The organism is Thermogemmatispora tikiterensis (assembly GCF_003268475.1).
Classification (GTDB): Bacteria; Chloroflexota; Ktedonobacteria; order Ktedonobacterales; family Ktedonobacteraceae; genus Thermogemmatispora; species Thermogemmatispora tikiterensis.
In genome coordinates this window covers 1410955-1468625 of the sequence record NZ_MCIF01000002.1, presented here as the reverse complement: position 1 = coordinate 1468625, position 57671 = coordinate 1410955, and the positions used below count along the sequence as shown (strand labels likewise).

The 57671-nt window shown below is 59.3% G+C and carries 46 protein-coding genes (1 of these 46 running past the window's edge); 18 read left to right on the top strand and 28 right to left on the bottom strand.

Annotation, left to right across the window (positions count from 1 at the left end):
• Window positions 1–342 carry the 3' portion of a hypothetical protein gene (locus A4R35_RS05945; RefSeq protein ID WP_112427472.1) on the top strand. The gene continues 960 nt to the left of window position 1, outside the view, so only the last 342 of its 1302 coding nucleotides appear in the window; the start codon falls outside the window, past its left edge; it ends in the stop codon at window positions 340–342.
• 181 nt (window positions 343–523) lie between these two features.
• On the top strand, window positions 524–1489 hold the full coding sequence (locus tag A4R35_RS05940) for a DedA family protein (protein WP_223258220.1): 966 nt from the start codon (window positions 524–526) through the stop codon (window positions 1487–1489).
• 618 nt (window positions 1490–2107) lie between these two features.
• Here A4R35_RS05940 and A4R35_RS05935 read toward each other — a convergent pair.
• From A4R35_RS05935 to A4R35_RS05925, 3 genes are all read right to left on the bottom strand, one after another.
• On the bottom strand, window positions 2108–3685 hold the full coding sequence (locus A4R35_RS05935; RefSeq protein ID WP_112427470.1) for a chitinase: 1578 nt from the start codon (window positions 3683–3685) through the stop codon (window positions 2108–2110).
• A gap of 365 nt (window positions 3686–4050) precedes the next feature.
• Entirely contained in the window at window positions 4051–4893 is an 843-nt protein-coding gene (locus tag A4R35_RS05930; protein ID WP_112427468.1) for a RibD family protein, read from the bottom strand.
• A gap of 201 nt (window positions 4894–5094) precedes the next feature.
• A complete protein-coding gene (locus tag A4R35_RS05925; protein ID WP_146747127.1) occupies window positions 5095–5727 on the bottom strand; it encodes an APC family permease in 633 nt (210 codons plus the stop codon).
• 968 nt (window positions 5728–6695) lie between these two features.
• On the opposite strand from A4R35_RS05925, the gene A4R35_RS05920 reads away from it, so the two are divergent.
• Together A4R35_RS05920 and A4R35_RS05915 are read left to right on the top strand one after the other, a co-directional pair.
• Entirely contained in the window at window positions 6696–7118 is a 423-nt protein-coding gene (locus A4R35_RS05920; protein ID WP_112427464.1) for an EVE domain-containing protein, read from the top strand.
• A gap of 2 nt (window positions 7119–7120) precedes the next feature.
• Window positions 7121–7963 (top strand): aminotransferase class IV, encoded by an 843-nt coding sequence (locus A4R35_RS05915; RefSeq protein WP_112427462.1) that lies wholly within the window; start codon window positions 7121–7123, stop codon window positions 7961–7963.
• 55 nt (window positions 7964–8018) lie between these two features.
• On the opposite strand, the gene A4R35_RS05910 is transcribed toward A4R35_RS05915, so the two are convergent.
• Window positions 8019–8651 carry a helix-hairpin-helix domain-containing protein gene (locus tag A4R35_RS05910; protein ID WP_112427460.1) on the bottom strand — a complete coding sequence of 211 codons (633 nt, stop codon included), beginning with the start codon at window positions 8649–8651 and terminating at the stop codon, window positions 8019–8021.
• 703 nt (window positions 8652–9354) lie between these two features.
• Here A4R35_RS05910 and A4R35_RS05905 point away from each other — a divergent pair.
• The gene (locus A4R35_RS05905) at window positions 9355–9633 is read left to right on the top strand and encodes a hypothetical protein (protein ID WP_112427458.1); all 279 of its coding nucleotides are present in this window, start codon (window positions 9355–9357) and stop codon (window positions 9631–9633) included.
• A 97-nt stretch (window positions 9634–9730) separates the two neighbouring features.
• On the opposite strand, the gene A4R35_RS05900 is transcribed toward A4R35_RS05905, so the two are convergent.
• The 6 genes from A4R35_RS05900 to A4R35_RS05875 form a co-directional block, all read right to left on the bottom strand.
• The gene (locus tag A4R35_RS05900; protein WP_112427456.1) at window positions 9731–10141 is read right to left on the bottom strand and encodes a PleD family two-component system response regulator; all 411 of its coding nucleotides are present in this window, start codon (window positions 10139–10141) and stop codon (window positions 9731–9733) included.
• A gap of 113 nt (window positions 10142–10254) precedes the next feature.
• Window positions 10255–10791: a hypothetical protein gene (locus A4R35_RS05895; protein ID WP_112427454.1), complete on the bottom strand. Its 537-nt coding sequence runs from the start codon at window positions 10789–10791 to the stop codon at window positions 10255–10257.
• 385 nt (window positions 10792–11176) lie between these two features.
• A complete protein-coding gene (locus A4R35_RS05890) occupies window positions 11177–12559 on the bottom strand; it encodes an ABC transporter substrate-binding protein (RefSeq protein ID WP_112427452.1) in 1383 nt (460 codons plus the stop codon).
• A gap of 386 nt (window positions 12560–12945) precedes the next feature.
• Window positions 12946–14271: a WD40 domain-containing protein gene (locus A4R35_RS05885; RefSeq protein WP_112427450.1), complete on the bottom strand. Its 1326-nt coding sequence runs from the start codon at window positions 14269–14271 to the stop codon at window positions 12946–12948.
• Entirely contained in the window at window positions 14268–14891 is a 624-nt protein-coding gene (locus tag A4R35_RS05880) for an RNA polymerase sigma factor (protein WP_112427448.1), read from the bottom strand. The genes A4R35_RS05885 and A4R35_RS05880 overlap by 4 nt, the downstream gene beginning before the upstream one ends.
• Window positions 14892–15037: 146 nt before the next feature.
• Entirely contained in the window at window positions 15038–16606 is a 1569-nt protein-coding gene (locus tag A4R35_RS05875) for a helix-turn-helix domain-containing protein (protein WP_112427446.1), read from the bottom strand.
• 472 nt (window positions 16607–17078) lie between these two features.
• On the opposite strand from A4R35_RS05875, the gene A4R35_RS05870 reads away from it, so the two are divergent.
• The 3 genes from A4R35_RS05870 (at window position 17079) to A4R35_RS05860 (ending at window position 20861) form a co-directional block, all read left to right on the top strand.
• A complete protein-coding gene (locus A4R35_RS05870; protein ID WP_112427444.1) occupies window positions 17079–18476 on the top strand; it encodes an ABC transporter substrate-binding protein in 1398 nt (465 codons plus the stop codon).
• Window positions 18477–18969: 493 nt separating this feature from the next.
• On the top strand, window positions 18970–19890 hold the full coding sequence (locus tag A4R35_RS05865) for a carbohydrate ABC transporter permease (RefSeq protein WP_112427442.1): 921 nt from the start codon (window positions 18970–18972) through the stop codon (window positions 19888–19890).
• On the top strand, window positions 19887–20861 hold the full coding sequence (locus A4R35_RS05860) for a carbohydrate ABC transporter permease (RefSeq protein WP_223258219.1): 975 nt from the start codon (window positions 19887–19889) through the stop codon (window positions 20859–20861). Before A4R35_RS05865 ends, A4R35_RS05860 begins: the two co-directional genes overlap by 4 nt.
• 106 nt (window positions 20862–20967) lie before the next feature.
• On the opposite strand, the gene nagZ is transcribed toward A4R35_RS05860, so the two are convergent.
• The 8 genes from nagZ to A4R35_RS05820 all read right to left on the bottom strand — a co-directional run bounded on the left by nagZ (window position 20968) and on the right by A4R35_RS05820 (window position 30248).
• A complete protein-coding gene (nagZ, locus tag A4R35_RS05855; RefSeq protein ID WP_112427440.1) occupies window positions 20968–22641 on the bottom strand; it encodes a beta-N-acetylhexosaminidase in 1674 nt (557 codons plus the stop codon).
• The gene (locus tag A4R35_RS05850) at window positions 22641–23657 is read right to left on the bottom strand and encodes a BadF/BadG/BcrA/BcrD ATPase family protein (RefSeq protein WP_112427438.1); all 1017 of its coding nucleotides are present in this window, start codon (window positions 23655–23657) and stop codon (window positions 22641–22643) included. Before A4R35_RS05850 ends, nagZ begins: the two co-directional genes overlap by 1 nt.
• Window positions 23654–24589, bottom strand: coding sequence for an N-acetylmuramic acid 6-phosphate etherase (murQ, locus tag A4R35_RS05845; RefSeq protein ID WP_112427436.1), 936 nt, complete (start codon window positions 24587–24589; stop codon window positions 23654–23656). Before murQ ends, A4R35_RS05850 begins: the two co-directional genes overlap by 4 nt.
• Before the next feature lie 137 nt (window positions 24590–24726).
• Window positions 24727–25473 (bottom strand): GntR family transcriptional regulator, encoded by a 747-nt coding sequence (locus A4R35_RS05840; protein ID WP_112427434.1) that lies wholly within the window; start codon window positions 25471–25473, stop codon window positions 24727–24729.
• Window positions 25474–25795: 322 nt separating this feature from the next.
• On the bottom strand, window positions 25796–26254 hold the full coding sequence (locus A4R35_RS05835) for a MaoC family dehydratase (protein WP_112427432.1): 459 nt from the start codon (window positions 26252–26254) through the stop codon (window positions 25796–25798).
• A 96-nt stretch (window positions 26255–26350) separates the two neighbouring features.
• The gene (locus tag A4R35_RS05830; protein WP_112427430.1) at window positions 26351–28510 is read right to left on the bottom strand and encodes an acetate--CoA ligase family protein; all 2160 of its coding nucleotides are present in this window, start codon (window positions 28508–28510) and stop codon (window positions 26351–26353) included.
• 148 nt (window positions 28511–28658) lie between these two features.
• Window positions 28659–29069 (bottom strand): Zn-ribbon domain-containing OB-fold protein, encoded by a 411-nt coding sequence (locus A4R35_RS05825; protein WP_112427428.1) that lies wholly within the window; start codon window positions 29067–29069, stop codon window positions 28659–28661.
• A gap of 15 nt (window positions 29070–29084) precedes the next feature.
• Window positions 29085–30248 (bottom strand): acetyl-CoA acetyltransferase, encoded by a 1164-nt coding sequence (locus A4R35_RS05820; RefSeq protein ID WP_112427426.1) that lies wholly within the window; start codon window positions 30246–30248, stop codon window positions 29085–29087.
• Between the two features lie 306 nt (window positions 30249–30554).
• Between A4R35_RS05820 and A4R35_RS05815 the strand changes: the two genes are divergently transcribed.
• Window positions 30555–33245, top strand: a complete 2691-nt coding sequence (locus A4R35_RS05815; RefSeq protein WP_112427424.1) for an MGH1-like glycoside hydrolase domain-containing protein — start codon at window positions 30555–30557, stop codon at window positions 33243–33245.
• A gap of 18 nt (window positions 33246–33263) precedes the next feature.
• On the opposite strand, the gene A4R35_RS05810 is transcribed toward A4R35_RS05815, so the two are convergent.
• Window positions 33264–34055, bottom strand: a complete 792-nt coding sequence (locus A4R35_RS05810) for a response regulator (protein WP_112427422.1) — start codon at window positions 34053–34055, stop codon at window positions 33264–33266.
• Window positions 34056–34238: 183 nt separating this feature from the next.
• Here A4R35_RS05810 and A4R35_RS05805 point away from each other — a divergent pair, with 183 nt between their 5' ends.
• The gene (locus A4R35_RS05805) at window positions 34239–35282 is read left to right on the top strand and encodes a sensor histidine kinase (RefSeq protein ID WP_189361374.1); all 1044 of its coding nucleotides are present in this window, start codon (window positions 34239–34241) and stop codon (window positions 35280–35282) included.
• Between the two features lie 57 nt (window positions 35283–35339).
• Here the strand turns inward: A4R35_RS05805 and A4R35_RS05800 are convergent, their stop codons facing one another.
• From A4R35_RS05800 to A4R35_RS05790, 3 genes are all read right to left on the bottom strand, one after another.
• Complete coding sequence (locus A4R35_RS05800) at window positions 35340–35726, bottom strand: FixH family protein (protein WP_112427418.1); 387 nt, start codon at window positions 35724–35726, stop codon at window positions 35340–35342.
• 6 nt (window positions 35727–35732) lie between these two features.
• Window positions 35733–36407 (bottom strand): copper resistance CopC family protein, encoded by a 675-nt coding sequence (locus A4R35_RS05795; protein ID WP_112427416.1) that lies wholly within the window; start codon window positions 36405–36407, stop codon window positions 35733–35735.
• Window positions 36408–36701: 294 nt separating this feature from the next.
• On the bottom strand, window positions 36702–37841 hold the full coding sequence (locus A4R35_RS05790) for a WD40/YVTN/BNR-like repeat-containing protein (protein WP_112427414.1): 1140 nt from the start codon (window positions 37839–37841) through the stop codon (window positions 36702–36704).
• 313 nt (window positions 37842–38154) lie between these two features.
• Between A4R35_RS05790 and A4R35_RS05785 the strand changes: the two genes are divergently transcribed.
• Together A4R35_RS05785 and A4R35_RS05780 are read left to right on the top strand one after the other, a co-directional pair.
• Window positions 38155–38466 (top strand): metal-sensitive transcriptional regulator, encoded by a 312-nt coding sequence (locus A4R35_RS05785; protein WP_112427412.1) that lies wholly within the window; start codon window positions 38155–38157, stop codon window positions 38464–38466.
• 29 nt (window positions 38467–38495) lie between these two features.
• Window positions 38496–38717, top strand: coding sequence for a heavy-metal-associated domain-containing protein (locus A4R35_RS05780; protein WP_189361373.1), 222 nt, complete (start codon window positions 38496–38498; stop codon window positions 38715–38717).
• Between the two features lie 198 nt (window positions 38718–38915).
• Here the strand turns inward: A4R35_RS05780 and A4R35_RS05775 are convergent, their stop codons facing one another.
• On the bottom strand, window positions 38916–39410 hold the full coding sequence (locus A4R35_RS05775) for a pyridoxamine 5'-phosphate oxidase family protein (RefSeq protein ID WP_112427409.1): 495 nt from the start codon (window positions 39408–39410) through the stop codon (window positions 38916–38918).
• Window positions 39411–39734: 324 nt separating this feature from the next.
• Between A4R35_RS05775 and A4R35_RS05770 the strand changes: the two genes are divergently transcribed.
• Together A4R35_RS05770 and A4R35_RS05765 are read left to right on the top strand one after the other, a co-directional pair.
• Window positions 39735–40241 (top strand): acyl-CoA thioesterase, encoded by a 507-nt coding sequence (locus A4R35_RS05770; RefSeq protein ID WP_112427407.1) that lies wholly within the window; start codon window positions 39735–39737, stop codon window positions 40239–40241.
• Window positions 40242–40519: 278 nt separating this feature from the next.
• Window positions 40520–41440 carry a cysteine peptidase family C39 domain-containing protein gene (locus tag A4R35_RS05765; RefSeq protein WP_223258218.1) on the top strand — a complete coding sequence of 307 codons (921 nt, stop codon included), beginning with the start codon at window positions 40520–40522 and terminating at the stop codon, window positions 41438–41440.
• A 309-nt stretch (window positions 41441–41749) separates the two neighbouring features.
• Here the strand turns inward: A4R35_RS05765 and A4R35_RS05760 are convergent, their stop codons facing one another.
• Complete coding sequence (locus A4R35_RS05760) at window positions 41750–42829, bottom strand: L,D-transpeptidase (RefSeq protein ID WP_189361370.1); 1080 nt, start codon at window positions 42827–42829, stop codon at window positions 41750–41752.
• A 597-nt stretch (window positions 42830–43426) separates the two neighbouring features.
• Here A4R35_RS05760 and A4R35_RS05755 point away from each other — a divergent pair.
• The gene (locus tag A4R35_RS05755; RefSeq protein ID WP_223258217.1) at window positions 43427–44107 is read left to right on the top strand and encodes a LuxR C-terminal-related transcriptional regulator; all 681 of its coding nucleotides are present in this window, start codon (window positions 43427–43429) and stop codon (window positions 44105–44107) included.
• Between the two features lie 154 nt (window positions 44108–44261).
• Here A4R35_RS05755 and A4R35_RS05750 read toward each other — a convergent pair whose 3' ends face one another.
• The gene (locus tag A4R35_RS05750) at window positions 44262–45512 is read right to left on the bottom strand and encodes a mannosyltransferase family protein (RefSeq protein ID WP_189361369.1); all 1251 of its coding nucleotides are present in this window, start codon (window positions 45510–45512) and stop codon (window positions 44262–44264) included.
• 568 nt (window positions 45513–46080) lie between these two features.
• Here A4R35_RS05750 and A4R35_RS05745 point away from each other — a divergent pair.
• Window positions 46081–47127, top strand: a complete 1047-nt coding sequence (locus A4R35_RS05745; protein WP_112427399.1) for a GAF domain-containing protein — start codon at window positions 46081–46083, stop codon at window positions 47125–47127.
• A 153-nt stretch (window positions 47128–47280) separates the two neighbouring features.
• On the opposite strand, the gene A4R35_RS05740 is transcribed toward A4R35_RS05745, so the two are convergent.
• Window positions 47281–48060: a rhomboid family intramembrane serine protease gene (locus tag A4R35_RS05740; RefSeq protein ID WP_223258216.1), complete on the bottom strand. Its 780-nt coding sequence runs from the start codon at window positions 48058–48060 to the stop codon at window positions 47281–47283.
• Between the two features lie 231 nt (window positions 48061–48291).
• Window positions 48292–49401, bottom strand: coding sequence for a M20/M25/M40 family metallo-hydrolase (locus A4R35_RS05735; protein ID WP_112427397.1), 1110 nt, complete (start codon window positions 49399–49401; stop codon window positions 48292–48294).
• 411 nt (window positions 49402–49812) lie between these two features.
• Between A4R35_RS05735 and A4R35_RS05730 the strand changes: the two genes are divergently transcribed.
• Window positions 49813–51459 (top strand): S8/S53 family peptidase, encoded by a 1647-nt coding sequence (locus A4R35_RS05730; RefSeq protein ID WP_112427395.1) that lies wholly within the window; start codon window positions 49813–49815, stop codon window positions 51457–51459.
• 254 nt (window positions 51460–51713) lie between these two features.
• The gene (gene erpA, locus A4R35_RS05725; protein ID WP_112427393.1) at window positions 51714–52112 is read left to right on the top strand and encodes an iron-sulfur cluster insertion protein ErpA; all 399 of its coding nucleotides are present in this window, start codon (window positions 51714–51716) and stop codon (window positions 52110–52112) included.
• Window positions 52113–52959: 847 nt separating this feature from the next.
• Here the strand turns inward: erpA and A4R35_RS05715 are convergent.
• The coding region (locus tag A4R35_RS05715) for a non-ribosomal peptide synthetase (protein WP_189361367.1) at window positions 52960–57671 on the bottom strand (4712 nt) is incomplete at its 5' end.

The following is a 57671-nucleotide window of genomic DNA, read 5'->3' as shown; positions in this document are numbered from 1 at the left end:
ACTACGCTGTCCCAGGCGGCTGGGCGCCGTTCGCCATTGGCCACTGAGGCTGACGAGGCCTATGATGATGATTCTCTGTCTGCTCTGAAGACAGGGAACAGTGCTTTTGCTCGCTCGCCTTCAGCAGAGACCGACAGCGGCCCAGGGCGTGTACGCGCCGCTGGCGAGCAGCGTCTCTTGCGCAGCTCTCCGTCGGGGAGCTTGAGGAATCCTCTGGTGCGTCGCCCGCCGTATCTCTATGAAGATGATCCTCTGCGCACAGAGTTAAGTCAGTTCGCCGAGGAACCAATTACTCGCCGCTCTTCACGCCTTCGACGTTTTCAGGTGCCTGACGAGGACTAGACGGCCTGCATGGGAGCCGGAAAAGGCGGAGACTGAAGAGGGTGGCGCGGCTGATCAGCCAGCTGACTAGCCAGGGGGCTACTCCAAAGAGGCGTTGGTACTCCTTCCCTGGCGTCCGTCGGCAGAGTGTGCTAGGATTGGGCAAAAGTGCAGGAGCTTGCCTTACAAAGGAGGCCGTGTTTTGTTGAATCACTTGATCGAAGCTTTGACCAGCTTGATCACCAATCTCTATGTCTCGACAGGACTCTTGGGGATCGTAGTGGCGATGGCGGTTGAGAGCTGCTGCATTCCATTGCCCAGTGAGATTGTCATGCCGCTGGCCGGGGTGATGCTCGCTCAAGGCCGCTTGCTTCCTGGCCTAAACTCCTGGTTGGCTCTGCTGCTGGTGGCGCTCTCTGGCTCCCTTGGTTGCTTACTCGGTTCGATACTGGCCTATGCGATTGGAGCCTCCGGTGGGCGTCCACTGATGCTCAAGTACGGTCGCTATCTGCTCATCTCGCAGCATGATGCTGATAAGGCAGATGAGTTCTTCAGGCGATGGGGGAGCGCAACAACCTTCTTTTCCCGCCTGCTACCCGTGGTACGTACGTACATTTCGCTACCCGCTGGCATTACAAAGATGCCGTTTGGGCGCTTTTGTCTTTATACTTTCCTGGGTTCGCTGCCCTGGTGCCTGATCTTGGCTTACGCTGGCACGGTCCTGGGCAATCATCTGGATACGCTGGCCCCTATCTTTCATAGCCTCGATGGCGTGATCGTGCTAGCGTTGCTGGTGCTGATCGTACTCTATGTCTGGAGGCATATTCGCAACGATCGGCGTGCTCGTGCCGCCCATGCTGCCGCGGCTGCCCTGCAACAGCAGCCGGGCCAGGGGCCGCTGACTGCTGGTCCGGCTGAGGGGAGGCTGTCCGCGATGGCTCCCCAAACGGCTCCTTGGGGTCAGCCCATGTCACAGCCGCCGTTTGCGCCGTCCTGGTCGAATACCCCTACTCCGCCGACTGCACCACCTCCTCAGTCTCCTTCCTCCTCTCAGACACCCTGGCAGGGGCCGCCTGTTCAGGGGTCGCTCCTGGGAGGGCAGGATTATCGCCCGCGTTGGCCTGCGGAGGGGCAAGGTGGGCCGGCGGGGCCTTATCCCCGCCAGTAGCTAGTGGCGATAGCGATTGCGGTAAGAACGCAGCGGAGCAGCCGGCAGGGCTTTGGCCCTGACCGGCCTTCTTTGTGTGTGCTGGTGTGAGCGAGGTCTGGAACGGCTGGAGATAGGGGAGAGTACAGTGGCCTCCACCAGGCGGGTGCTGGGGGGATCGAAGAGAGCTGAGCTGTTGCTCAACGGTTTGGCTGACGCTGCGTTGGCTGGCAACTGGGGGAGATCAACGCCTGGGAGTGCTGGTCGGAGGAACGGGGGTGGGGGAGATCCTCCCAGGCGTTGATCTTGACAGCAGGAACCATAGGGGTCTGTCTGCTCCCTATAATAGGGGGAAGAAATCAAAAAATCCTAAGCCAATTACAAAGATTTTGTAAAGATTCCTCTCGTGGCCGGATGTTCCCGCTGCTCCTTGCTGACTTCGGATAGGAGATAGCGTTTGCTGGCTGGGGCTGTCTCTGGAGAGGGGCTTTTTGAAGAAGAGGAGAAGTCACCAGGAGTGTGGATCATACTCTGGCAAGGCAGTAGCGGGGTGCTCCACTGACCACTGACTGGTGGTGAGAGTGGGGCACCCCCTCCGAGAGGAGGAAAAGGGAGGGCGTTTGAGGCCCTCGGGGTAACCTAGGGCAGGCTACTGAGGTGTGGTCCTACGGTATTGGCAAAGGCATAACCGTTGGAGGCGTCCCAGTTAATCGACCAGGTCATGGCTCCGCGCAAACCAGGGTAGGTCGTCGAGGGTTTGAAACTCGCGCAATTGGTACCGCTGCTGAGACAGTCAAGGGCTGCATTAACCACGGATGGGGCCACGTAGCCGCCACTTGCCGCCGAGGGCGAGGCAGGCAGCCCCAGGCCAACCTGGTCGGGGCGCAGTCCGCCTTGCAGCTGGATACAAGCCAGCGCGGTGATAAAGTCCTCGCTTCCCTGAGCGTAGACGTTGCCATCGCAGCCGTTCATTGTCCCCGAGTTGTAATACTGGGTGTTAACAAGGGTCAGAATATCTTTGATGTTGAGGGCGAGCTGGAAGTAGGCGCCAGCCGTCGATTGCATATCGATGGTCTGGGGGGCCAGGGTAATGATCAGGCTAGGCCCGGCCAGTGCTGAGAGCTGACGCAGCGCGCTGGCCAGATAGGTGGGATTGATCCCGTTTTCGAGATCGATGTCGACACCGTCGAAACCGTAGGTGGTCATGAGCTGGTAGACGCTATTGGCGAAGTTGGTGGCGCTTGTCGCGTCGTTCACTGTGATGGTACCATTCTGGCCACCAACGGAGATAATGACTTTTTTCCCTTGGGAGTGGAGCGTGGCGATGTCGCTGATGAACTGGCTGGTGGTGTATCCTCCCAACGCCGAGGAAAGTCCGGAGTCGATGCTAAAGGTGACAGCGCCTGGACGAGAGGGATCAGCGTTGGCGAAGGCCACGGCAATCAAATTATAGTAGCTGTTGATGTCACTGAGTCTGAGCGGGGTAGCGCCGTTGGTGAAATCCTGCCAGTAGCCGGTTAAGATATGGTGCGGAAGACTACCACCACAGTTGGTGCAGGGCGTTGGTGTGGGCGTAGGTGTAGCTGTGCTGGTGGGTGTGGGTGTGGGTGTAGGTGTAACTGTGTTGGTCGGAGCCGGCGTTGGGGTGGGACTGCTGGCCGCTGTAGGGGATGGGGTTACGCTGCCCGCTGGCCCAGTCAGGCTGACGTCATCGACATAGACGCTTCCCTGCAGATACCAGCCATGCACATAGATGGTGACGCTGGTGGTCGAGGCGCCGGTGGTAAAGGAAACGCTCAGTTGAGTGTAACTACTGCTGCTGGTCCAGTTGCTGGCTCCTCCGTTAACACCGAGATAGGCATAAGGTCCGTCAACGTAGGCGCTAAGGGTATAGCTACTGTTGGGTTGCACGCTGATGGTCTGGGTACATTGCCCGGTGGTGGAGGCAGTGGGATTCATTTGTAAGGCATAGTTGCCGCTGTGTACTGGCGCCGTCACGACGGTATCACCAGGGTCACAACTCCAACCGCTCAGATTGCCGCTCTCGAAGCCCGGATTGGTAACGAGGTTGCTGCCCGCCGCAAAGGCTCCGCTCGTCCAGTGCAGAAAAAGGGCTGCTGCCAGACCACTGACAATGAGAAGCGCCGAGAGCAGTATGAGCAGGAAGCGAGGCCGCAGAGGAGGTAGAGACCTGACCTTGGGCAGACTGCTGGACATAGCGATGGCTTTCCTCCTTGCCTTGAAATGCTCGAACAGCCGCAGGCTGTTAGATGCCACGGCAGGGCATGCTGGCTTCATGCCCGCGGCCTGCCTCTCTCATCGCAGGCAGGCCGTGCCCTGCCGGCAGATCCTTCATAATCAATGATAACTGCGTGTAATCATATCGTCAAGATGTCTAGACCACTCTAGCTAGACCTGGCCGAAGGAGCGGTCCTGTGGACCGCCTGGCCTGCTCCGGGTGGGAAGGTGAGATGGGCAGCGCGACAGAGAGACCTCGGATGAAGTCGGCAGAGGTCCAGGCATGCAGGTCTCCGACCGGCTCTAGGTGCGGGTGTGCAACCAGGCTAGAGCGGTGTCGGGGGTCATGCGAAGCGATAGCGCAGGAAGAGGTAGCTACCAGCCCGTTTTAGACTGAGCAATTCTCCCCAGCGTGGATCGGACGGCAGGAAAAGCTGGTTCGCGACAAAGCCGGGACGTGACTCGTTGGCATCGCGTCCAGCTAGCTGTGGGGCCAGGGTCAGGAACAGCTCATCGATCAACTGCTCGGCCATAAAACGACCCATCAGCTGGGGGCCACCCTCGATGAGAATGCGCTGGCACCGCTGCCAGCGGCTCAGTGTCTCCACAATGGTCCGAGCCTGGAGAGGTCCATGCTCGCTGGCGACGAGCAGGTGCAGGGTAGGAGGAAGGGACTGCTGTTGCAGATGGGCCTTTCCTTGAGCAGTGGTAATCAGCACTGAGCTGATGGTAGCCTCGTGGAAGAGGGGGAGGCTAAGATCGACATTGCCGCTGCTACTGACGATCACATTCAGCGGCTGGGTGGTCTGGCCCAGCTGCTGGCGCAGCTGATGATATTCTGAGGCCAGCGGAGGATAGATATAATCGGGGGTCCAGCGGTGCTCGGGCGCGTCGCGTAGTGTGCCCGCCCCAACAATTACCGCGTCAACGCAGGCTCGCAGCAGACCCATGACCATATGATCATGCTCGTTGCCGCCGCTGATATCCAGGCTTTTTCCGTTGGCATGGGCGACGGCCACGCCGTCAAGCGTCTCGACAAAGTTGCTGATGATGTAGGGGTGCTTCTCCGGTGCGGGTGGAAAGGCCAGCCTGCCGTAGAGATGGGCTAGCCTCGGAGGAAGTGGCAGCGCCTGGCCTTCAGCCTCTATCTGCTCAAAGGCGGTCTCCAAAGGGGATACTGTTTGCATGGCTGGTGTACCGTCCTCTTTCTGCTTGTGGAGCTATCCTTACTGTTATTATTGTATAAGACAGGCTGCCCCTGGTGTGCGTTGGCCTCTCTTGCTGAGAACTTGGGCTTGGGCGGGGAGGCCGCTGGGCGCTTGGGCCTCCCTCTCTATCACGCTGCGAACCCTGCTTGGGGAACTATCCGGCGCTCGCTCATGGTGATTTTATTCAGCCGTAGTTAAATCCTGCCAGCGGGCACCGCTGTTGACAATCATACTGCCGATAGCGGCGGCGCCCAGACAGATCAGGGCCAGGCCACCGACGAGGTACCACCGGGAGCCGCCGCTGATCTGGGGAATCCAGGGGTAGACGACGGTTGTGATCATCGCTGTCAAACAAGAGAGCGATCCTGGCAGGCAGCATAACCAGAGGACGGGCCTGATCCAGGATTTCGAGAGGAGGCAGCGACTGTTCAGCAGGGATGGATAATGGAATATGCAGACCAAGATGTCGATGAACAGAAACATGACAGAGAGCGCCCAGACGAGTGTAGCTGCTGCAATCAGCACATTGTAGGCTTCGGCCGCAAAGTCGCCCGGCGATGCGGGCGCGATCAGATAGGGAATCATCAAGAAGACAACCGCGGCAAAGATCAGGCTGACGCAGGTCTGAAAGATAATGGCGTTGCCCGGCACGCGATTCCGGTTGAGAAGCCCAATCTGCCGAGGCAGGTGCTTATCGATGGCTCCTGCCATGAGCAGACGCGCAAAGGTAGAATTGAAAAATACAGGTATGATGAGAAAATAGGCTAATATGCAGACCAGGATCAGATCGCCTGCCCACTTGCCAAACACCATGTCCGTGAGCAGGACCGGAGCGAAGCCATTATATGCGGCCTGCCCTCCCTGAATAAGGTCACCAGGGAACCGTTTGAAGGATGGCGCTGGGCGAAAGCGGCTACGCTTGAACCAACAATGAGCATGGCGATCGCCGCCAGCAAAATAGTGAAAGGTGCTCCCAGCCCTGCGCCTTGCGTGATGACTGCCATCCCTAAATAGAATGAGAAAGCTGGGGCAATCTGGGCCATGGTAGAGCCAGCAATAGCAAATGCCGTCAGTGGTTTGTGAGGCCGTAGCTGTGGGATAGTTGTCAAAGGGCGCTCCTCCTTTCATCTATGCCTGTTGCCAGCTGTTGGACTCTGTGCCTGCAGAGCTGACTGCTCTGGCTCTCCTTGCGTGAGAGACGATAACGGAACGGCACCATGAGGGCCAGCCCTTGCGCTCAGCCGCTGCAACAGCGCTATCGACAGCGAGAGCAGGACAGAGAACTGTCACTGCACTCTCCGTCGCCTGGCTATGGCTCGTGCCTGCTCAGAAGCAACTGGCTGCTTCTGCCTCCCTGACCTCTCTCTTGGCACTTACCTTCTCATCTCCAGTAGCTCCTTTCTTGATTCAGTGCAAGATTAGCAGCTTAATCTCAGTAAGAGTCTTGTATGATACCAGGTGTTGAAGAGCCTGCAAAGCCTCAGCATTATAACATGGAGATATTCGAGTAGTCAAGCCTGATCTATCATGCCTTGCATAATTCTATCATGATAGGGCGAGTCTAAAGTGCCCCGACGGGCGGCAGAAGAACAGGGCTGAGGCTGAGCGGTATTTACAGATGGTGCCAGGCGTGCTATCCTCTCTCTGACTTGAATGGCGATGCCGGCTTGAGCCTGGGATCTCTGAGCTGATCACGAGTATCAGGCAGGCCCTGATGCTCTCTGGCGGTGGTGCACTCAGACGGCTAAGGTGTGATGGAGGGAGCGAAGGGACAGACGCCTATGGCCTATTTTCTGGTGAAGACCGAGCCTGCGGACTATAGTTTGGAGGATCTTGCGCGTGAGCAGCGCACTGTCTGGGATGGGGTGCGCAATCCCCAGGCGGTGCGTTTCATTGCGCAGATGCGCCCTGGAGATCGGCTGCTGATTTACCATAGCGGGACCCAGGCGGCGCTGGTTGGCCTGGCCCGCGTCGTTTCCTGGCCGCGTCCTGATCCTGCCGACAGCCGCAGTCAGGTGGTCGAGATCGAGTTTGTGCGTCCGCTGGCGCGCCCGGTAAGCTTACGCGAGATCAAGGAGAGCCAGCTCTTTGCCGACTGGAGTCTGGTGCGGCAGCCGCGTCTCTCCGTCATGGCTGTTCCAGAGCGCTTTCTACGCTGGTTGCGTGGGCAAGGGCTGCTTGATCCAGAAGAGGAAGAGGAATAACTATGGAGCAGCAGACTAGCTGGTACGTTGGTGGACGGTGGGTCCATCCAGACGAAGCCTCTATCCCTCTCACCGATGTGGCCGTCTTGCGAGGCTACAGTGTCTTCGAATCCCTGCGTACCTACGATCGTCGTCCATTTCGTCTTGAAGATCATCTCGATCGACTGTATCACTCTGCAGAGCTAATTGACCTGGCTATTCCTTATACGCGCGAGGAGATTCGCGCTGTTCTAGAGGAGACCATTCGGCGCAATCCCTTTCGCCATGCCTCTCTACGTATTCTGGTGACCGGTGGCGTGAGCGAAGACGGAATTCTCCCATCTGGGAAGCCGCTACTAGCGGTCTTGATTACGCCCTTACCCGAGCGCGATCTGGAGGCTTTCAAGCGCGGGCTGCGCCTGATCACCTGTCGCTTGCAGCGGGAGGCGCCAGAGGCCAAAACGACTAGCTACATAGCGGCAGTGCGGGCTTTCAAGGAGGCGGTGCGGCGTGGAGCCGCCGATGCTCTCTTTGTCAATGAGCAGGGGCAGGTCCTGGAGGCGACGCGCAGCAATTTCTTCGTCTTCCGAGGCGACACGCTGGTGACACCGCGGGAGGGTATTCTTCCAGGAGTGACGCGCGCTGTAGTCCTGGAGCTGGCCCGGGGGCGCTTCCCGATAGAGGAGCGACCCATTGCGCTATCTGAGCTGCCCTCTGTTGATGAAGCCTTCCTGACTGCCTCGTCCAAGGAGATCATGCCGGTGCTGCAGATCGACGACCTGGTGATTGGCTCAGGTCAGCCAGGACCACGCACCTGGGAGCTGGAGCAGCGCTTTATTGCCCTGGTTGAGCGAGGTCGTTTCTAGTTTTCTAGTCGACGGGCCTGGGGTTGGAGGTGAGCAGCACAGGCGGGTGGGCCATTCAGGCCGCACCTCCCAGGCTGGCTGGCGGCTCCGGCTCCTGCCGTTGAAAGGCGCGCGCGGCAGCTTGCTTCAGACGCTCCTCGCTGCGAGGGCCAAAGCCGGGCAGACGACGCAGGCGTTGCTCATTGGCGGCCTGCCATAACTTCTCTGCCGAGTCGATGCCCAACTCTTCATAGAGTCGCAGGGCTGTACGCGGGCCGATATGCTCGATCGTCAGGAGGCGCCGCGCTCCTGCTGGCAAACCCTGGGGAAGAAGGTCATGGGAGAAGGTCAGGGTTCCCCGCTGCAGGAGCTCAGCAATGTGGGCCTGCATGCGACGACCCAGGCCCGCAATTGGCAGCGGCTCACCCCGCGCGATGATCTCTGTGACTGGCTCGTGGAGAGCAAGGATCGCCCGTGCCGCGTTGCGGTAGGCCTGAATACGGTAGGGGTTACCGTGTTGTAGCTCAAGCAGCTCAGCCACGCTCGCCAGTACCTCGGCAAGCTGACGATTGCTGCGAACAGGCCGGGCTTCCTCTAAAGGCTCCAGCTCCAACCCTGGGAGCATCGGCTGCTGCACTGCGCGCCGCTGGTAGACAGATTGGCTCGGCAGCACCTGAATGGTCTGAGTAAGTTTGAGAATGGGATACATAGTTACGCCCCCTGTCGACGCTGGTCTACTCTGCTGACCTTATCGTGGTCGGTGATACGGTACTGGGTACTGCGTACGCTCTCCCTTTCTTTCTTTCTTTCTTTCCGTCTGGCTATCCTCTGACCGGCAAAGCCGCAGACAGCCACGGCTGAATGTACTGCTCTCTCAGAGTGGCTGGAAAATTTGTTCAATGTAGTATAGCACAACGGGGGTAGAGTTGCAAGGAGCGCGCAGGAAGGCAAAAAACAAAGGCCGGGACACAGGTATATGCTCTGGGGGCAGCCAGCCAGCGTGTCGGGTGCCAGCGCTTTAGGAGGGCGGGTTTGAAACATAGAGCGTTCTTGCACATACATCCGTCTGGTCGCCGCTGCCTATCAGAGCATAGATAGCAATTGTTACCTTCCGCCGCGTCCCTTGCTGTTCTGGCGCAGGCGGGCAGTGTTTCTGATTGGGCCGCAAGGGCGTGATGCCAGTCTGCGACCTGATGGCACCCTTTCGATCTGGACTGTCGCCGGAGCGGAGGCCAATGCTCCCCTAGACGGTGCCTGCTGCCTTCCAGGGGGGACTTGCAGCAGCCAGAGAGATGGATAGCCTTACCATGGTAGAGCGCGATGGGTGATTACCGGAACGACTCACGATCACGCTGGAGGTGCCCGACCCGTAGCCCCGGCCCGCCCCGGAGGAGGCAGCAGGAAGCAGCCGGATGGTGGGGATCGAGCTGAGCAAGAGGAATGCGCTACTGGCAATGGATGGAGAGGAGCGGGTGCTCTTCGTCAATGGGAAGATGGCGAAGGTTCGCAAACAGCGTGGAACCCGTTGCCGGCATGTCTTCGCCTCTCCTCAGTGTGGGTTCCAGGAACACGCCGATCTCAAGGCGGCCAGGAATATTCAAGCGCGCTTTACCGTCCTGCGGGGCAGTGGGCTGCCGTCAACCAGCCCGGAAGCCCGGGCCGACGAGGCGACGGGTCAATCCTGGGCATGAGCCTGGAATAGTTGACCTGCGGGACACGGTCCTTATAGCATGTCACTGGAGAGACGTTGTCTAGCTCAGCTGCGCTCTAGAGAGGACTGAGAGAAGATCAGGACTCCGCCTCCCCAGTAGTGAGATCGGCTCTCTCTGGAGAGGTGAGTAGGTCCTGCACCAGACTTGTCAGCGAGCTGCTCAGCTTTGCATTAGACACCACGCGCTGAGCACCAGCCTCCAAAGCTTTGGCCCGGGCCTCCGTATCCACATGGGGGCCAAAGGCCAGCACCGGCAGTCCAGCCTGGCGAGCCTGGCGGATCGCCTCGTCCCAGGCCACACCTGGGGTCGAGATGTTGATAATCGCCAGCGCTGGCTGCTCACGCGGCTGCCCGGTACTGGCCAGCGCTCGCGAGAAGGCAGCCAGATCATGCACGACGACCGTCTCCAGCGCCAGGTGACGCAGCGTATCGCGTATCTTCACTGCGAAGAAGAGGTCTCGCTCTAGAGCAACTACTGATCGTGACACAGGATAGCACTCCTGCTGATTGGTTGACTGATGGCGCTAGCGACCTGGGCCTGATCGCTCTGGTTCAGGGCCGCTGGCGTCCACACGTGTCTCGTCCCTATCTCGGCCTCGTCTTAGTCGTCGGTTGGCTCCTGAACGGGACGGCGGAACAGCTCGGCCAGCTCCTGATTGATCAGATCGAGATTTGTATACTGCTCGCGGCTGAGCACATGATGAGTGCCAGTGCAGTAGGGCTTACTACACTTGCGCATGTGGCTCGTCTCAAAGAGCAGATTGCCGTTCTCCACACTCACCCAGATATGCTTGCGCGAGTAACCATCGCCCCACTTCAGCAGCAGGCCGCCCTCGTACTCATCGAAACGGCCCTGCCCATAGAGGTAGTCGCGATTAAACATCTGCAGAATCTCGCGTACCCGACTGGCAGCTATCACCTCGGCCACCTCTGGGCGCATGCGGGTGGTTGCCTCCTGAGCCAGGTCCTCCTTGGGAATCTCCAGCGCGCGCGAAGAATGTTGTTCCTCGCGAATCATGCGCTGAATCAGGGCCGCCTCGTAATCGGAGAGGCTGCGGGACTGGCCCAGAATCAGGGGTTTCCCATTGGATGCACGGAGACTGCGCTGATTATTAGGATTGTTCTGTTCAGGCACCATTGTGCTCCTTAGCTACAATCGCTTCCAGTAGAAAGCGTGCTTCTGGTAGGCTAGCTGACCTGCCCTGCTCGGTCCCAGGCGCGCAGGGAGGTCGGTGGCTTACGCTGCCGAAGCGATCAGCCCGTTAACCTCTTTCCTGACTTCTTCTGTCCAGGCACTTGTTGTGATTGTTTGTTAGTTCGCTCTCTGTCATAGCTTACAACGCCACGGCCCCTTTCCACAAGGGGGGGAGGGGAACGAGCACAAGAGGCTGACCAGCAATGGAGCCGGCTCAACGGCCTGGGGACACTGCGGTCAGGCCGACCTTATCCACTCTGGTGATCGTGGATATGGGCAGCGAGAGAGTTGGGCGGCCGGATCTCGCGCCTGCTCTGCGCCTGACTGACTAGGCGGGATAGCTACGTTGGGCGACTGCTTCAATAGATTTGAGAATCGTGTCAAGCTGGTCTGGCTCCTGGATAAAGGCGAGCATGCCTTTCCAAAAAGCGTGCTGGACCACTGGCGGCATCAAGTCACCTGCCCCAAAGCAGAAGAAGGGGGCCTGGCTGAGCATCTGGGCCGAGGCCCGAGCGACCGGATTGGGATAGGCGCTGAGGGAAATCGATTTATTGACGGAGGTAAAGCCGCCGCGCCGGACCCAGATCTCTTGCGCTTGTGCGCTGGCGAGGTACTGCACCAGAGCCCGCACCTCTGCTGTGTCCTGCAGCGCAACCACGGCATCGGCTCCCCCGGTGACGGCGCCAGCGTAGCGTGGGTTGATCTCCGGGAAGGGAAAGAAGTTGATCTCCTCTCCGGGAACAATAGTGGGAAAGCGGCTCGTGACAAAGCCAAGCACGAAGTCGCCCGAATAGTAGAAGTAAGCGCGCGGCGGTTGTTCAAAGGGTGCGTAGCTGGCGTCCTGAAAGTTCGTTAACAGGATCGAGGTCGGAGCATTGGGGATATAGTGTTTGCCCGTGACAATAGAGCCGAAGCGGCGAAAGGTCTGCTTGATAGTCGGATCAGTCCAGGCAATGGTGTGGTTGACCCAGCGCTGGTACATCTCTGGTCCCCACTCTTTCAAATACAGCTCGGCGATCCAATCGGCAGCCGGCCACCCACTAGAGGCGGCACTCTCGACCCCGATGGCCCAGGGATAGCGTCCCTGGGCGGCAATGGCGTTAGAGACCGCGATCAGCTCATCCCAGGTGTGGGGTACGCTCAGGCCGAGGGCCTGCAGTTGCCGGGGGTTATACCAGATGATCCCTTTATTAGCCGCCTTGTAGAAGAGCGCATAGAGCGCTCCCTTGTAGCTCCCGAGATCGATCCAGGTACGGCTATAGTCGCGCTTGACCATCTCCATGTCCAGGAAGCTGTCCAGAGGGAGAAGCTTCCCCTGCGCGGCCAATTGCTGCATCCCGCCCGGATTGGGCAGGATGGCTACCCCTGGAGGCGTGTTCGCTCGTAGCAGCGTGGTCAGGAGCGTGTCTTGATCGCGAGTAGAGACAACTTGCACCTTGATCTGAGTCTGTCGTTCGAAAGGGGCAACCACTGCTCGGAAAGAGTCCTGTTCCTCGCTGCTCCAGACTGTCAGCACATCGACCGAGGCGGACTGACTGTCGCAGGCTGCTAGCAGGGCGAGTGCCGAGTGGGCGGCCAGGCCCAAGGTCAGAGCACGCTGCAAGAAGACGCGACGGCGGAGGCGCTCCTGCTTGCACTGCTTCCGCTGATACTGAGCCTGCCAGCCCGGCTGTTCATCGCGCCGTTGGTGATGATGGTATGGCGCGGGCATGCGTTCCTCCCAGGCTCACAGCGCACTGAGCTTCCAGCGATAGGGGGCGTGAGTTAGCCACCCTACAGTATAGTTCTTTCGGGCTGTCTGTGCAATATGGTGGCTATCAGAGAGACTCTGTACTAACCGATAATGTCAAAAGAACCTGGAATGCTCTTGATTCTTCGACAGAAATAATGCTAATTATAGCAGATCGATCGAGAAGAGAGAAGAAATGTAGAGAGGGAAACGACTCCCCCAGTCCCGACTGACTGGCTAGGGACTCCCGATCGGGTCGGGACCAGGGGCAGGAGCCTGACGTGAGAGGGAAGTGGCATCGGTATGAGGTGGTCGCTCTCTCCCTTGGGGTAGAACCGTAAGCTGCTCAGCAGCTGTGCCTAGAATGGTCAGGGAGCGCGCCAGACCTGTACCGTATGGTCCCAGCCCGCGGAGGCCAGATAGTGATCGTTCGGAGACCAGGCGACCGCGGTGACTTCATCGCTATGTTGTCGATAGATCAGAGCCACCTCGCCGTTGAAGGGGTTCCAGACTTGCACGGTCGCATCGGCTCCCGCAGAGGCGATGAAGCGTTCGTCATGCGACCAGGCGACAGCGTCGACGCTACCGTGATGGCCGGTATAGACCCGCAGGGTGCTGCCGTTTTTGGCGTTCCAGACGCGCACCGTGCCGTCCTTGCTGGCCGAGGCGATATAGCGACCGTCCGGTGACCAACTCAGGGAGGTAATAGCATCGCTGTGGGCTGTATAGGAGAGGAGCGGCGTCTCTGGATTGCTGGTGTGCACGTTCCAGATGCGGACAATGTCGCCGGCGTCGCCTGCTGCCAGGTAGTTTCCGTCCGGTGACCAGGCCAGCGTTGTCACGGGAAAGATGCCGTTATAGACGACGGCATTAGCTCCTGTGGTGGCATCCCAAACCCAGATGCGATTGTCACCTCCTCCAGAGGCCAATCTCCGGCTGTCTGGCGACCAGGCCAGCGCATAGACGATATCTGTGTGGCGAGTGAAGCGATAGAGACGCTGGCCCGTTTCGGTGTTCCAGACCTCGACGGTATGATTCTCAAAGGCGGCGGCCAGATAGCGCCCGTTGGGGGACCAGGCCACGGCGTAGGCAATACCGGCGCTAGTCTCATAGCGATAGCGCAGCGTGCCAGTCAGAGCGCTCCAGACTTCGATAGTGCCTTTGAGGTCGCTGGAGGCCAGCGAGCCGCCGTCCGGCGACCAGGTTAAAGAGCTGATAGCGCTGCTATGTCCACGGTAGGTCACCAGCAGTGTGCCCGGGCTGCTGGCTCCGCTCTCTGTGAGCAGGTGCATCAATGGCAGGCCCATGACCAGCATGAGGCAAGCCGCCACCAGGGCGACCACGGCTGTCCAGACAGGCTGACGCGACCGCGACCAGCGGGCCGGCCTGGGTCGCGCGTAAAGGCTGCTTGCCGGGCGAGTCCGGCCTGCGAACGGTGGTGCTGAATGCTCCTCTTCCTCGCTGGCGAATTTGCTCATGAGGGCGGCCAGACGTGGCACAGGCTTCAGCACCGGGTCGGGCAGTGCTCGCAGGCGGGCATCGAGCAGCTCATAGTCGGCCCGGGCAGCTGCGCAGACGGGGCAGTGCTCCAGATGAGCCTGTAGCGCCTCACGATCGGCAGGTGACAGGTCCTCCGGACGCAGAGCGAGCTTCTCAGCCCAGGACGGGCAAGGAGGACGCGGCGGCTGCTTCATTTCCGCTTACCTCCTCTCTGCCTGGTCGGAAGCCCTTCACTCTCCAGGCGCTGGTAGATCTGGCGCATCTCCTCTTTGCCTCGACTGAGATATTTACTCACGCATGATTCTTTCATGCCCAGCAGTTCAGCTACCTTGCGCTGTGGCAGTCCTTCAATCACGTATAGAATGAGGCAGGCGCGGTAAGTGGGCGAGACGTGGGCAAGCGCGATCTGGGTCAACTCGCGCTCTTCGATATGCTGTTCCATCCCTAGCGTGCTCAGCTCGCGACTGTCCTCATGGCAGTCTTCCCAGGGGACGTACTGCATGCGCCTGGCCTGTTCCAGATAGTTATGAGCAAGATTAGTGGCGATGCGATACAGCCAGCTGGCGAAACGTTGCGGATCGCGTAGACCTGGTAGTCCTTGCCAGGCGCGGAAAAACGTATCCTGGGTCAGATCGCAGCTCACCCCATCGTTGCCGACCATGTGCTTCAGGTAGCGAGCGATCCTATGCTCGTAGCGCTCGAACAGCGTATTAAAGGCAGCCTCGTCGCCGCGTTGCGCTCGTTGCACAAGAGCTAGCTCATCAGGCGAGCCATTTGTCTCCGATGAAGACGTATCCTCTATCCTGTAGGCCATAGGTGAGGTTCCTTAACGAGCTGCCGAAGACAACTGCAGAGAGACCCCGGCGTCTGCTCTGGGTCTGCTGCCTTGCGCTAGTGCTCTCTCAAGCAGGTGAGCCAGAGAGCGCGCGAGGTGGCAGTTTGGACCCCCTGGGAGGCAGCTCAGGGAGAGAGCGCCAGGGGATTAGCATGAGCCGGCTGCTGATGGTCCTGGTGATGGAGCGCAGGCAGCGACGGCTGAGATCTCTCCCCTCCATGATACACCATCGGCGCTAGATCTGGGCAGCGGGCAGGACGTTCGGGAGAGCCGAGGCTCGCGGCGCGAGGGCGCTCTGCCAGCGGGACAGACGCGGCGACGGGTCGGGAAACAGATGGAGTGAGATCCTGCTCCTGGAGGTGAGAGTAGCTACGTGCGTACTCGGCGATCACTGGATGCAACGTATAGCTGTCTGGGCCGGCGCTTTCTAGCAAACCGGCATCCAGCAGCTCATCGAGCGTTTGAGCTGAGACCTGCTGGCCCAGCGATGTTTCATGAAAGGTCTGCGGCTTCGGTGGTAGAGCTGCCAGGCAAGTCAACGCCTGGCGAGCCTCACGGCTCAAGCGGCGATAGCTGATTGCAAGTGCAGCTGCCAGCGATGGAGGAGCGGCCTGGGCGTGGTAGTGGTGAGGTTCCACGGTGGCGTCGCAGCCCTCCAGTGAGAGGCGCAGCTGCGGATTCTGGAGGCGCTCCAGGGCTGAGCGCAAGCGGCGGATCTGGCCGCTGTAGGTCTGGGCCTGCAGGTAGCGCCCGATCAGGGTCAGCGCCAAGGGTAAGCCGCCGACGGCCTGTACCAAAGCGCGGCTGGCCTCCGGTTCCAGACGAGTGGCCAGGGGAGCAAAGCGCTCCAGAAGAGCCAGCGCCTGCTCCTGCTCCAGCTCAGGAACGCGGAAAGCCCGCTCATTGGCGAAGTGGAGGGCCACCACCGGCAAGCGTGTTGTCAGCAGATAAGCGCACTGTGGCCCTCCGACCATCAGCAGCAAGGATTCAGCATATGACCAGGCATCGTCAATAACCAACAGCATGCGTCGATGCTGAATGGCGGCGCGCAGCGCCTGAATCCAGCTTTCAAGGCTTTCCAGGCGGAGCTGAATGTGGGGTGGAATCTCTAGCAGCGCTGCCCAGTGGCGTAGCAGAGCAGGAAGATGAGGTTCGCTGCTGAGCCGGCCCCAGAGGATACCCCCATTGAAATGGGCCTGCACCTCTGGATCGTGTACCAGGGCCAGAGCCAGCGTCGTCTTGCCAACTCCAGGCAGACCGTAGAGGGCCACCGTGTTGCCGCTTCGTTCTTGCATCAATTGCGATTTTAGCTGGGATAAGATCCGGTCACGCCCAATCGGGGCAAGACTCTCTGGCGTTACGAGAGGCATGGCAGGATCAAAGATGCTCTTGTTAATCCCCGGCTGCTCAGGCGACTCGTGGCTGCTTTCCTCATGTGTTCGGGCTGATCCACAAGCGGACGACTCGCTGGTCGGCGGAACGACGTGGGCAGGCTCCTGATAGAGGCCCAGCTCCTGGGCCGACAGGCCGAAGAAGCTGCAGAGCTTCTGGCGGAAGTAGGCGCTGGGAATGGCGTCCCCACGCTCCCAACGACCAATTGTCTTCGGATCAGCCACTCCGATCTGGGCCGCCACATACTCGCGCGACCAGCCCCGACGGAGTCGCTCGCTGCGGAGCCGGTCATTGGCAGGCATTTTTCTGGCCTTGCTCACGGCTGTATCCTTTCTGCGCTTGTTGTCCCTCTGCCTATACTGTATGACAGGAGAGCCATGAAAAATCTGACAGAGAAACGCTTAAGATTGCCGTTACCATCGGGAAATGAGAGAAAGATTGCTGTCTCGGAGCCGCGCGATCAGTCTGCTTGGAGGACCAGAGGCTGACCAGGTCGGCTGAGTGGGCCGTGCTATCTGCTGTAGCTGGCTGCGGCGACGCTGTCAGCAAGCTTGTGTTGGGAGCAAACAAAGGAAGGAGGGAGGACTGGCCAGATCAAGCCGTCTATGAGCCGTCACGCTGTCCCTATGAGGACGTTGCCAGTTTGGGGCTGCCTGGCTACACTCTCTCTGTCTGCACAGACATCTTTCTGCTCCGTTCCCTGTTTGTCTGTGACAGTTGCAAGCTGCACGCAACTGTAGTGAGCCGAGCAACATCAGCCCAAAGGAGGAGCTTATGTTTATTTATGATCGGCAACAGCGCGAGGCGCTAGATCGGCTCGTAGAAGATCTGAGTGAGCATCGGATCGGGAGACGGGTCTTTCTACAACGCGCGATGGCGCTTGGGTTGACGGCCAGCGCTGCCGCCTCAGTACTGGCGGCCTGTGGTACGCCCAGCACTACTGGGGGCAGCAGTACGCCTGCAACCGTCAGCTCGATCGATGTGCTCAATGTCTGGAGCGGCGAGGAGCAGCAATCGTTTGACGCCGTAGTGACTCCCTTCGAGAGTCAGTCGAAGATCACGGTCAAGATCGAGGCGACACGCGATCTTGATGCGGTGCTCACCTCGCGCTTGCGCGGCGGCAACCCGCCAGATATTGCCGTGCTGCCCAATCCGGGCAAGATGCAACAGCTGGCGAGCCAGGGCAAGCTAATCCCCCTCGATTCCTTCCTGGATATGAACAAGGTCAAGAGCGATTACGCTTCGACCTGGATCGATCTGGGTTCCTACAACGGTCGGCTCTACGCGCTCTTCTACAAGGCGGCCAACAAGGGTACTATCTGGTATAATCCTACGCAGTTTCAGGCGATCGGCGCTACGATTCCCAAGACCTGGGACGACCTGATCAAGCTCTCCGATATGATTGCTGGCAAGGGAAAGTTCCCCTGGTCGATGGGGGTCGAGAGCGGCTCGGCCAGCGGCTGGCCGGCTGCCGACTGGGTCGATGAGATCTTCCTGCTGCAGTCGGGGCCTGATCTCTACGATCAATGGGTCAATCACAAGATCCCCTGGACCCATAGTAGTGTCAAGCAGGCTTTCCAGACCTTCGCCCAGATCGTCACTGGCAAACACTATATCAATGGCGCGCCTCAGTCGATCCTGGCCACCAACTTCCAGGACGCCAGCTATGCCCCCTTCAAGAATCCTCCTGAGGCCTACCTCTACTACCTCGGCGACTTCACTGCCGGCTTCATTACGGCGCAGTTCAAGAGCGCCCAGCCTGGCAAGGATTTCAATTTCTTCCCCTTCCCGACGATTAATCCCCAGTATCAGGGGGCTGTGACTGGGGGTGCTGATGTGATCGTAGCCTTAAGGGATAACAATGGTGTGCGCGAGCTGGTGAAGTACCTGGAGACGGCCCAGGCACAAGAAATCTGGGTCAAGCGCGGCGGCTTCACTTCGCCGAGCAAGGCGGTTTCCTTGTCAGCCTATCCTAATGATGTCGCGCGCGCTTCGGCGCAGATGCTGACCAGTGCTACGATCTTCCGCTTCGGGGCCGATGACCTGATGCCTCCGGCGATGGAGACGGCTTACTGGAAAGCCATGCTGGATTTCATCAAGGACCCGACTAAGCTCGATAGTGTCCTGAGTTCGCTGGAGTCAACAGCTCAGCAGGCTTACGCTTCCGCGTAGGAAAGTGAGGCGCCTCTCGTTCGGGTGAGATCGCTTGCTGGCTTGTCCGCTGGCTCCTCTCCGCCTGAGTAGAACCTGGCAGTTCAGCCGCGCGTCTGCGAGGACTTCGGAAGGGACAGGGCTACTGAGGCGGAGGGGCAAGAGGGGGAGAGGAAGGGCTATCTCCGCCTCGCCCTCAAGCTACGCGATGGCTGGCGGACAGGCCGGCCCGACTCACTGGATGACCCGCGATGAGGCGCACTGACGTCTCTCTTGTGGGGCTGTTGGGGACTCCTTCGGGATGCCAGTCGGACTCTTACCTTTTGCAAATGTAGGCAGGTCTCGCTGGATAGATGGAGCTTCTTCGCCTATTTTTACGTGGTACTGGTGTCTGGTCCGTAGGCACAGGCCGGTAGGCACAGGCCGATAGGCACAGGTTGGCAGTCGCGGGCCAGCAGCTGTGGTACTACCGTGTCATGGCATGGACACAATTGTTCCCAGGGGATGTGTGCTTATGATCAAAGCCATCGAAGAGCAGCGGAGCCTTCCGACGAAGACAACGGCGCGCAGAAAGCGCTTCAGCCTAACCCCCTGGCTCTGGATCGGGCTGGCGGTCCTCTTTGTGGTCATCTTTCTGCTCTACCCGATGTTCTTCACGATCTGGCTCAGCTTCCTGGATGCCACTTCCACGCACTTTGTTGGGTTGCGCAACTATCTTCTGATCTTTACGAACTCTTCTCTACTGGAGGTGCTGCGCAATAACCTGCTCTGGCTGGTGCTGGCCACGGTGGCAACAGTGGTACTGGGCTTGCTGATCGCTGTCCTGGTCGATCGCGTGCGCTTTGAAAGCGTGGCCAAAGCAGCTATCTTTGTGCCGATGGCGCTCTCCTTTGTAGCAGCCGGCGTCATCTGGCGCTTCGTCTATGAATATGAGCCGCCTGGCCAACCCCAGATTGGTCTGCTGAATGCCCTGGTGACGGCTCTCGGCGGCCAACCGCTGGCCTGGATCACCGATAGTCGCTTTAATAACTTCGCTCTGATTGCGGTCTACGTCTGGATGTGGACCGGTTTCTGTATGGTGATCCTCTCGGCGGCCATTAAAGGAATCCCGAGCGAGATTCTGGAGGCTGCCCGCTGCGATGGAGCAGGCGAGATCACCATTTTCTTCCGCATCATTGTGCCGATGATCAGCCCGACGATTGCCGTCGTGACGACCACGATGATCATCAATATTCTGAAGATCTTCGATATCGTCTACGTCATGACGGGTGGAGACTACGGTACAAATGTTGTGGCTGTTGAGTACTACCAGCAACTCTTCAATTTCAACAACTTTGGTGTGGCCAGTGCTCTGGCTGTCTTACTCTTGCTGGCGATCATTCCTATCATGTACTTCAATATTCGTCGTTTCCGTGTGCAGGAGGCGCAACGATGAGTACCATGAATCCAGAGGCTCAATCGAGCCTGGTCACTCCCCAGAAAGCGGCGCCCGCCCTGCCAATGGCGGGGACGGCTGCCAAAGTGGGGCGCCTGCCCCTGCGCCAGCGGCTCCTGAGCCTGGTCAACCATAGTCTGGTCGCGGTCATTGTCATTCTGATTGCGCTCGTTTGGTCGGTACCCACGCTGGGCCTCTTCATTAGCTCCTTTCGTCCCCCGTCTCTAATCCACGCTACTGGCTGGTGGACGGCTCTCGTTCCCCCCTGGAGTTTCACTATCCAGAACTATGAGAACGTCCTCCATGCTCAGGGTCTGGGCCAGGCATTCCTCAATAGCCTGATTATTGCTATTCCTGGCACGATTATCCCCACCCTGGTGGCGGCTTTTGCTGCCTATGCCTTTGCCTGGATGGAGTTCCCCGGGCGTGACTGGATCTTCCTGACTATTGTGGCGCTGATGGTCATTCCGGTGCAGATGACTTTGATCCCTGTGCTGGGCCTCTATACGATGTTTACTCAGGCAACGGGCCTGCAGTTGACGGGTAATTACGTTGGTATTTGGCTGATGCACACTGCTCTCGGCCTACCTTTCGCCGTCTACCTGCTACGCAATTTCTTTGCTGGCCTGCCGAGCGATCTCTTTGAGTCGGCCCGGATCGATGGCGCCTCCAATATCAACATCTTCTTCCGCATTCTGCTACCGCTCTCTGTGCCTTCGCTGGCTTCGCTGGTGATCTTCCAGTTCATGTGGGTCTGGAACGATCTGCTGGTGGCTCTGGTCTTTATGGGCGGTAACCCCGATCGGGCTCCCATGACAGTGACGATCGCCAATCTGGTCAACTCCTATGGCTCGAACTGGGAAGTGCTGACCGCAGCGGCCTTTATCTCAATGGCCTTGCCTTTGGTGATCTTCTTCACCCTGCAGCGCTACTTTGTGCGCGGTATCCTGGCCGGCTCGGTCAAAGGCTGACCTTGTCTGTCTGGATGCTTGAGGCAGCGGGCATCACAGGAACAAGAAGGCGATCCTGCTCCTTCGTCTCGCAGGCTTGAGGGAGTGGGATCGCCTTACTAGCTGGCTAGAAGCTGAGTCCCTCGCCGCGGGCATGCAGGGGCGGCAGGCTCACTGGCAGGTGGCCCTGGGGTTGAGCGTCTCCAAAGAGAACGGCGACGGCGGCTTCAATGGCGGGCCGGGTATACTCATAGGTGAGCAAGTAGGTGGTGATCTGGGGACAGGCCAGAAGGTCGTAGGGGTTGTAAACGGCAAGCGCGACGAGAGGGCAAGGGGCTTCCGTGACCAGCCAGTTGATGTACTGGCTCTGGGCGCGATCCAGGTAGGCATTGACCGTCACCAGCAACACCAGCTGAGCTTGAGCCACTGCCTCGCGCAGAGACTGATGCTCACGCTCGGAAAGAGGAAGCGTGAGAAGCCGAGCCTCTGTCTTGGGATGATAGCTTCGCACGGCAGCGACGAGCGCTTCGACAGGATAGCGCTGATCTTCGACGCGGCTGGCTCCTTCCTTCTGGGGCAGCACGATCAAGAGCCGCTGCTCTGGGGCCAGTCGTAAGGGCAGTAGCCCGGCGTCGTTGCGTAGCAGAGTGATGGCCCGCCTATAGCTCTGCCGCTGCAGGGCCAGATGCTCAGGCTGTTTGAGCAGGCGCAACCCTTCGGGCCGCGGCAGCTGCTCCCATGAGAGGTAGCGTGCTTTGAGACGCTGCAAGCGTGTCAGGGCCTGGTGCAGGCGGTTTGGCGAGAGCCGTCCCTCATCGAGAGCGGAGCGCATGGCAGCCAGCCCGGCTAGCTGGCGGTCGTAGCGATGCGAGATCAAGATCAGGTCGAGACCGGCCTCTAAGGCTCGCACCGTTGCCTCCTCAATGCCCAGCGTGGTAGCGGTGGCCTCCATCTCCAGGCAGTCGCTCATAGCTACTCCGTCGAAGCCCAGACGTTGCCGAAGTAGGCCGGAGATAATCGCAGGCGCTACTGTCGCGGGTAGCGCCGGATCGCCGGTCAGGGCTGGAAAGGCGATGTGAGCTGTCATGACGCAATCGGCCCCTTCTTCCTGCAACACGCGGGCGAAAGGAACCAACTCCAAACGTTCCAGACGGGCCAGATCGTGGGAAATGAGCGGCAGGGCGAGATGAGAATCGGTAGCCGTGTCACCATGCCCGGGGAAGTGTTTGAGACAGCTAATGATGCCTGCCTGGCGGTAACCGCGCACCGCTGCCAGACCCAGGCGGGCGACCTGCTCGGGATCTTCACCAAAGGAGCGGACGCCGATGACTGGATTAGCCGGATTGTTGTTGATGTCCAGAACCGGCGCCAGGTTCATGTTGATGCCCAGGGCTTGCAGCTCGCGCCCGGTAGCACCAGCGACTGCAGTCACAAGCTCGGGTGAATCGCTGGCTCCCAGGGCCATATTGCCTGGAAATAGGGTGACGTGCTCGCCCAGCCGCTGGACCATGCCATTCTCTTGATCGATGGCGATCAGCAATGGATAGCGATGGCCTGCAGCACGCGCTTTGGCCTGTAGGGTGCTGGTCAGGCGATAGACTTGCTCTGCGCTCTCGATGTTGCGTGAAAAGAGAATGACCCCACCCAGGCGGTGATTCTCGATAAGGTCGAGAATAGCGGGCGAGGGGTCGGTTCCTTCGAAGCCTGCCATCAGCAGCTGGCCAAGCTGGTCGCGCAGATCGGCGGCGCTCAGGGCGGCTCTCTCGACCATCTCGTTGGACGATGGATGATGAGGTGACATCAACGTCTCTCCCTTCCTTCATCGCTCACATAGGGCCTGGACTGCGGAGAGGACGACCTCTGTGGAGCGCGCACGGACTCCAGGTGAATCGCGGCTTTGGCTGCGCTGAGTGCTGGCTCCTCTACGATGACTACCTGGCCAAGACGGCGCCGCGCTCGCAGCCGCCGCAGGATCTGGGCGCGGAAGGGCGCCTCACGTACTAGCAGGCTTCCTGCCAGAGCCAGTGGCACCACGTTATCAGAAAACTCCAGCTGGTTGCTAACCACCAGGGCCGCCAGCGCCAGCTCGGTAGCTGCATTGCCCACGATGCGGCGCGCTACCAGGTCGCCCTCGCGAGCTGCAGCAAAGACGCATGTTGCCAGGCGAGCGACAGCGGCAGTCTCCAGGCCGTGGTAGACAACACCGATCAGGTCCTCTGCACGCTCTAATCCCCAGTAGGCTAGAATACGGGGCAGAAGGCTGGTGTGAGGGCCGCGGCCATCAGCGGCGCGAGTAGCAGCCTGGAGAGCCTGGCGCCCGATATCGTAACCACTTCCCTCGTCGCCCAGCAGATACCCCCAGCCGCCGGCGCGGCACACCCGACCGCAAGCATCCCGTCCCAGGGCGATTGAGCCGGTGCCCGCGATCAGCACGACGCCAACGGCTTGCTCCAGTGCCGCGAGAGGAAGCTCGGCGTCATTAGTCACATGGACCTGGTCGGCCAGGGTTGCCAGAGGAGGGGAGAGAACAGCGTGATCAGCTAGACGGTCCAGCCCAGCCAGACCAATCCAGGCGGCGCGCGGTCGGCTCTCGGCGCCGGCGGCTTGCAAAGCCCGCTCGGCGGCCAGCTGCACCTGATGGATAGCCTCCTCCTGGCCCACGGAGGCATAGTTTGCGCTGCCGGCTAGCGCGCGACCACGCTCGCGTCCGTGGCGGTCGACGACAATCGCCAGCGTCTTGCTGCCCCCGCCATCGACCCCAAGATAGAACTCCTCATCACGCGTGGCTGTGTGTTTCTGTGGTGTGCTTTCTATCATGACAGCGAATCCAGTGTTGCGCGTAAAATAAAACCGTGTTCGGCTAGGCGCTGGCGGGCGCTCTGGGGATCGAGGCCGCTGCGTGCACAGACAATCGCTGTTTTGACCTCACCATTGGCCTGAGCGAGCAGCTCCTCGGCGGCACTTCGTTCCAGGCCGGTGGCCAGCTGTACGATACGTAATGCGCGCTGCTGCAACTTGTAGTTTGTCGCCTGGACATCAACCATCAAGTTGCCGTAGGTTTTCCCCAGGAGAATCATGGTCCCGGTGCTCAGCATGTTGAGCACCATTTTTTGCGCGGTGCCGGCCTTCATACGGGTGGAGCCGGTAATGACCTCTGGTCCAACGATGGGCGCGATCATGATCTCAACAATAGCTTCCAGAGGCGTCGGGCGGTTGCAGGCCAGGCCAATGGTCAAGGCCCCCTGCTCACGGGCGTAATTGGCGGCTCCCAGCGCGTACGGCGTGCGTCCGCTGGCTGTGATGGCGACCAGCGCATCGCCAGCCCCAACCTGTAAGCGTGCCGCATCGTCGCGACCGGCTTCGGCGCTGTCTTCTAGATCCTCATTGGCCTGGCTGAGGGCGGCGGGGCCACCGGCGACCCAGCCGATGACTAGCTCTGGCGGCACATTGAAGGTCGGGGGACATTCCGAGGCATCCAAGGCCCCAAGCCGCCCCGAGGTGCCGGCCCCCATATAGATTAAGCGTCCACCACGACGCAGACGAGCGGCAATAGCCTCGATAGCGCGCGCGATCTGGGACAATTCTTGCTTGACTGCCTCAGCAACACGGGCATCTTCGGCGTTGATGATCTGCACAATCTCCAGTGCACTCTTGCGGTCAATGTCGCGGCTGGCGGGGTTGTCCTGCTCGGTGACCAGGGCGCTGAGGGATGGCTCAGCTGGATGGTCAGGCTGTAAAGAGGCTGACATGTTGACTGCTCCTCACTCTCCTACTGAAATAGTTCCCAGCCTCGGCTCTCCTCGCTATCCTTCTCCCCCGGGCTGGGCTGCTCCTGGAATGCCCTGCCTGTTGTGATCACGGCTGCCTGGCTCGGTGCTGGGCAACGCTACGAGAGCAGTTGCTCGCGCTTCATATGAGTATAGAAGACGTACTTATTGCCACAATAAACAGAAGAGGCGTACTCGATCGGTTGATTGCGCTCGGTATAGGTAACTCGCCGCGTGAAGAGGGCCGGGCTGCCAACAGGGACCTTGAGATATTGGGCTTCCTCGCTGCCAATGAGTCCGGCCTCTAGCTCCTGATCAGCTTCGAGCAAAGGCAGGCCGTATTTGGTCTCTAACAGACGGTAGAGCGAGTTATGTTCCAGGTCCTCTTCGAGAAGTTTTTCACAGCCGATAAAGCTAATATGCGAAACCTCGATGGCCAATGGCTCCCCATCGGCCAGGCGCAGGCGATGAAGACGGAAGATTTGCAGCCCAGGCTTGATACGCAGCCGCTCAGCGACAGCTTCGTCCGCCGGACGCATTTCAGCAGAGAGGACGCGTGTGCCCGGCTGCTGACCGCGAGCCTTCATGTCTTCGGTGAAACCCGTCAGATGGATGAGCTGCTGGGTAATCTTGCGCCGGCTGACAAAGGTCCCTTTCCCTTGCTCGCGGTAGAAAAGCCCTTCATTCACTAGCTCGGTGATAGCCTGCCGGGCCGTCATCCGACTGATCCCGTATTGCTCACCAAGCTCACGCTCAGAAGGGATTAGATCCCCCGGCTTCCATTCACCGTTACGGATCTTTTCCCTCATGATCTCTTTGAGTTGATAGTAACGTGGCAACGGACTTTTTCTTACAATCGTGCTCATGGCTGTTCCTGTTCAGAAGATGCTTGCTTGTTCACTAATTTCTCTCAGTTGTTCGTTCGGGCCTCGCTCGCGGCAGAATTCACTTTCGGGGCCACGACGATCAAGGTCAACACAGATTACAGTATACCACATAGCCTGTCTACTTGGTATATTGTCTAGACCATACGCCTTCCTTTCCCTAAAGAAGCCCACGGTACCGTAACCGTGCGCCCTCCTCTATGGTCTACTTCGATGGTTGTATATACCACTATACCGGCAACAACAAGCCGCTATTAGCGGCCCCTGATATCGTGGCCGGCTCCTTCAAGGGGCTGTTCTGTCGCTAAGGTGAAGGTTCGGCCTGGAGGCGGATGAAGGTCGGGAAGCCTTTGAACCAGGCTTGCAGGACCTCGACGCCATCCTGATTCACAAAGCTGGCCTGAGCCGAGAGGAGGCGCTGCTCTTCATCCTTCTCGGCAAAGGTCACGGTGCAGGTGACGGTCTCTCCTGGATAAACGGCCTTCAGGTAGCGAAAATGCATTTCGGTTGCCACGAAGCCCAGCAAGCCCCCAATGTGGGTGATCATGCTACCGGTGAGCAGACCGGGGAGGATACGCCTGCCGTACCAGCTAGCCCGGGCGAAGGTTTCGTCCAGGTGATACGGATTATAGTCTCCTGTCAGGCCACAAAACAGTGCCATGTCCCCTTCTGTAAAGGTGCGGCGAAAGACGTAGCGCTGCCCGGGCTGGATGGCCGCGAAGGCGCGGCGCACCTGCTCTTTGAACTCTGCTGATGCAGCCATACGGGTTTTGCTTTCCTCCTTTCTCCCGCCTCATGGGCAGAAAATAGACTTGACCAGACCAGCTAGAGGTGTGCGTGGGTGGGGCCTCACCCGTGCTTAGTTGCGCCAGATGAGCAGGGCATCGAGCACCTCCACCTGGTCGCCGTTGACCAGCAGGGGATTGATCTCCAGCACTTCCAGGTGGGGGGCCAGTGTCTGGGCCAGCAGCGCGATCTGAGAGATCACGGCGCTCAGGCGTTCCAGGTTGGCGCCTGGTTGGTTGCGAAGGCCGCGCAGTAGTGGAAAGCCGCGTAGCTCTTCGAGCATGCCCCGAATCTCTCGACGTTTGAGGGGCAGCGGGCGCAGCGCGATATCGTGGAGCACCTCGGCCCATAGACCGCCGAGACCGATGGTCAGGGTAAGGCCCCAGACCTGATCGGCGAGGATACTGACCAGCAGCTCGTGGCCCTCCTGACGCATGGGGCTGACGAGGATGCCCTCAATCGCACTCGCGGGCACATGCTGACGGGCGGCTGTCAGGAGGCGGTTAAAGGCCCTTGTGACCTCCTCTTCGCTGCTGAGGTTCAGAGCAACGCCGCCGATGTCGCTTTTGTGCAATATCGCGGGCGACTGAATCTTCAGCGCCACCGGAAAGCCGTAGTGACGAGCGGCGGCCAGGGCTTCGGAGACAGAACGCGCCAGTTGGGCTGGCACGAGCGGGATACCGGCCTGCTCCAGGAGAGCGCGCGTTTGAACCTCTGACCAGCTGCCCATGCCAGAAGCGGCGAGCGCGGCCCTGTCCAGGGCCAGCGCCGGCCCTGGCTGTGGTTCCTCAACGTCTGGTTGCTGTGATTGGCTGAGCTGCTCTGACCACCAGAGCAGCCGACCCAGGGCGCGCAGGCCATGTTCGAGGCCGGCAATAATATGAAGACCGGTGCGCTCAACGATTGGCAACAGCGCTGCTGGCAGGTCGACACAGGTATTAGAGACCAGGAGGATGGGGCGCGGCGAGGTATGGACCAGATCAGCCAGGCGCTCATACTGATTGTAGAGGGCCTGCTGACCTTCGGGATTAGGGCGGCGCAGACCGTCGATGCTCACCACGTTGAGCACGAAGTCAAGCTGAGGGTCTTCGCGCACGATGGCCAGGGCTCGCTGTTGGAGTGTGCTATCGACAACCACGTAGCCGGTCACATCGAGCGGATTGTGAGGAGTAGCAAAGGGTGGCAGCACGGCCTGCAGTCGGGCGCGTGTTCTGTCGCTTAGCTCGGGTAGGAGCAAGCCCTCATCCTGGGCGCGATCAGCGATCAGGTCGCAGGCGCCACCCGAGGGCGTAACCGCGCCCAGGCGTCGGCCTGGTAATGGGCCGTGATAGGCGGCGAGTGCGGCGGTCGTCAGCAGGTCCTCTAGCGAGGAGACGCCGATGATGCCCAGTTGGCGCAGAGCAGCGGCGTTGACCGCCGCATCTCCGACCAAAGCCCCTGTGTGGGCAGCGGCGGCCCGTGAACCTGCCTCACTTCGACCAGCTTTGAGCGCGACCAGTGCACAGTGCTGGGCTTGCGCGCGGGCTGCAAGCTGGCGCAGTGTCTTCGGCTGGCGAATGCTTTCGAGGAAGAACGCCACGGCTCGCGTGGCGGAGTCGGCCAGCAGATACTCAAGCACATCACAAAGGCTGATCATCCCTTCGTTGCCCAGCGAGACCAGAAGGCTCAGGCCGATAGCATGGGCCTGGGCAAAGGCGAGCACGGCGCTGGCCAGCGCTCCACTTTGGAGCACCACGGCCACTGGTCCGCTGCGCAGGGGGAAATTGATGGGCAGTCCATAAGGGGTAATGCCGGCGCTTGCATTGATGAAGCCGTTCCCATTCGGCCCCAAGATCAGCAGGTCATGAGCCTGGGCAAAGGCCAGCAGCTCCCGCTCTCGCTCTTCTCCCTGTGGGCCGGTCTCGCGGAAGCCGGCTGTGAGTACTACAAAATGGCGCACGCCACGCGCTGCTCCTTCAGCGACAACTGGCAGCACCTGGGGCGTCGGCACCATGACAAAGGCCAGGTCCGCCGCCTCCGGCAGAGCGCTCAGCGTCGGCAGGGTGGCCTGACCGTGAACAGAGGGACGCCGCGGATTGATCAGGTAGAGCGGGCCAGAGAAGTTGCTTGCTGTGAGGTTTTGCACAAGATAGGTCGACCAGCGTGCCTCGTCGCTGGCCCCGACCACAGCGATACTGCGCGGGTGAAAGAAGGCCTGCAGCCGCTCTGCTGCGATGGGTTTCTCCTGCTCCATGAGCCTTTCATCCTTTATGGGATGCGACATTGCAACGGTTCGACAACGACCACAGGGGCCTATTGGCAGCAGCAGCCTCTGGCCGCTTGCTGCCTGAGCGCCCTGCTGGTCATACTGGCCTCTAGCCGGACAGGCTTGCTCACATACCCTATTCCAGCAGGCGGAAAAAGGGCAGTGGTGGGCGCCCGCTCACTTGTTCAAAACTGACCTGAACCGCAGCGCCAATGCGCACGCGCTCGCGCGGCGCGTCGATCAGGCGGGTCATCAGGCGCACGCCCTCCTCCAGCTCGACGATGGCGATGATGAAAGGGGCCTCGGCAGCGAAGGGGCCGAAAGCGCGGTGGACGATTGTATACGAGTAGATGGTCCCTCGGCCCGAGGCGCTGACCCATGCGAGCCGGTCACTGTGGCAGTGCGGGCACAGGCTTCGCGGATAGAAGATGTGGCGTTGGCAGGCTGTGCATAACTGTAGACGTAGCTCCCCCTGCTGGATGCCTTCCCAGTAAGGAGCTGACTCGGGATCGCTCTGGGGGAGGGCGTAGGTTGCTTCCTCACTCATACTGCATGCTCTCTTTCAATCTTTGCCAAGCAGAACGGTGGCCGCTGAAGAGAGAACGCCGCCAGTGCCGTGGGCCAGGGCAAGACGGGCTCCGGGGACCTGTCGCGGGCCACACTCGCCGCGCAATTGGCGCGTGGCCTCGATGAGCAGAAAGATGCCGTACATGCCGGGGTGGCAATAGGAGAGGCCACCACCATTAGTATTCATCGGAAATGGGCCACCCGGAGCGGTGCGTTGGCCACTGACGAAGGCCCCTCCTTCACCGAGCGGGCAAAAGCCGAGGGCCTCCAGGGTCATGATGACCGTGATGGTGAAAGAATCGTAAATTTCCACAACGTCGATCTCTTCGGGCCGCAAGCCGGCCATTGCAAAGGCCGCCTGGCCGGAGGCAATGGCTGCCTGATGGACGGCCAGATCAGGCATATTGGCGATCGTTGCATGGGTATGGGCTTCTCCGTGTCCCAATACCCAGACCGGAGGCTTGCGGGCCTGGCGTGCTCGCTGGGCTGAGGCCAGCACGACGGCTCCGCCGCCATCGGTGACAAGACAGCAATCGAGCAGGTGCAGGGGTTCGGCGATCCAGCGCGAAGTGAGCACATCCTCAATCGTGATGGGATCGCGCATCATGGCCTTCTCGTTGAGCGTGGCCCACTTGCGTGTCGCCACCGCTACCTCTGCCAGTTGCTCGCTGGTCGTGCCGAATTGGTGCATGTGGCGCATGGCGGCCAGGGCGTAGGCTCCTACCGGCGTGGGTAGTCCAAACGGCCCTTCGAACTGTTCTGTGAGGCGGTATGTCGGACTGACTCGCCCGCGGGAACGGTCCGAGCGCTGGGTGCTGCCGTAGACGATGAGAGCCACCTCGATGAGACCGGCTTCGATGGCAGCCACAGCATGCTCGATGTGAGCCTCAAACGAGGAACCGCCGATGTTGGTAGAGTCGCTATAGCGCGGTCTGAGGCCGAGATACTCGGCCAGGGTCAGAGTAGGAGACCAGGACCAATTGCCAGCGCAGAAGAGGGCGTCGACCTCATCAAAGCTGAAACCAGCATCTTCGAGGGCGGCGCGGGCCGCCTGGGCTTGCAGCTGCAGGACGGTCTTATTAGGGGTGTAGCCCAGGTCGGACTCGGCAACGCCGACAATGGCGGCGCGCGGACTACGCGGCGCGGATACTCTGGACATGCATGCCTCCAGCCTGTCTACGTGTTTGTAGTATTAGTGTATCATCTCTCCTGTGGCTCAGCCCAGGTGCAGGCCAGGTAACTCGCAGCAATTCACACAAGACTAGTGTGGTGGTAGTGGCTAAGCAGCGCATGGACGATGATCCCTTCCCGCCGTGCCAGTGAGCCGGAGAGGAGCGCTTTGCAGCGGCAGAGGGGTGTCAGCCGTTCTATAAACAGACGGCCAGTCTGCGGCAGGCAGGTCCATCTCTGGACAGGCCAGACGGACTGGCAATGCGAGGTCGGAAACGGAAGGAGTCATCTCTGCATGGACGAGGAGACGTTTGCTCAGGCGGAAGAGCTGCGTTTACGTGAGGCCACGAGCCACGAACGCAACTGGGAGCGCTGGGGTCCCTATCTGGCCGAACGCCAGTGGGGGACGGTGCGCGAGGACTATTCCCCAGACGGAACCTGCTGGGACTATTTTCCCCATGATCACGCGCGTAGCCGCGTCTATCGCTGGGGCGAGGATGGATTGCTCGGCATCTGTGACCGCGAGTGTCGGCTCTGCTTTGCTGTGGCCCTATGGAACGGCCAGGACCCGATTCTCAAGGAACGGCTTTTTGGGCTGACCAATGCCGAAGGCAATCACGGCGAGGATGTCAAAGAATGCTATTTCTACCTCGACGCTGTGCCCAGCTCGGCCTACCTGCGCGCCCTCTATAAATATCCGCAGCGGGCCTATCCCTACGCGCGCCTCGTCGAAGAGAATCGCCGACGCTCGCGGGCTGAGCCAGAGTACGAGCTGCTCGATACCGGCGTCTTTGACGAAGATCGCTACTTCGACCTCACGGTCGAGTATGCCAAAGCCTCGCCGAATGATATGCTGATCCGCCTGACCGTGGCCAACCGTGGCCCCGCAACGGCCACGCTCCATCTCCTGCCCACGCTGTGGTTTCGCAACACCTGGATTTGGGGCCAGCATGGTGAGGATTACTGGACAAAACCACGTCTGAGTACCCCCGACGGGCAGGCCCTGCTGGCCGAACATGCCTCGCTGGGCCGTTTCTGGCTGCTGGCCGAGCAACGCTCAGACCTGCCGGCGCCACGACTGCTCTTCACAGAGAACGAAACCAATTTCCAGCGCCTCTTTGGGGTGAGCAATGCCACCCCTTATGTCAAGGATGCCTTCCACGCCTATGTGATCGAGGGTCGTCAGGAAGCGGTCAATCCTGCCCAGGAGGGAACGAAGGCCGCCTTTTACTATGTGCTCACGTTGCCCGCCGCTCAGGAGTGCAGGCTGCATCTGCGCCTCTTTGCTGAGGGCGAGACGCCCTCTGCCCCCTTCGGGGAACACTTCTCGGCACTCTTCGTCCAGCGTCGGCAAGAGGCAGATGCCTTCTATGCGGCGCGTATTCCTCCTGCGCTTCCGGAGCAGGCACAGCGTGTGATTCGCCAGGCCAACGCCGGCCTCCTCTGGAATCGTCAGTTCTACAACTATGATGTGGCCACCTGGCTCAAGGGCGATCCGACGCAGCCTTCACCGCCATCTGCCCGCCTCTGTGGGCGCAATCACGACTGGAAGCATCTCTTCAATCGTGATATTCTCTCTGTACCTGACAAATGGGAATATCCCTGGTATGCTGCCTGGGATCTGGCATTTCACGCTGTCGCCTTTGCCAGCCTTGACCCAGACTTTGCCAAGCAGCAGCTCATCCTGCTCTTGCGCGAATGGTACATGCATCCCAATGGGCAGCTTCCGGCCTATGAGTTCGCTTTCTCGGACACCAATCCTCCGGTTCATGCCTGGGCTTGCTGGAGAGTTTACAAGATGACTGCAGCGCGCGGCTCCCGTGACCTCCAGTTTCTGGCCCGCACCTTTCACAAGCTACTTATCAATTTCACCTGGTGGGTCAACCGCAAAGATGTGGCCGGCAGGCATCTCTTTAGTGGTGGCTTCCTGGGGCTGGACAACATTGGTCTCTTTGACCGTTCACGTCCCCTCCCCGGAGGTGAGCAACTTGAGCAGGCCGATGGCACTGCCTGGATGGCCTTCTACTGCCTGACGATGCTGGCCATTGCTCTGGAGCTGGCCCATGAGGACCACGCCTACGAGGATGTTGCCTCCAAGTTTTTCGAGCACTTCATTGCCATTGTGGATGCCATGAATGCCCTGGGCGGCAATGGGATGTGGGATGAAGAAGATGGCTTCTACTATGATCAGCTCCTCATTGATGGGCGCAGCTTTCCCCTGCGAGTGCGCTCGGCGGTCGGCATCATTCCCCTGTTGGCGGTCGACATCCTCGATGACGAGCGGCTCACAGCCCTGCCCGGCTTCACAAAGCGCCTGCGCTGGTTTCTGGAGAATCGGCCCGATCTCGCCCGCCACATCTCCTATCTGCAGGGAGGTGGTCAGCACTCTGAAACGCATCGGCTCCTGGCCATTCCTTCGCGCGAGCGCCTGTTGCGTGTCCTGCGCTATCTTCTGGATGAAGACGAGTTTCTCTCTCCCTATGGCGTTCGCTCGCTCTCACGTTACTACCGTGACCACCCCTACACCATCGTGCTCGACGGTCAACAGCTCAGCATTGACTACGAGCCGGCAGAATCGCGCGGCGGCCTCTTTGGCGGTAACTCCAACTGGCGCGGCCCTATCTGGTTCCCGCTCAACTACCTGCTGATCGAAGCTCTGGAGCGCTATCATCGCTTCTACGGGACCAGCCTTCTGGTCGAGTGCCCCACTGGCTCAGGAAAACAGCTGACGCTGGCGCAGGTGGCTCAGGAGCTGACGAGGCGTCTTTGCCGTCTCTTCCTGCCCGACGAGCAAGGCAAGGTCGCCTGGTGTGGAGAGCAGCAGCGCTTTCTGAGCGACCCATATTGGCGTGATCTGATCCTCTTTTGCGAATACTTCGATGGTGAGACGGGGCGCGGCCTGGGTGCCAGCCATCAGACCGGCTGGACCGCTCTCATTGCTCGCCTGCTGACAGACCTGGCGAGCGAGACGGCGACTGTTTCCTGATTCTGAATGGCTGGCTCGTTAAAAGCGAGGGCGTGGGCTGGGCGGACCATCGTCGGGAGAAATCAGACCGTGGCGGATGGCGAAGCGTACCAGGTGTGGGATATCGTGCAGCCCAAGCTTCTCCATAATATTGGCGCGGTGAGCCTGCACAGTTTTAACGCTCAGGACGAGCTGGTTGGCGATCTCCTGGCTGGTGTAGCCCTCGGCGACCAGGGTCAAGACCTCTAGCTCGCGTGGACTGAGCACGCGCAGCTCATCGGCCAACTTTTCCATCTCTGCGCTAGACTGGGACTCGTGAGCAGGCTGGTCGCTTTCCTGAGCCTGGCGCTCTTGCTGTACCGTGTAGTGTTCCAGGTAGACGCGGATCAGCGAGCGGGCCAGGCCAGGGTAGAGGAAAGCCCCATTCTCGGCCAGAGCCCGGACCGCGCTATGCAGCTCGGCTGGCGCCGCCTTCTTGACCAGATAACCGCTGGCTCCGACTCGTAACGCCTGCAAAAAGTATTCCTCACTATCATGCATGGTCAGAATCAAAACCTGCGTCTCAGGCTGTTCAGTGCGGATGCGGCGGCACGCTTCTAAGCCATCCATTTCTGGCATTGTGATATCCATCACCACAATATCCGGTCGCAGTTGGCGCGCTATCTCCACTGCCCTGGTGCCAGTCTTGGCCTCCCCAACAATACGAATCTCCGGCTGAAGCGTGAGCAGAAGCTTCAGTCCCTGGCGCAAAATATCGTGATCGTCAGCCAGCACCAGACTGATCGTGCGCTCAGCCGTAGGGCCAGTGCTGCCCGGTTGCTCATCCTCCATAGTTCTCTCCCTCCTTGCCCTCATCCTGGTCAGAGGTCTCTCGGTGTTCTATAGTAATTAGGTAGTGTAATCTACCAGGGGGGAACCATTGCCAGCCTGAGTGAGCCGGGCGGGCGGCTCACATCTCTCTCTCTGCACGATTATCTTATTTCACTCATAGAGCATGCCAGAAAGAGAATGACGATGCGGATCATCTGGGAATGGCTGCGGCGCTGGCAGCTCTCTCTCTTTGAGAAAGTCATCCTCACGAATAGCCTGCTGCTGTTGGCGGAAGCCATAGCGGCTCTCTGGGTGACCAGCCATGCATTGGAAGCCCATCATTTTCTGATCGATACGGCCTTTCTGGTAGCGGCTACCTTACTCAGCATCGCCATCAATGCCTTCCTGCTACGGGCCAGCTTCAGGCCGCTCTTTCGCCTGCTAGAGGTCATCCGCCGCGTCAGTGCAGGCCAGACTGAGGCTCGGGCCGAGCTGGCTGCTACGGATTCCGAAGTGGGGCAGCTCGCTGCAGCCTTCAATGCGATGCTGGACCGGCTGGAAGAGCTGCGCCATCAGCAATCGGCGCTCATTTTGCAAGCCAGAGAAGAAGAGCTGCGGCGTGTTTCGCGCGAACTGCACGACGAAAGCAGCCAGAATCTAACCGCTGTCCTGGTCTACTGCGAAATCCTTATGCGCACCGTAGAGAGCCTGCCTGATAGAGTCATCGCTGGTGAGACGCGCCAACAGCTTGTTACAAGCTGTCAGCAGTTGAGCGAGCTGGCCCAGCGCACGCTTGATGCAATCCGTCAGCTCTCACAGCGACTGCGTCCGCCCGTGCTCGATGACCTGGGGCTGGTTGCGGCCCTGCGCTGGCTGGTTGAGGATAGCCGTCAGCGTTTTTGCCTTCCAGTTGAACTGACTATAGAAGAGCAGCCGCTCTGGCAGTGCTTGCCTCCCCTCTATGAGACCACCCTCTTTCGGATTGCTCAGGAGGCGCTCACCAACGTGGCTCGTCACGCGCGCGCCAGCCGGGCGCAGCTCTCACTCTGGCTGGCTCCTGCCGCTGTTCATCTCTGTATTCAAGATGATGGCTCAGGGTATGATCCAGGGCAGCGCAGCAACGGGCTAGGCCTGGTGAGTATGCGAGAGCGCGCTGCTCTCCTCGGTGGTAGACTGTCTATCGATGCGCACCCGGGTCAAGGGACGCGTGTTGAGGTCATTCTCCCCTTACCAGCGCCGGCGACCTGATGGCGCCACCTGCGACGAGACGTCGCAGCGCGACCCTGGTACCTGCTCTCCTTTAGCTCAGGCTATTTCCAGATGGAGGATCTGCTGCTGCGGCGTAAAGCCTCTGGCGCGTGCCTCTATTTTGATGGCCCAGGCGCCTGGCATTGAGAAAAAGACCAGCACGCTATAGCTGCCGTGCCCCTCCTGCTGGATATGGATCGGTGTCGGCCCCATAGCCATATCTGGCATCCAGGCTGAGGAGCTGACCTGAGCCTGCTCGATAGGGGTTCCCTGGGGATCAGTGAGCTGCAGTTGCAAGCGCCCTATCCCCACGCGCAGCGGCGCCTGTTCCGCTACGTGCACCTGGAGGACAGCAGGAACCTGAACAGGCCAGAGTGCGGCCAGCGTCAGGGCCGCCACGCAAGAAAAGACCAGCAGCAGCCAAAAAATCGGGCGCACACGCATCAGTGCTCACCCTCTCGACGTGGTATCCTTCTCCTCTTCACGCGCGATCTCGCGCCGCATCTGTGCCAGGCTAGAAGAGCTAGCGGACGGACGGGCGAGGCTGCGACCCAGGCCGAGGCCGGCGCCGCCACCAACTAGCAGGCCGGCAATGCCTGCCACGCTTACCCACAGCGGCAGATTACTCGTCCCACCCGAGGTCGAAGCGGTTGAGGAACTGGAAGCGCTGGCCGGGGAGGTGGGAACTGGTGTCATGCTCGCGCTGGTGGCCCCAGCGGGCTTTACCGTGAAGATAAAGGCTCCCTCGGCTGCATCACCGTCCTCCGCTGACACAGTGATCCAGCGCACGATGTAGACCCCATTACCATCCGGCTTGATGCGCACCGACATCTCTCTTGGATTGTTTAAAGGGATCGTGGCGTTCCCCTGGCTAATCAGTTCCCCGTCTGGCCCGTAGACGAAAAGATTGCTTTTGCTGGGATCGGGGTTCATATTCTCGGCAGTGAAGACTGTCACGGTCGATGGTACCTGGCTAATCGTAGAGCCAATTTTGGGATTGGCATCGATAACCTTAGCATGGGCCGAAACAGGACTGACCCCAATGACAAAGAGCAACAACGCGCCCACAAGCAGCGCACAGCCCAACTGCACCGGGCGCGTGAGTCGCCACTGAGAGTACAGCATCGTCAGCGTCCTCACTTTTTCATCTTTTCATCTCCGCAAGTGGCTCCGGCTCTGGCTCAAGTGCTGCCCTCCCCTCCCCTCCCTCTCGAAGGGAAGGGCAGCTTGGGCCAGATAACCTCTGGTCCTAGCATAAGAAGCAGCTTACCTGCTGTCCATTAGGAAGAATCCCTATTCTCCCTGGTGGACACCGTAAGGTGTTTGCACGGAGGGGCTAGACCAGCGAAAGAAAAAGTGACCTGCCAGACGATCAGTCGGCAGCAGGAAAGAAGGAGGCAGGTCTCCAGGGGAGGTTAATCAATCGGTCAACACCTGCCAGGAGCGACCTCCGTCCTGGCTGAAGAGCACGCTGGCGGGATAGAAAAAAGCGGCATAGAGCAGTGTAGACTGCACGGGCGAAAGCTGCAGTGTCATCAGATCGCTGCGCGAGAAAGTAAAGCGTTTCTGCCAGCTTGTGCCCTGATCAGCGGAGAACCACAGATCGCGGCCAGCCAAGGCATAGAGAGCTTGACCATTGGCTGAACTGACCAGGCGCGTCAGGGAAGCATTCGGAGTAGGACCGCTCAGGTGAGTGATCTGTTTACTGCCATCTTGCCAGCGGTAAAGGCCCTCATCGGTGGCACAGAAGATCAAACGTGGCCGGGTCTGCGTGGCTGTCAGGCTGAGAACCGTACCGTTGATCCCCTGGATACGCTGCCAGTGGTTCCCATCGTCGGTGGTTTCGAAGAGTCCCTGATCACCCCCGAGCAAAAGATGGTGAGGATGCGCTGGATCAGTCAAGAACAGGGGAGTCTGCATCGCTGAGAGTGCCCCGCTCGTAATCGGGCGCCAGTGCGCTCCGAGATCGGTTGTTTCGTACCAGCCAGCGTAGACGAAGAAGGCATAGAAATGACCGGCTGGGCCACTGCCTGCTTGCACTGAAAAGGGATAGGCTGAGGATGGCAGATGAGGCGGGTTACTCAGGCGCCAGCTTCTTCCACCGTCGCGGCTCATGTAGACACCGGGTTGCTCACTACCGATCCCGCTCGGCACGGCAATCACCGCGAGCAGATTGGGATCGCCGTGAGCGGGAGCAATCGAGGTCACCATCGCTGGCGCTAGCGCGCCGCGCGTCTGAGGCCAGCTCTTTCCCCCGTCGTGGCTGATGAAGAGACCGAAATGGGTCCCCAGGTAGAGACTGCGCCCATCATCGCCGATGGCCAGCGTATGCAGGTGTGTCTCCGGATTCGAGAGTGGACGCCCCGGCACTGTTGGATCAGTCGTGCTGCGTCGGTTGCTCAACAGCTCCCAGCTGGCGGCCACAATCACTGCGATCAGCACCATAGCCAGAAGAACATACGGTCCTCGTCTCGGCCGCCCTTCTCCCGCTTTCGATGCCCGCTCCTGCGAAACATATTCAACAGACTCACCCTGCTGACGCTGCTGTGAAGTCGCCATTGTTCCTCTTTCATCCGCACGCTCGGACTCAAGACCCTGGACATGAGTTGGTCTGGCTGCTCAGCGAGCACGGCCAGGACGGGACTGGCCCGGCGATGATCCCTACAGAAAAACATTACCATCGAAGGTCAATAGGGAAGATTCCCGATCTCGGGTGGTCATGGTGCAGGGCTATCGGGCTGGCTTTGGTCCATCTGGAGGGGGGAGCGCTTGCGGTTTCTTCGCTCTTGACCCCTCCCCGGGGGGTGTGGTATAGTGACGGAGGGTAGTTCCCAGGTCAGGCAATGCAGGCAGCAGAAAGGAGCCAGCCGCTGTGCAGGAAGAACGCCGTCGCGAAGTATTGAAACGGCTCTCCTACATCAAGGGCCATCTCGACGGCATCTCCAAGATGGTAGAAGAAGACAAATACTGCGTCGACATCCTGCGTCAAAGCTATGCCGTACGTCGGGCGCTAGAGAAGGTAGAAGCCATCATTCTCGAAGGGCACCTGCATACCTGCGTCCCAGAAGGTATTAAAAGCGGACGCGAGGAGGAGGTTGTCGCAGAACTCCTGCAGCTTTTCACGCTTGCAGGCAATCATTTGAAGACGCGGGAGGCCGGCGAGTTGCCTCCTGCGGAGGAATGAAGAGAAAGAAAGGATGGCGACGAAAGAGCATGAGCACTGCGAGCACCTCGGTGACACTGATCTCACCAGACATTTCCTGTGAGCACTGCCAGCGAACAATTGAAAGCACACTGAGCGCTCTGCAAGGCGTCGAGCGAGTGAGTGTCGACATCACCGGCAAGAGCATCCAGCTCTCCTATGATCCGACGCAGATCTCGCTGGAGCAAATTGAAAAACAGCTCGACGAGATCGGTTATAGCGTTGTCCACTGACAAGGCAGCTTGCTTGCTGTGCCCCGAGTTGCCTAACCAGGCAGAACGCTGTGAGGGACGGGGGCCTGCGACGCGCTTCTGCTGCGCCAGGTTCTTCCGTTCCCTCGCTGAGCAAACGGACTGATGGCTGGTTACTCTCGGGCACTGTTATCTGGAGTGCCGCCGCCGGTCTCTGAGGAGAGCTGGATGCCGAAAGAATTAGTAAGTTGTTGGTCCCGCTGATCGCGATTGCAGCGGAAAAGTCGCCTCAGTCTGGCGAGGCAGTTCTGTCAGGTCGGTGATGCGCAGCCAGCGCACCTCTAACGCAATGGCCTGGACTGGAAGCCTGGCAATGAAAGAGGCCGCCGCGGGCGATTTCTGGATGAGCCGCTTGCGAACCGCGGCACTGGCCTGCTCGTCGTTGATCAGGCGAGCCTCTGCCGTTGCCTCCAGCCAGGTAGTTGGCTCTCCTGGCCCAATAAAGATACCCACGCGCGGATTTCTCTGCAGATTCGCCAGCTTACGCGACGTCAGAATGAACGTGCAATAAAGTGTCAGTGTCTTGTGCTCCTCACTGAGCGGTTCCTCTGCATAGAAAACGCGTGTCACGTAAGGCTGACCTTGGTCCTCGGTGGCAATTGCCAGCGTATCATAGCGAGCAAGAAATTCATTAATGGTTTCTCGTAGCCGGACTTCATCCTGTATTGCATCCATGATGTTCAGTCCCCAATGGTTTCAAGCCCCGCTGGGCTTCTGGCTGAGAGAGCGGGAATGCCTGGTTCTGCCTGTAGCATACCGCATGATGGCAAGAACGACCAGTCCCGCTTCTGGGAAGGCTAGCGTCTCTGCTGATGCTTGCTATGACCGGTGTTGGCTTTGCCAACAGAGCCGGAGCAGCAGTAACCAGTGAGTGTGGATAGACTCACTCATCGGGGCGCTCTTGTTTCGAGAAGCGCCTTTTCGTTATGCTTTTAAGAGCGTAAACCCCTGTTCAAGAGATCCCTATCTAGCAACGAAAGGACCAGTGACAGGAGCCCAATGAGTGAACGTTTTCCCTGCTGGTATCCCCTGCAGATCAGATTTCGCGATCTTGACCCACTTGCCCACGTCAATAACGCTGTCTACTTTACGTATTTTGAGGAAGCGCGCAGCTATTATCTGAGCCTCCTGGAGCGCTGGCTCAAGGAGTGGCCGGGAGAGGAGACTATCCAGGAGCGGCAGAGTGCTGAGAATCCGCGCATCCAGACGGGGCCGCGCGCGACGCGCTATGGCCTGCTGGTCAAGGAAGTCAGCTGTACCTATGAACTGCCACTGATCCGCTCAGACCGTGCTGAGGTGGGTGTACGAGTCTCCCACGTTGGGCGCACCAGCTTTATTATGGAGCACCAGATTCGCGATGCCCACAACCACGAGCGCGTTTTCGCCACGGGCCGCTCCGTGATGGTCTGGTGCGATTATCGGACTGGGCGACCGCATCCACTGCCGCCGGCCCTGCGCCAGGCCTTCGAACAGATGGAAGGGCGCAGCTTTCCCTCGCCCGAGTAGGAAGCAAGGAAGGAAGCGCTAGCCCAGGCTACGCCCATAGCTGCTTTTGTCCTGGCTCCGCTCATCTACCAGCCTGGGGAAGAGCGGGGCCAGGCGCTAGTCGCAGCGATGGCCAGTGTGGTCAGGTATAGCCAATAACGGCAGAGAAGGGAAGCCGACCACAAAAGACACTAGCACGATCGGGCTGTTTTTCCTAGAAGAGTCGCCTCATCGTCTCTCGCTGAGCTATACTAATTTCAAGATTAAGCCTCATTCTTTGCGCAGCGTGAGGTTGCTCTATGCTCTCTTCAATAGTGATGGCGCTGGTGGTTGGCTGCCTGATCTTACTGCTGGTCGGTCTGGGACTGTGGGCGCTGCATCAGTATCGGCGCTCCAGGCGAGCAGAGGCGACTGGCGGTCGCTCGTTGGTCGTCGCCTGTGAAGAGCAGCAAGTCAGCGTCGTCCTGCCCGCGCAGGAGGGGGCGTTGGTCTCCCTCGAAAAGGCTCAGCCGCTGCCGGGCTTTGTCCTCCCTCCTTCGTGGTATCGCCGCTGGCGCATGCTGGTTTCCCTGGGTCTCCTGCTCATGTTGGGCCTGGCCCTGGCAAGTCAGGGAGGGATTGTGCGCGACACTTTCCGCAGTCTGACCGCTACATTCAGCTTCTTCTCTGCATCCTCAACAATGGACCTGCAGACTGCGCCCCATCCTCTACCCGACACAGCCAGTGCGCGCATCGTCCGCGTCGACTCGGCCTCGCGCAGCCAGTACTATACTGACTACCAGTGGCAGGTCTGGTCTTACTCCTCCTGCTCAGGGATTGCTCTGGAGGAGGTGATGAACGCCTATGGTCGCCATCTCATTGCCGCCGACGTGCTGCAGGTCGAGCTACAGCTCGGTGTCTGGGATGTGCAGCTGGGCTTGCTCAGGGAGGAGGGGATCGCTATGACGGCCAACTATTTCAACTTCAATGCGAGCCTGAGTCATACGCGCACCCTACAGGATATCATTTCCATTGCTAACAGTGGCACGCCTGTCATCGTCAGCATCCGCGACAGCTACTATTTCCCCGGCGGCCATATCTTTGTCGTCCGCGGTGGAGATAGCCAGTATGTCTATACAGTCGACTCCTCTCCGGCCAACTTCACGCGTATGACCTACAATATGTTCGCCGCCATGTGGCGAGCCAACAACGATTTCAGCGCCGTGGTGACACCGCGTTAGCCAGCCAGTTCTGCTCACTCAGCCTGGCACAGGCAAGTCTCTCTCTCTCTCTCTCTCTCAGCACAAAGCGAGAGAGAAGAGGCGAGGGGGCCAGGTCTCCATGCTGAGACCATAAGCATGCCTCGTTTCTTCTCTCTCGCTCTGCTGTGAGTCATTGATTGCCAGCTATCCCGATAGACGCCTGGTGGTCTGGTCCCAATCTGGTCCCTACCCCCCGCCGTACTGCTCTCCGCCAGTCCGCTTCCCTGGCAGGTCCTACTCATTGACGCCTGACCACCAGAGATAGCGGTGGCGGAGGGCAAGGACAGGCTAGTAGATCAGCACTGGTGTATACAGGCTCACAAAGTTATAGAGCCAGGCGGCGTTATCGGTCGACATATTGACACAGCCATGCGAGCCTTGGCCCGCGAAGGGGTCGCCGGTTGGGTCCTGGTGGGGGAAATTAGTACCCGGGCCAAAGTCGGCGCGCCACCAGGCGTCATGCAGGAAGTACCCATTGCTATGATACTGCATGGCGTAGTTGATCGGCGTATCGGGATACCAGTATGGTGAACCTTTGGGCTCGCTTGACTTGAAGACGGTCGGATGCTGTTTGCCTTCAATCCACCAGGTGCCTGGAGGCGTCGGCAGGTCGGGCTGGCCAGTAGTTACCAGGAAGGCTTTGACCAGCTTGCCGTGATCGTAAGCCCGCAGGGCCTGCTCGCTAAGCGAGACCACCACTACCCGCTCATCCATATAGCCATAGTGACGCATCAGCTCCAGATCGGTTTGGTGAGGTTGGTTATAGGGTGTCTTATCACTAAAGTTGGCCTTCATCGCCTCGAAATTTGTCAACCACATCTGTAGGTCCTCAACCACCTGCTGGTAGTCGGCCAACGTCTGAGCCTGACTCAGCTCTTCACCGAGCCACTCGCTACCGCCAATGCCTTGAGGACCGTATTCATAGCCCAGTGGGTAGGTCTGGTTATTGTAACTATCGTGATAGGTATGCTCTTTTCCCCAGGCGCTGACCTCCTGAGCCAGCTGCTGCTGGAGATGGGTGCTCTCAGCCTTCATCGCCGGAATCTGAATAGCGTTGATATGCTCCTTTAAGGTGGTCAACGCCCGGCTATAGGCGCTGGCTGTCTGGGCCTGTTGCAGAGCCTGCTGATCACTCTGGTACTGCTGCTGATAGGTTGTCACCTCTCCACCATTTTGCTGCATCAGATCAATCCATTGCTGAAAGGTCTCCAGAGCCATCTGCCCCTCATTTTGCAGCGTTGGAGAGATGGACGGTGTGGGCACAGTCCTGGGTCCGCTGGCCAGCACGCTGGGGCTGTTGGAACCGCAGGCGCTCAACAGCAGCAGGCCAACCAGAGCAAATGCGGTCAGCAGCAACCTTCCTGCCATGTGCCTCTGGGACTGAGGCCGAAAAGTGAGAACCTCTGTGGCTGCCCGTTTCATGGCCCTTCCTCGTTTTTTCTGCATGCTGTTTGCTCTTCTTTCATCCTTGAAAAGGGTGAGTTGTGACCAGGGATGCTGGCTAGACAGGATAGCCTGGAACACCTTGGCAGGGCTGTTCTCTCGCTACTCCCCTTCATCATACTACGCCTATTGAGAAAAACGCGGAACAAGGCTACTTCATTTCAGGAACCTGATTCTTATCCCCTTCTGGAGGAGAAAGCGGCCTGACCAGTCTGGGACCCGCAGGCATCCCCATGAGTGTAAGCCCCAAGGTGCGCCAGCGTGAAAATGGCCATGCCTAGTACTTTCTTCTTGAGAATAGTACTTTTGACTAGACCACCGGGGTAGAATAGTACCGTTGGGCGGGGGAAGAGCGTGGGCTAACCTCAGACCACTGATAGCCTGCGAGCCTTGCCTCCGCCGAAAGGGCTGGCCAGAGGACGGGACAGGCTTGAAAAGAAATATTAACGCTGTAGAGCCGGAAGGAGGAGGGGAGTCCTTCTCTGTGGGGGGACTGCCGCAAGCTGGATGGAGACAATACGTGTGCTGATTGTTGAAGAGCAGCCGTTGCTGCGCATAGGTATTCACGCTACCCTGGAACGCATGGGGGATTGTGAGATTGTCGGCGAGACGACCGATCCCGCCGAGATTTTGGCGATCGCGGGCGACGGTCAACTCGACGTCGCCTTGATCGATACCGGTCTGACCTGTGCTGATCCGCTGGAGATTGCTCGCCAGGTGCGACGGGTTGCACCGCATGTCGCGATGATTATGCTCACTCCCGCTGAGAACGAGGAGGATCTCTTCCAGTCGATCAAGGTCGGCGCCGCAGCTTACTATACACGTGATATCGGCCTGGAAGAGCTGCGGGATGCGGTGCGCAAGGTCAGTCGCGGCGAGTATCTGATGAACGATGATGTGCTCTCCAGGCCGCAGATTGCCTCGCGTGTCTTGGCCTCATTCCGGGCCCTCAACGAGGAAGAAGAAGAAGTCGACAACACGCAGAAGGAGCCGTCACCGCTGTCCAGCCGCGAGATCGAAATTCTTGACCATATTGCCCGTGGGCGTAGTAACAAGGAGATCGCCAAGGTGCTCAAGATCAGTGATCAGACCGTCAAGAATCATATTACTTCAATCCTGAAGAAACTGGCTGTTAATGATCGCACTGCGGCGGTTGTCTATGCGCTCAAGCATGGCTGGATCACTATTGAGAAAGAGCAGTGATGGCAGCCATCCTGAGCGCCCTGAACAAAGCCATCGTGGCACGTCGCCCTTGCCTTGCCGCCTTTGTCCTGATGTGGCACAAATGCCTTGTGCCTGAACCAGGTCTGCTATGGACTGGCGAGCGCTAGCGCTGGTAGTCGATAAGAAGCCTGCTCTAGCCGGCCCACTGGCCGATGAGAAACTGGAGCACCGAGAAGGTGAGCAATCCCCCAGAGATCATCAGGTAATGAAGGCGGAAGCTTTCACTCTTGCCGAGGCGTGCCAGCACTATGAAGGCCGGGAAGAGGGCCAGGGAGAAGCGCGGCATCGACATGGTGGGATAGCGCCCCACCGCAGGAACCAGCAGGAAGAAGATGAAGGCTCCAACAGTATAGAGCGTGTAAGTGGGTGCAAGAGGACCGCGCAGGCGCCAGGGCCCTACAAAAAGGAGCACCACCAGGGCCAGCACCGCAGTCAGCAGCGTCAGGTCGATGACGCGATGGATAGTAATAAAGTCAAGGTGGCTGGAGTCCTGAACGAGGGCGGCAATGGTCGCGCTAAAAGCGAACCAGGGAGGTTGGAGACTGCGCTGCCAGACCGATTCCGCGTGAGAAAAGGCCAGCGGATCGTGAAAACGCAGATAGCAATAGCCGGCGAATAAGGCGAGACCGCTGGGAATGCCAAGGATGCTGAGGACATCGAGACGGAACTCGCGCAGACGAAAATGATGCTGGCGCAGATATTCGTAGACAAAAGGGATGAGCAGCGGAATAGCGGTGGCACGCGTCAGGCTGGTCAGGCCGCCCCAGAGCGCGGCCTGCCACCAGCGTCCACGCCGTGTGCTATAGAAACAGAGAAGAGAAAGAAGCATAAAGAGTGATTCACTATAGGCGGCTGCCAGAAAGAAGGCCATAGGAAACATTGCATAATAGAGCACAGTGCGGCTGGCTAGTTCGTCGTCAAAGTCCTCGGTGACCAGGCGGTATAACAGTACCAGGACACCAAAGCCCGCCAGATTTGAGACGACCAGACCCGCCAGCACTGGATTATCTGCCAGATAGTTGACCAGGCGAATGAGGAGCGGATAGAGGGGAAAGAAGGCCGTACGCCACCAGTCGCTATAACCATGTAGAGCGATGGTGATGAAATGGCCAGTGTCCCAGTGCCTCCAGCTGTTGATCATGGCCCCTAGAACAGGGCCGCTGGTGCTGCTGGAGTCGCCAGGGAAAAGAAAAGCAATATAGCTCAGCAGCAAATAGAGCAGGTGGGTAGCGCTGTAGATCGGTAGGACCTGCTGAATGGCGACGAGCCAGGTAGAGAGGAGAGCCGTGGTCGCCTTCGCCGTCTGCTCCTTGTTGTGGCCTGCCTCAGCGCTGGTGAGCTGTTCCTGCTCGGACAGCCTGTTCTCGCCTCCTGTTGTGGCCAATTCCCTTAAAGCAAGGCTGCGGGACGGGGTTGAGGCTTCCTGCTTCTCCTCCTTATTCGCAAGGTGCAGGCCAGGCGCGAGATGCCCTTGCTCATCAGTAGCGGATTCAGGCGTTGGCAAGATCTGCTGCGCAGCCTCGTCTTGAGTCAGAGGCTGGCTCAGCTGATCCCGTCTTGGGCGATGAGAACGTAGTGAGCGAAGAAGCATGAGTACCCTCATTGATCAGAAAATCTTAGATACCAGGCGCTCTCAGTCCGCGGCTAACCTGATCGGGTTCCTCTGCCACCAAGGAACGGCTGCTGCGCTCCGCTCAGTGCCGGGAGCTGAGTCGCGCTCTTTCTCGTGGGCAAATGGTTCAGCTCTGATAGTGTGACGGTTGATTGCCTGCGGCAATAACGCGCAGCTTCCCTTTGGTCCTCTCCATTCCTCATAGTAATATTCTCTAATATTTGCATGGGAGATTGTTGTTCAATGGGGGGATATGCTATCATAGAAGAGCTGTCACGAAACAGCACTTCCTCTTTGAGTTGAGACGTAGATCAATCGATTCTCTCGATAAAGTGCTCTAATGATATTTCAGGAACGCTATGGGAAGGGAAGACGCTTGCAAACCTGGCAGGAACTGTTGAGTCAGCTTATTGAAGACATTCAGCTGGAGAGGCGGCTTGCGCAAGAGATGGGGGTACAGCCAATTACGCTCAGGCGCTGGGCGCGAGGTGTAGTGCAGCCGCGAGAGGATAATATCCGGCGCTTGCTGAAGGCGGTGCCGCGCGAAGTCTACCCCGAGTTGATGCGTCTGCTGGCCAACGACTTCCCGAAGCTGCTGGAGCAGTCTACGGAGGCCTCTGCCCCAGCAGTGCTGCCGGCGCCACCTGTCGAGGTTTACGTGCGAGCCCTCAGCATGTATACGACAACGCCCCCTTCTCTCTATCCAGATGCACTCTACGATCTCCTGTTGCAGCAAATGCTCAGGCAGCTTGATCCTGAGCAGCGAGGTCTGGCTGTGACGGTGGCGCGTTGTATGCCGCCGCCAGCGTCGGGGCGGAAGGTGCGTAGCCTGCGTGAGATTGTTGGACGTGGCAATCCTCCCTGGCCACGCGATCTCAGCCAACAGGCGATTTTCCTGGGAGCAGAGTCCCTAGCTGGAGCTGCTGTGACCCATTGCCGGCTGGTGACTATTCCGAGCCGTGATGAAGAGTACAGTCTCTTCGCCGCTCACTGGGTCGAGCATGAGCAGAGCGCCGTGGCCTGTCCCATTCTCTGGCAGACGCGTGTCGCTGGCTGCCTCATTGTCTCTAGCGCTTTCCCTCATGCTTTTACCCAGACCCAACAGTCCTTGATTGAGCGCTATGCCCAGCTGATGTCTCTCTGCTTTCGTCCCGAAGCCTTCTACAGCCATAGCGATGTCGAACTGCGTCTGATGCCTCTCTATACTGAGCAATTGCCATATCTTCAAAATTTCAGGAGATATGTCAGCCGCAAGGTGGAGGAAGCCAGCGCGGCAGGTCGCTCATTATCGCTCTACGAAGCGCAAGAGGCCGCCTGGCGTGAGATAGAGGAGCAGCTCCTGGAGCTGCCTCTGCGTCAGGCGGAAGAGGAGACGGAAAAACGCTAAGTGCTGAGGGGCCTGGATGCCAGGAGGAAACTCCCAAGCATGCGCTCTGGCCTCTCTCTGGCAAGACTCTGCTTGCGTCATTCCAGAGCGCATGCTCGGTAAGGGGATCTGAGCGAAGCTTCCAATGGAAGGTGTTGTTGCCCCGGCTTCAGCTTACCACCAGCGGCGATAGTCGTTCTCGCGTGAGTAGGGGTGGTAGGGATAGGAGGGATAGCTGATAGAAGCTGGTGGCTTGAGCCAGGGGCGCAGGATGAGCGTGATGATCAGGCCAGTCAGGAAGCCGCCAACGTGGGCCAGATAAGCGACGCCGCCCATGCCCTGTTGCACCTGGGCCAGTGAGGCCACACCATCGAAAAGCTGCAGCACAAACCAGAGGCCAATGAGTACAATCGCTGGCAGTGTCACGATGGTGAAGAAAAAGAAGATGAAGATGACCGTGCGCACACCTGCCAGGGGGAAAAGAACCAGATAGGCTGCCAGCACGCCAGCGATGGCGCCGCTGGCCCCAATGCTGGGGACCGTTGAGTCGGGAAAAGCCACAGCCTGGACGAGGCCGGCGACGATGCCGCAGAGCAGGTAGAAGCAGAGATAAGGAAAGTGCCCAAGACGGTCTTCCACGTTATCGCCGAAAACATAGAGGAAGAGCATATTGCCGCCGATGTGCAACCAGCCGGCGTGCAGAAATTGAGATGTAATCAGGGTGAAGTAGACTGGCTGGGGAGTCTGGAAAGCAAGGTGAGCTTGCACAAGGGCGGTCTGAGGAATGCCGTGTAATAAGGCGACGGGTACCACTCCATAGGCGAAAATCAGCTCATCTACGCGATTCCCGAGGGAAAGTTCATAGAGAAAAATCAGTATATTGACCAGGATCAGACCCCATGTCATCCAGGGCATATGTCGGCGTGGCCCTGGGAAGTCCTGGAAGGGTATCACCTGCGGCCTCCTCCTTCAACCTGTAGGTTACTATGCTCCAATACGATTCACGGGCCATCAGTGCTTCAGGTGACGTGCGTCGACCGGTCTAGGCCAGACCGGCCTTGTGTGCAGGTGAGTGTGCGCCGCTGCCCAATTGATCGACTCGACAGGCAACCTCTGACCAAGGCCCTCTCTGAGCGGGACCCGGCTTGTTCGGCTCTGCCTTGGCTTCTGCTGCTCTGGACCCGACTACGCAGGGTTTCGGTCAGCCGCTGAGCCAGCGCCCGACCAACGGTGCAGCACCTCTAGCGTGTCCTCTACCAGTTGCTCCAGTGGTTCGAGCGGCACATATTCTGTGGGAGAATGCTCGTTCACCACACCGGTGGAGATGGTAAAGACACGTAAGCGCGGGCGCAGAGCGCTCGTATCGCTGCCGATGAAGGTGGGACGCAGCTGGATCTGCTTGCCCCGATCAGCAAGCACCTGACGATAGAGGGCCAGTAGCGGCTCCTGTTCATCAACAACGTAGGCGCCGCAATGAGAGACAAAGTGTATCTCTGCTCGCCCGCCGGCCTGATGGGCGCTCTCTTCAAAAGCCTTGCGCAGGCGTTCACGGTAGCGCTCTATCTGCTCGCTTCCCTCGAAGCTGCGCAGCTCTCCCTGGAGTAGTACACGAGCAGGAACGGCGTTGCGCGCACTGCCACCCTCGATGCGTCCGATCAGAATCCGCGTCTGGTCATTAGCGAGCGAGCCGTGGGGATAGGCCGCCTGGCGGAAAATCTCCACGGCGTTCACGGTCTGACTCAGATCTTTGCCAGGATGACCGGTGCGTCCAGTGATCTCGACATCGAAGGCTTCATAGTGAGCGCCGCGCGAGACGACTACGCCGGCCTCAAAGGCATTGTCAAAGACAATACCCTCGCTTACCTGCCAGGGGATCGGGTCAAAGGCGCGGGCTCCTTGCAGGCCGCTTTCCTCCTGGACAGTGAAGAGAGCGACGATCGGCGGGTGGGGAAGCGAGCGCTCCTGGAGACGCCTGAGTGTTTCCAGAATAATGGCCAGGCCAGCGGCGTCGTCGGCTCCAAGGTTAGAGCTGCCATCGCTGTAGAGCACGCCATCACGCAAGACCGGATGCTGCCCTCGCCCCGGTGGGACCCGGTCCATATGGGCATTCAGGAGCACAGGACGGCCCTGGCCGGGGAGCAGAGCGATCAGATTCCCAGCGGGGTCAACACTGGTTGTTAACCCCTGGGCCTGCAAGGTGGCCTCAAGGTACTGGCGAACGTGCTCCTCATGGCCTGAGGTGGAGGGCAAGCCTACCAGCTCTATCAGAGTGGCGTAGAGACGATCTGCGCTCATCGCAACGGTACTCTTTTCTTTTTCTTCTCCCTTAATCCTGGCTCCCAGGGCTTCTTATCTCATTATAACGGGATTCTAGGGGCGAAGAAAAGGAGGCTGGGCAGCTGCTCCGGTTACCAGCGTACGGCCAGGCAAAGCCATTCGTCCCATCCCTGAGAAGCGCTCCAGGAGGTCTATTTGCTATCTTCTATTGGTTCAGTTATAATGCCCGATGATAGAAAAGCAGTCGCTCCATCTCATTTTGCATGAAGCGGGTAGGCGGAAAAGCAAGTGAGAAAGGGGTCTTTGCTGAGGAAGGAAGAGGGCAAAGATGCCATCCTGACTGTGGCTGTCTACCTGCGGTGGAACGCTGCTCACCATGTTGCGCGCTCGTTCATGCCGTACTAGCTCTGGCTAGAAGGGGATCTGTGCATGACTCCTGGTGCTGCTGACCTCATAGGGAGGCCAACCGAGCTATTTTACTGGGTACGTGGAGAAATGGTGGTTGTAGTGCAACTGCCCAGAAGGCCGGCTGAAGATGCCTTGGAATTGCTGGCTGAGCAGGTACGGAGCCAGCTCAACGCTCTTCTGGCACCACATCATCTGATGCTGGAACCATATGGGAGCGGAAGCCACTGGCAGGAAGAGGCGAAGCCACCCCGACCTCCGATTCGCCAGCGGGCCTTCCTCTTTGGCTATCATCGCCAGCAACCGCTTGTGGCGATTTTCTATCAGGTGCGCCATTTAGAGCAGGCGCTCATTGATCCCATGCCTCTCGCGCTTGCCTATCTGCAGGTGCATCTTGATGAGCTAGCTGAGCGAGGTCTCCGCCTCGTCTCTATGATGCCCAACTGGCTGGTCACTGCCGCCCCTTTTTACTATAGCATCGGCGGGCCGGCTCTGCCGCCGCGTCCTGCTCCGCGGCTAGAGTTGCCAGCCATCGGAGCCAATGAGCCACCGCTCGGCTGGCATATTTCCTTTCTTGATCAGGGACTCCTGCTTGATCCCGAGGGGGCGAGCAATGTCCTGGTAGCGGTGCTGGACACAGCAGTCGAGGCCGAGCGCCTCCTACGAGCGGCGGACCGCCCTGAGTTTCGGCGGAACTGGCTGCTCCAGCGGCTGGCAGCCGATTTGCGCAATGGCCGCGGCCTCTTCCAAATCGAATATGATCGTTATCCGCTCTGGGAGGCGATACGCACTGGACGTGATCGTTACGGCGAGGCTCTGTATTATCCTATGCCTGACCACGGCCTCTTTGTAGCTGGCCTGATTCGAGATATTGCTCCCCAGGCGCGCATTCGATTGATTCGCATTCTCAATGACTATGGGGGGGGCGATCTCTATGGGCTATTCGCAGCCCTGACGGGACTGGAGAGAGAGCTGTTCACCGGGACTATTCGGCGCCTGGTCGTCAATTTGAGCCTGACCACCTTACCCGATGCGCGTCGTCTCCCCTATGTCTGGTTCGATGATCGTCGTTGGCCAAGTCGGGGGTTGGCCAGTGCTATAAGTGCCCTGACGCTGCTGGAGGATGGGTTGCGCCTCCTCTTTGAAAGTCTCTATGCCCAAGGGGCCTTGCTAGTCGCCGCTGCGGGAAACGATTCATGGCCGGAAACTCGCCAGGGGAAGCGGCGAAGACCGCCGCGAGCGCCGGCGCGCTATGCAACGGTGGTCAGTGTGACCTCGGTCAACAGTCGCTTCGAGCCGTCTCAGTTTGCCAATGTCGCTGCTATGCCGCCGGTGAATGGTGGCGTGGCTACGTTCGGGGGCGATGTTGAGGGCGTGAGAGATAGTAACGATCTGCCCGATGCTGTCAGAGGAGTCTATATCTCTCCCACCTTCCCCAACGGCGAGCCGAACACCACCGGCTGGGCAGATTGGTCAGGCTCCTCGTTTGCTGCGCCTATCGTCAGCGGCCTCGCTGCCCATTTACTCGCTCAGGGCTGGTCTGCAGCCAATACAATGTTGCGGATGACTTCCAGTGGTGAGTGGCATGGGGGCCTGCTCTATGGCTCCCCCCCTGAAGTGCCTGCATTGCTGGCCAATCTGATCCGCGCCCAACAACGCTTTGGTCTCTAGTTCCTGCTGGCTTGCTCTCGCTGGCCGGCGGCTACGAGCGCTCGCTGAGCGAGGATTGATCTCCTCCTCTGGCTGAGAGCGTGGGCCCTTGCCCTTTCCCTTGACGCTGTATACCTCGTGGGATATAATAAAACGCAACTGGGTGCTTGAAGTGTCTTCATAGAAGGCCTAACACGTATCTGCTGGGTACGTGGGGCCTGTCTTGGTGGGCTTGAGGAGAGCAAGCAGGTTCTACTTTTGGGAGAGAGATACTTATGATCGAGCAGACGCAGCAAAAGAGCGAAAGCAGCGTGGTGACGCTGACCCCTCTGGCGATGGAGAAGATCCGCGAGCTTCTGCAGCAGGAGAACGATCCTAATCTGGGCTTGCGTATCTTCGTAGCCAGTGGTGGCTGCTCCGGCCTCCAGTATGGCATGACACTGGATGAGGAGCAGGAAGGCGATACAGTCATTGCTCAGGGCGATTTCAAGGTGCTCATTGATGAGATGAGCCTGGATTATGTCAACGGCAGCGAGATCGACTACGTTGATAGTCTGATGGGCGCCGGCTTTACGGTGAACAATCCCAATGCCGTGACAACCTGCAGCTGTGGCCACTCCTTTAGAACGGCCAGCGGCGGCGGCGAGCCGCGCGGCTGCGCTTGCGGTCGCTAACCTCGCTCGCCCCTAGCGCTACCTCGTTTCACGACGCTAGTGTAGCGCTTTCTTTTTCTTTGTCGCTTGACAGGACCGATGCAACTGTGAGCGAAGGGGTCTCACCCAACGTATGTTGTAGTGAGACCCCTTCGTGCTTGTTTGTCGACAAGCAGCGGACGAGCAGACTTGAACCTGGCTCTCCTTGCATTAGTCGTTCGATCACTTTGTATGGCATCTGCTGCAAAAGAGGAGTGTGCATGAGCAGACGTTTCGCCTATCGTCCACGCTACTTCTCTCTCTCTCGCCGCCAGATTCGTACTCTCTCCAGAAATCAGCGTGCTTTCTTCCCTCACCAGTGGCCTGCTCGACAACAGCCCTTGCGTCCTTCTCTCAGGGGCGGCTTTTTCCCCCAGCCCCATTTACCTTTCTCGCCCTTTGTACATTCGCTGACTTTGCCCCAGCTTTCCCCTCTCTTCGGGGAACGAGTGTGGCCTGCTCCGCTCCTGCTTCTGCCCAGTAAAAAAGGTTGAGGCTTGCGCATGGGCCACCTCTGCGCAGACCCCAACCGTGATCCCAGATCTTTTCTCCCAGACACTGACTGCGGGGTTTGCTAACTGGGTCGCCGGCTGGCGCCCCAGTCCGGCCCACCCCGGGCAGATCTCTGGGTTCTGTCTACGCCACCTCTAGTATGGCCTGACACCTCCATTATAGTAATTCCGTGAAAGCTCTGCAAGAAGATAGGACTCATGGAGTGCCTTACTTCTCTCGTGAGCAGCGGCTACTCTGATGGATGCCTCTTGTCTAGGAACCGTTGGCGATTCTAATCACCTCCTATCTTGCTATCTCCTTTTGCTTTTCCATCTATTTAGTGAATATCATTCTCTTCTATCGCCTCCAGGCGACGCTTGAGGGCCTCGGCGAAGACCGTGAGGTAGGTGGTGCGACTGGTAATGTGTGTGCCAGGCAGCTCCTGGCTGTCGATGTGCCCGCGACCTTCCTGTTGATGGTGCCGGGCGAAGTCGAGCCAGGGTTTACGACGCCATCGTTTCTCTTCGGCAGCCCAGAAAAAGGTGATATCACCACGGTAAGGACCTGAACGGTAGCGTGTTAAGATCCAGCTGCATGTGCTTGTCCAGCGCTGATGGTCCTCGTTGGGGGGGGCTGGTTCATTCTCTCCTGAACCTTTCCGCCAGCGGGCAAAGCGATAGCGCCAGAGGCTGTAGCGGTACCGCCATCGTCGGTAGCATTCCAGTTGTTGAAGCTCATTCCAGTGCAGGAGAGCGCCCAGGACTCTGATGAAGGAGCACGCCAGGCGGGCCTGGCTCCATCCTTGCTCGGGAGCGGTGGGGTCGATCAGCACAAGCAGCTCGACCTTTTCTCCCACCGCTTGCAGTTGGCGGGCCATCTCATAGGCTACCAGACCTCCGTTACACCAGCCAGCCAGGCGATATGGTCCGTGGGGCTGAATCTGGCGGATCGCCTCGATGTGAGCGGCGGCCATCTCTTCAAAGCTTGGAGGTAGGGCCTGCTGTGGGAAGCGATAAGGTTCAACAGCGTAGAAAGGCTGGTCTTCTCCCAGTTGTTTCGCCAGTTTGATACAGTAGAAGGCGCCACCGGTCCAGTCCCCGTGGAGATAGAAAAGCGGTCGCTTCTTTCCCTGACGTTGCACGGCGATGACGGGGGCCCCTGAATGTTTCTGGGGTTCTCCTTCCTCGATGGCTCTCGCTAGCCTCTCTATGGTTGGCTCCTGGAAGAACAGGGAGAGCGGTAGCTGCTTGCCAAACTGCTGCTCTATGCGTGCGAAGAGGCGAGCGGCAAGCAGGGAGTGGCCCCCGATCTCGAAGAAATTGTCGCAAACGCCGATCGGCTGCACGTTGAGCAGCTCTTCCCAGAGCTGGGCGAGTTGCTGCTCTAGCAGAGTGCGCGGAGCAACCTTAGCCCCTTGAACGCTCTCGTTCTCGGGAGCTGGTAGCGAGGCGAGGGCTCGGCGGTCGACCTTGCCGGAGGTGGTGTGGGGGAGGGTATCCAGGATGACGAAGGAGGCAGGGACCATATAGGCGGGCAGCAGCTCTGAGGCGAAGGAGCGCAGGGCGCTCGGGGTGGGCTGGGTACCTGGGCGGGGGGAGACGAAGGCGAGGAGACGCGCCGAGGAGGGGTCATCGGGGGAGGGCTGGTGCAGGAGGACGGCGGCCTCCTGGACGGCGGGGTGGGAGCAGAGGAGGGCCTCGATTTCGCCGAGTTCGATGCGGAAGCCACGGAGTTTGACCTGCTGGTCGAGGCGGCCCAGGAAGAGGAGAGAGCCGTTGGGGAGCCAGCGGACGAGGTCGCCGGTGCGGTAGAGGCGGGAGGAGGGGTCAGAGGAGAAGGGATGAGGGAGGAAGCGCTGGGCGGAGAGGGAGGGCTGGCGGAAGTAGCCGGGGGAGAGGGAGGGGCCGCCGATGAAGAGTTCGCCGGGGACGCCGATGGGGACGGGTTGGAGGGAGGGATCGAGGACATAGAGGGAGCAGTGAGGGAGGGGGTGGCCGATGGGTGCGGTAGGGAAGGGGTCGGAGGGGGAGCAGAGGTGGACGGAGGCCCAGACGGTGGCTTCGGAGGGGCCGTATTCATTGAAGAGGGGGGTCTGGGGCAGGAGGGTGTAGTGCAGCTGTACGAGGGAGCGCGGGCAGGCTTCACCCCCAATTGTTACACAGCGCAGGGAAGCAAGCTGAGAAGGAGCGGCGTACTCCAGTATCTGACTGTAGAGAGAAGGCACAAGGAGCAGGTGCGAGACCTGGGCCTGTTCTAAGAGAGCAGGTAGCTTGCTGAGATTTCTCTTGTGCTCTTCAGCCAGCAGTACTACTTTGCCTCCCTCGCATAATGTCCAGAGGACGCCTGTCAAGGCGCTGTCGAAGGTCAGCGAGAGCAGAGGGACATGGACCTTGGGAGGAAGGGCCTTATAATACTCCAGGCGTGAGGTGAGCGAGACCATGAGATTAGTGTGGGAGATGGAGACAGCCTTTGGAGTACCGGTAGAGCCGGAAGTGAAGATGAGGTAGGCGAGCTGATCGGGGGAGCTGGACCAGGGGAGATTATCGCTGGAGAGAGAGGCGAGCTGTGCCTGTGTCTCGGCTGTATCCAGGCAGAGCACCAGGCAAGAGCTGGCCAGGGATGGCAGGGAAGCAGCCAGAGACTGGCTTGTGAGCAGCAGGGAAGGTTGTAACTCGGTTAACAGAGCCTGTAGGCGCGCTGGGGGAGCGGTGGGGTCCAGAGGCACGAAGCAGCCACCAGCCTTGAGAACGGCCAGCATTCCCACGAAGAAGCTGGATGAGGCAGGCAAGACCAGAGGGACGGGAGTGTTGGCAGTAAGGCCGAGGGAGAGCAGGAGGCGGGCGAGCTGGTTAGCCTGGGAGTTGAGGGAGTGGTAGGAGAGGGAGGAGCCAGAGGGCAGGTCCAGGAGGGCGCAGGAGGAGGGAGAGCGCTGGGCCTGGGCTTCGAAGAGGAGGTGGATAGCAGGAGCGGGAGAAGGAGGGAGGGTCTGGGAGGAGGAGCTGAAGGAGACGAGGAGCTGGTGGCGTTCCTCGGGAGAGAGGAGGGGGAGAGAGGCGAGGGGGCAGGAAGGATCGGAGACGAGGGAGGAGAGCAGGGTCTGCCAGTGGCGGGCGAGCCGGGCAACGGTCTGCTCCTCAAACAGGTCTCGACTGTACTCGAAGCAACCGATCAGATCCCCATCGGGACGCTCCTCCAGGCTCAGCGTCAAATCAAACCTGCTTGTTCCGTTATCGATAGCCAGCTCCTGAATCTGCCAGGAACTGTGGCCCAGTCTTCGATAGGAGTTCATGGCGATTGCTACCTGGAAAAGAGAATTAGCGGTAGCAGGTCTTTGTGGGAGAAGGCGACTTATCAACAGAGGCAGCGGTAGATCATCGTGGGCCAGGGTTTGGGCCAGCGCTTCGCGAGTCCGCTGAATCAGCTCGCGCCCGCTCAGCTGATCAGGGTTGGTGATGCAGCTGCGCAGCGGGACAGCGTTCAGGAAATAGCCGGGGATCTCCTCGAACTCTGGTCTCTTGGTGCGGTTCGTGCTGAACGTTCCAATCAGGAAGTCTTCTTGCTGGCTATAGCGATAGAGGAGGACTTGAAAGGCTGCCAGCAGCACTGTATAGAGGCTGACTCCCTCTTGGCGAGCCAGCCGGCTTAAATCCGTGGCCAGGTTGGGAGACATTGAGAAATAGTAGCTACCCCCGCGATGGTAGAGTGTGGCTGTACGCGGGTAGTCAGTGGGCAGCGCGAGCGTAGTAGGTGCATCCTGCAGGTACTGCTGCCAGAAAGCAAAGAGCTGCTCCAGGCGTGCAGGGGTCAGGCGAGCCTGCTCCCAGAGGACATAGTCGGCGTACTGACAGCGGGGTTCAGGCAGGTCAGGCTGCTGGCCCTGGCTATGCGCCTGGTAGAGCTGCTCAAGCTCAGTCGGCAAGATGGTATAGAGCGTCTGGGCGTCGGCGATGATGTGGTGGGTAACTAGGCAGAGCCAGTGCAGCTGTGGGGAAAAACGGAGCAGGCAGACACGCAGCAAGGGAGCCTGGGAGAGATCGAACGGGAGGCGAGCCTGCTGCTCGACGAGGGAGCGAGCGGCGGCGAACTGCTCGGGTGCAGGCAGAGAAGAGAGATCTGTGACAGGGAGAGAGAGAGAAGGGCAGGGTTGCACTAGCTGCACGGGAGTATCGTTCAAGGAAGAGAACGCTGAGCGCCAGAGGTGATGGCGGTGTAGGAATGTCTCAAGACTCTGTTGAAGGGCCTTCTCATTCAGGTCTCCCGCAATGCGGATGACCAGGGGAATTGTGTACATGGGAGTCTCTTTGAATAGCTGGGTGAGGAACCAGAGCTGCTGCTGACCATAAGAGAGAGGGGCAGGCTGCTCCGGTTCATGGTGTGGTAATGTTGGCATCGTATCAGTGTTTGTCCTTATCTCTAGTGAAGGTTTCTCGGTTGCTGTTTTCGAGTGCTGTTGTTTGTCTTCGATAATCATGGCCAGCTCTTCGATGGTTGGGTGTGTGAACAACGTGCTCAAATTGATTCGCACCCCGTAGAGTTGTTCGATGCGTGCGAAGAGGCGAGCGGCCAGCAGTGAATGGCCCCCCAAAGAGAAGAAGTTATCCTGTGTGCTGACCGAACGAATGTGGAGCAGCTCCTCCCAGAGTTGGGCCAGGGCTGCCTCTGTCGGGTTGCCGGGTGATTGCCGCCCTGCGCTCTCTGTCTTGCTCACCTCTGGCAGAGGCAGGGAGCGCAGGGCTCGGCGGTCGACCTTGCCGGAGGTGGTGTGGGGGAGGGTATCCAGGATGACGAAGGAGGCAGGGACCATATAGGCGGGCAGCAGCTCTGAGGCGAAGGAGCGCAGGGCGCTCGGGGTGAGCTGGGTGCCTGGGCGGGGGGAGACGAAGGCGAGGAGGCGCGCCGAGGAGGGGTCGTCGGGGGAGGGCTGGTGCAGGAGGACGGCGGCCTCCTGGACGGCGGGGTGGGAGCAGAGGAGGGCCTCGATTTCGCCGAGTTCGATGCGGAAGCCACGGAGTTTGACCTGCTGGTCGAGGCGGCCCAGGAAGAGGAGGG

Bases quoted from the DNA above. Each gene is read 5' to 3' on its own strand.
- A4R35_RS05935 (WP_112427470.1), bottom strand. From the start codon at position 3,685: ATGTCCAGCAGTCTGCCCAAGGTCAGGTCTCTACCTCCTCTGCGGCCT.
- A4R35_RS05930 (WP_112427468.1), bottom strand. From the start codon at position 4,893: ATGCAAACAGTATCCCCTTTGGAGACCGCCTTTGAGCAGATAGAGGCT.
- A4R35_RS05925 (WP_146747127.1), bottom strand. From the start codon at position 5,727: ATGGTGTTTGGCAAGTGGGCAGGCGATCTGATCCTGGTCTGCATATTA.
- A4R35_RS05920 (WP_112427464.1), top strand. From the start codon at position 6,696: ATGGCCTATTTTCTGGTGAAGACCGAGCCTGCGGACTATAGTTTGGAG.
- A4R35_RS05915 (WP_112427462.1), top strand. From the start codon at position 7,121: ATGGAGCAGCAGACTAGCTGGTACGTTGGTGGACGGTGGGTCCATCCA.
- A4R35_RS05910 (WP_112427460.1), bottom strand. From the start codon at position 8,651: ATGTATCCCATTCTCAAACTTACTCAGACCATTCAGGTGCTGCCGAGC.
- A4R35_RS05905 (WP_112427458.1), top strand. From the start codon at position 9,355: ATGGTGGGGATCGAGCTGAGCAAGAGGAATGCGCTACTGGCAATGGAT.
- A4R35_RS05895 (WP_112427454.1), bottom strand. From the start codon at position 10,791: ATGGTGCCTGAACAGAACAATCCTAATAATCAGCGCAGTCTCCGTGCA.
- A4R35_RS05890 (WP_112427452.1), bottom strand. From the start codon at position 12,559: ATGCCCGCGCCATACCATCATCACCAACGGCGCGATGAACAGCCGGGC.
- A4R35_RS05885 (WP_112427450.1), bottom strand. From the start codon at position 14,271: ATGAAGCAGCCGCCGCGTCCTCCTTGCCCGTCCTGGGCTGAGAAGCTC.
- A4R35_RS05880 (WP_112427448.1), bottom strand. From the start codon at position 14,891: ATGGCCTACAGGATAGAGGATACGTCTTCATCGGAGACAAATGGCTCG.
- A4R35_RS05875 (WP_112427446.1), bottom strand. From the start codon at position 16,606: ATGCCTGCCAATGACCGGCTCCGCAGCGAGCGACTCCGTCGGGGCTGG.
- A4R35_RS05870 (WP_112427444.1), top strand. From the start codon at position 17,079: ATGTTTATTTATGATCGGCAACAGCGCGAGGCGCTAGATCGGCTCGTA.
- A4R35_RS05865 (WP_112427442.1), top strand. From the start codon at position 18,970: ATGATCAAAGCCATCGAAGAGCAGCGGAGCCTTCCGACGAAGACAACG.
- A4R35_RS05860 (WP_223258219.1), top strand. From the start codon at position 19,887: ATGAGTACCATGAATCCAGAGGCTCAATCGAGCCTGGTCACTCCCCAG.
- nagZ (WP_112427440.1), bottom strand. From the start codon at position 22,641: ATGTCACCTCATCATCCATCGTCCAACGAGATGGTCGAGAGAGCCGCC.
- A4R35_RS05850 (WP_112427438.1), bottom strand. From the start codon at position 23,657: ATGATAGAAAGCACACCACAGAAACACACAGCCACGCGTGATGAGGAG.
- murQ (WP_112427436.1), bottom strand. From the start codon at position 24,589: ATGTCAGCCTCTTTACAGCCTGACCATCCAGCTGAGCCATCCCTCAGC.
- A4R35_RS05840 (WP_112427434.1), bottom strand. From the start codon at position 25,473: ATGAGCACGATTGTAAGAAAAAGTCCGTTGCCACGTTACTATCAACTC.
- A4R35_RS05835 (WP_112427432.1), bottom strand. From the start codon at position 26,254: ATGGCTGCATCAGCAGAGTTCAAAGAGCAGGTGCGCCGCGCCTTCGCG.
- A4R35_RS05830 (WP_112427430.1), bottom strand. From the start codon at position 28,510: ATGGAGCAGGAGAAACCCATCGCAGCAGAGCGGCTGCAGGCCTTCTTT.
- A4R35_RS05825 (WP_112427428.1), bottom strand. From the start codon at position 29,069: ATGAGTGAGGAAGCAACCTACGCCCTCCCCCAGAGCGATCCCGAGTCA.
- A4R35_RS05820 (WP_112427426.1), bottom strand. From the start codon at position 30,248: ATGTCCAGAGTATCCGCGCCGCGTAGTCCGCGCGCCGCCATTGTCGGC.
- A4R35_RS05815 (WP_112427424.1), top strand. From the start codon at position 30,555: ATGGACGAGGAGACGTTTGCTCAGGCGGAAGAGCTGCGTTTACGTGAG.
- A4R35_RS05810 (WP_112427422.1), bottom strand. From the start codon at position 34,055: ATGGAGGATGAGCAACCGGGCAGCACTGGCCCTACGGCTGAGCGCACG.
- A4R35_RS05805 (WP_189361374.1), top strand. From the start codon at position 34,239: ATGCGGATCATCTGGGAATGGCTGCGGCGCTGGCAGCTCTCTCTCTTT.
- A4R35_RS05800 (WP_112427418.1), bottom strand. From the start codon at position 35,726: ATGCGTGTGCGCCCGATTTTTTGGCTGCTGCTGGTCTTTTCTTGCGTG.
- A4R35_RS05795 (WP_112427416.1), bottom strand. From the start codon at position 36,407: ATGCTGTACTCTCAGTGGCGACTCACGCGCCCGGTGCAGTTGGGCTGT.
- A4R35_RS05790 (WP_112427414.1), bottom strand. From the start codon at position 37,841: ATGGCGACTTCACAGCAGCGTCAGCAGGGTGAGTCTGTTGAATATGTT.
- A4R35_RS05780 (WP_189361373.1), top strand. From the start codon at position 38,496: ATGAGCACTGCGAGCACCTCGGTGACACTGATCTCACCAGACATTTCC.
- A4R35_RS05775 (WP_112427409.1), bottom strand. From the start codon at position 39,410: ATGGATGCAATACAGGATGAAGTCCGGCTACGAGAAACCATTAATGAA.
- A4R35_RS05770 (WP_112427407.1), top strand. From the start codon at position 39,735: ATGAGTGAACGTTTTCCCTGCTGGTATCCCCTGCAGATCAGATTTCGC.
- A4R35_RS05765 (WP_223258218.1), top strand. From the start codon at position 40,520: ATGCTCTCTTCAATAGTGATGGCGCTGGTGGTTGGCTGCCTGATCTTA.
- A4R35_RS05760 (WP_189361370.1), bottom strand. From the start codon at position 42,829: ATGGCAGGAAGGTTGCTGCTGACCGCATTTGCTCTGGTTGGCCTGCTG.
- A4R35_RS05745 (WP_112427399.1), top strand. From the start codon at position 46,081: ATGATATTTCAGGAACGCTATGGGAAGGGAAGACGCTTGCAAACCTGG.
- A4R35_RS05735 (WP_112427397.1), bottom strand. From the start codon at position 49,401: ATGAGCGCAGATCGTCTCTACGCCACTCTGATAGAGCTGGTAGGCTTG.
- A4R35_RS05730 (WP_112427395.1), top strand. From the start codon at position 49,813: ATGACTCCTGGTGCTGCTGACCTCATAGGGAGGCCAACCGAGCTATTT.
- erpA (WP_112427393.1), top strand. From the start codon at position 51,714: ATGATCGAGCAGACGCAGCAAAAGAGCGAAAGCAGCGTGGTGACGCTG.